The organism is Flavobacterium sp. H4147 (assembly GCF_029360735.1).
Classification (GTDB): Bacteria; Bacteroidota; Bacteroidia; order Flavobacteriales; family Flavobacteriaceae; genus Flavobacterium; species Flavobacterium endoglycinae.
Genome location: NZ_JARKNB010000001.1, coordinates 1,326,442 through 1,384,112, shown reverse-complemented (window position 1 = coordinate 1,384,112; position 57,671 = coordinate 1,326,442). Strand labels below are relative to the sequence as shown.

The following is a 57,671-nucleotide window of genomic DNA, read 5'->3' as shown; positions in this document are numbered from 1 at the left end:
ACACTCCCAATGCCTACGGAATTATTCTTGGATTGGTTATTGGAAAACCTCTAGGCATTATTCTCTTTTCATCAATTGGAGTAAGTGCAGGATTGTGTGCGCTTCCTAAAACCTTAAAATGGTCGCATATTTTGGGCGCTGGAATGCTGGGCGGAATTGGTTTTACAATGTCTATTTTTATAACACTTCTTGCTTTTAAAGATCCTGAGATTATCCTGTATTCTAAAATCTCAATTCTGATCGCTTCACTATTATCAGGAATTTTAGGATTTGCTTATCTAAAGTTTATTTTATCTAAGAAAACGACTTAACTATGAAATTCCATTTAATTGTATCTGCATTATTCATTTTTACAGTTTCAGCCTGTACAAACAAAAAGCCAGAACCGGTAGTTGAGAAAGCTGATACGAAGCCAGAAGTTGTTCTCCAAAAAACTGAAAATGATCCTATCGAAGGAATTTACGAAACCAAATCAGACGATATTGATTCGGGTGAATGTAAAATCACATTAGAAATAACCAAAACTTCAAAAGGCTATTCTTATTTTGTAAAAACAGAAAAAAGACAGCTGAAAGGAATCGCCACTTTTACCACAGAAAAATCGGGAGAAAAGTTATTGTTTTTGGAAGACATACAATGGGATGAATACGAAGGTGATATTAGCAATGAAGATGAAAATGAAGATACTTCTGAAGCTAAAGAAATAGAAATTCCTGTTGGGATTGGCGCTGGTTATGTAAAAGACACTCTTACCATTCAGAATTATGGCAATTCTATGAATTCGTATACGAAGATTTCAGAATGTGGACGAAAATATATTCGGTTGATTAAGAAATAAAAGTCAATTTTATAAATTCTAATCATCGTCAAATCAATACATGAAAAAAATCAGACAAATACTTACTGTATCGATAACCATTATGATAGTGCTTATGGGAGTAATATTTTATCAAATAAAGTACAATCCCGTAAATCCAGATTTGAATTGTCAAATACCCGTTCCCTTTTGTGGGACTCAAGCTTTCATAACGAAAGATCTTGCCAAGGGAAAAGAAATTTTTAATTCAAATTGTGCAGCTTGCCATAAACTAGATGCCAAAAGCACCGGACCTGCACTTCGCAATATAGATTCTTTAGTTTTTGTAAAATGGATGCTCATAAAAAAGCATAAAATCGACACTATTAAAATTGAAAAATTAGCAATTGATTATCATCGAACAATGTTTAAAAAGACTATCAATGAAGAAAATCTTCCTTTCTTAATTGATTACTGTTCAGGAATACGTTATTAAAACAAAAAATTCCAAACACTATTTTAAATTGGAATTTGGAATTTTTCTTTTTTGGAATTTCTTTTAAAATTATCCTTTGATCTGTTTCAAAGAAGTTTTAATTCCTTTTATTAAAGATGAACTGAAACCATTGTGTTCCATTTCATTTAAACCGACAATTGTACAGCCTTGCGGTGTTGTTACACGGTCAATTAATTGCTCTGGGTGTACTCGTTCTTCTAAAAGCATTTTTGCCGCTCCTTTTACGGTTTGTGCCGCAATTGCCAAAGCGGTGTTAGAATCGAATCCAATTTCAATTCCTGCCTGCATAGAAGCACGAATATAACGTAAAGCATACGCAGTACCACAAGCACCTAAAACAGTCGCTGCATCCATTAATTTTTCATCAATTACCGGAGCAGTTCCTAAATCTTGAAATAAGTCTACAATTGGCGCCGCGTTTTCTTTATATTTTTCAGGGAAAGAAATGCAAGTAGCTGATTCACCAAATTGAGCAGCAATATTCGGCATAATACGCACCACCGGATAATCGTTGTTTGTTTTTGATTGAAGTGTATCTAGAGATAATCCACTTACGGCAGATGCAATAGTTTTATTTTGAATCACCGGAAGGATTTCTGCCAGAACAGTATCAACTTGATATGGCTTGATGGTTAAAATCACTACATCAGCTTCCTGAATAGCATGTTTATTATCTGAAGAAACCGTAATTCCGTATTCAGATAAATATTCAATGCTTGCGGTGTTTCTTCTTGTAACGGTAACTTGGTTATTTTTAGAGAATTTAGCAATTCCCAAGGCAATAGAAACTCCAAGGTTTCCTCCTCCAATAATGTGTACTTTCATTCTTCCTGGTTTGAATTTATTATGGCTGATTAACAGTAAATTTTCCGCCTGTAAATTACGCAGATTTTAGAGATTTTAAATCACTGCAATCGGCTAATTTGTGGCAAAAATCTAAAATCCAAGAATCAATTTGGCTACTCCAAAATAGAGCATAATACCAAAAACATCATTTGTTGTTGTGATAAATGGACCAGTCGCAATTGCGGGGTCAATTTTATTTTTGTTTAAGAAGAGTGGCACTAAAGTCCCTAAAGTTGCTGCAAATAGAATAACAACAATCATAGAAATCGAAATGGCAAAACCTACCAAATACTGTTGGTACATGATAGAATGATATCCTAATAAAAGCAATGAAATGATACTTCCAGAAATCATCGAAACCGTAATTTCTTTTGTAAAATATCCACGGCTGAAATCTTTCAAAGTTCCGTTTGCCAAACCTTGCACAACGATTGCAGATGCCTGAACACCAATATTTCCTGCAGTTGCAGATAACAACGGCACAAAAATAATTAAGGTTGAATATTTTTGAAATGTACTTTCGTTTCCTTTCAATACAAAAGATGCGACAATTTCGATTACCATACCTATTAAAAGCCAAGGTAAACGTGCTTTTGTCAATTCGTAAACGCTGTCATTTGATTCAACGTCTTGCGTAATACCCGCCGCCAATTGGTAATCTTTGTCAGCTTCTTCCTTGATTACGTCTACGATGTCATCAATTGTAATTCTTCCCACCAAACGTCCCAGCTCATCCACAACTGGAATTGCCTCTAAGTCGTACTTCTGCATGATACGGGCAACTTCAACGTCTTCAGTATCTACTTTTACGAAGTTTAATTTTCGGATATATACATCTCCAATCTGTGTTTTGGTTGAAGAAGTCAAAAGATCTTTAAGTGATAATCGTCCTTTTAATCGATTTTCGTCATCCACTACATAAATCGAATGCACTCTGGAAACGTTTTCTGCCTGAATACGCATTTCTTTTACGCACGTTAGTACATTCCAGTTTTCATTCACTTTTACAAGCTCTTTTCCCATCAAACCTCCGGCTGTGTTTTCGTCGTAACGCAAAAGATCAACAATATCTTTGGCGTGTTCAACGTCGACTAATTCCGAGATTACTTCTGCTTTAATTTCCTGAGAAAGTTCAGCGATAATGTCGGCAGCATCATTCGTTTCAAGCTCATCAAGCTCTTCTGCAATTTCTTTTGGTGAAAGTCGGCTTAAGATATTTTCACGCAGATCTTCTTCTAATTCAAGAAGAATTTCGGCGGTTTTATCACTATCTAAAACCTTAAAAATGTAGGTGGCTTCGTCAAAATCTAATTCTTCTAGGATTTCGGCGATATCAGCATGGTGCAGATCGTTGAGTAAAACTTCAAGTTCTTTGTCGTTTTTCTTTGTGATCAGTTCCTCTAACTGCTGTATAAAATCTTTACTAACTTTGAACTCCATCGGCTTCTATTTTTTGAGTTAGTTCAATAAATTCCTCTACGCTTAACTGTTCCGGACGTTTATCAAAGATAGTGTCTTCTCGCAGTTTATCAGATAAATTTAATGTTTTCAAACTGTTACGTAATGTTTTTCGTCTCTGCTGAAAAGCGGTTTTTACAACCGTAAAAAATAGCTTTTCACCACAAGGAAGACTGTAATCTTCCTTTCGGGTCATTTTCATCACACCCGATTTAACCTTGGGCGGAGGAATAAAAACATTTTCGTCTACAGTAAACAAATACTCAGTATCATAGAAAGCCTGTGCCAGGACAGACAAAATTCCGTATGTTTTGGATCCTTTTTTCTCGCAGATTCGTTCTGCAACTTCCTTTTGGAACATTCCAGAAAATTCTGGAATCTGATCTCTAAATTCTAATGTTCGAAATACAATTTGAGATGAAATATTGTACGGGAAGTTACCAATTATAGCGAACTGCTTGTTTTCGTAAACTTTATTTATATTGTATTTCAGAAAGTCTTCTGAAATAATTTTGTCTTTTAATTTTGGATAATTAGCATCCAGATACGCAACAGATTCCGTATCAATCTCAATTACTCGAGTGATAATGGGCTTGTCAAGTAAATATTTAGTAAGCACACCCATTCCTGGTCCTATTTCTAAAACCTCATCGTATCCTTTTAGACTCAAAGTATCGGCAATTGCTTTTGCGATGCTTTCATCTTTCAAGAAGTGCTGTCCTAAATGTTTTTTGGCTTTTACTTTTTCCATTTTCTTTCTTGTTTGCCGCGAGGCTGCAAAAGTATTCTTTTTACTGCGAAGGCGCTAAGAAGCAGAGCATTATTTTTTTATTTTTTTTATTGCCACAAAGGCACTAAGACACAAAGTTTATTTTTCCCGATTAATTATAATCAAAAAATTATCTTTATTCTTATCTACTTTGTTTTTAGTTGGAAATCTGCTTATTCGTTCACTTAATCTCAAAAAACTGTAAATCCTTTCAACTTTTGACAATTTTAAAAAATCCTCCTGTTGTTGTTTGTTACTTTCTTCTTTTGTTTGAAATCTAATTTCCATAATAAACTATTTAACTGAAAACTGCGACTGTGACTGAAAACTAAAAATCTAGTGTTCTGAAATAACTTCTAATTCTGTTCTGAAAGAGAGCATTTTATCTGCAAATAATTCCAACGCTTCTCTGTCAAATTTTGGCTGATCTTCCAGATAATATTTCTCTAAAGTATCTTTACTATCAGTTGTGTATTGAACCGAATACGTAATACCTCCCATTTCTTCTTCAATTAGAACTTTTACAATTCTTGCCGAAGAGAATTTTTGGGTTGCCAGAATTTCGGGTATGTGCTTTTCCTGCATCCATTTTAACCATTGGTCGTGAACGCTTTCGTGTATATTAGTGGTGATGTTGTAAATAATCATTTTTTCTTGTTTAATCGTTTATTCGGTTAAACGGTTAATCGATTAACCGCTTAAACCAAACTACAAATTTTTATCTCCTCTCAATTCTCGGTATTTTTTTCTGGCATCTACAAAGTAAATACTATCCTGATGGTTAAAAATTACCTTTTCATATAAGGGTTTTGCCTTTTCAATATCTTTCAGTTCATCGTTGTAAATTTCTGCCGAAAAGAACAACGCTTCATCTACATAAATTCCGTCGCTATGATTGTCAATGATCTGCTGGTATTGGCTTAAAGCCGAAGCATAGTCTTTCTGACTTTCATAAATTTTACCTAAACGCAACAATGTAACGGCTTCGATTTCTTGTCCTTTAAAGGATTTTAGAATGTTTTGAAACTGAGTAATGGCTTCTTGTTTCTTATTCTGATACAATAGAAAATCCCCTTTTGCAAATTGCTTTAAAGCCGTTTGTGTCGAATCAGCTGCAGTATTGTCGTTAATCAGTAAAAAATATTCGAGAGCGTCGTTGGCAATTAATTGTGTGTTAGCCGATTTTAATTCTTTAAACTGTTTTAAAGCCCATTCGAAATCGCCTTTGTAATAACTTGTTTTAGCCGCTTTCAAACTCGCTTCATGCGCCATTACATCGTTCTTTAAATCGAGCTGAATCTGCGAATAGTAAATCAAAGCTTGATTGTATTTTTCTTCCAAAAGCAGAATATCGGCTAATTCCATTTTAGCGTCAGCTTGCTGATACGCATTTAAGTTTAATTCTAATGCTTTTTTGACTACTGCTTTCGCTTCTTCTGTTTTCTTTAAATTAAAAGCTAGAAAATGCGCTTGAATCAACTGCAAAGATAACGTAAATGGATTTACTTCATAAGTTACAAGCAATTGCTGCAACTCGTTTGTAATGGCTGGATAATCTTTTTCCTGAGCTTTATCAATCTTAATCTGCATTAAACTCGCATTACTTTGAATGAGTAAATCGCGGTCTTTTGTATTTTGAAGAATGAAGTTTAAAATTTCAGAAGCCGTTTCGGTATCATCTTCATTCAGTGCAAACTGACTTAAATTAACAATGCTGATTAACGATTCTGGTTCGCGTTTGTAAATGGCTTTTTCCTGAATAAATGCTTTTCCAAATTCTTTCTGCTGTACATAAAACCAACTTAAATAGTGGTTCCAGAAAACGTCTTGTTCTTTCTGCGTTCTTAAAATTAAAGCTTTACGCATGGCGTCTTTAAAAGCCGTATTATCGGTTTCGCCGTTCATAAAACGCGATAACTGCGTCTGGATCAAATTGGCATTCTGTTGATTATTGTATGATTCTGTCAGCAAAAGATCAATCATCAAATCGGTTTTTCCTAACTGGCCGTATAGCATTCCAATCTGAAAATTGAAGTTGTAATTCGGCTGTACCTGCATTCCCGTTTGATACGCTTTTAAAGCATATTCTAAAAGCACTTTTCTTTCAAAAGCATTTCCAACTCCGTAAACATCATTTGGATTGGTTTTGATTTTCTCAATTGCCTGATCGTAGTAATTTTTGGCTTTGGATTCGTTTTTCTGTAATTGATAGTTATATCCTAGTTCAACTAAAAAAGCACCTTGCTTATAACGGTTGTAACGTTCCTGAATTGTTTTTTCGGCAAGATCAAATTGCTGCAACTGCTGATAACAGTCAATCGTTCTTAAAAAATATTGCGTATTAGAAGGTGAACTTTTTAAAAGATCCTCATATATAAGTTTGGCTTTTTCGAAATCGCCTTTATCGTAATAATTGTTCGCTAATTGTTCGTTCTGCGAAAATATAATCCCAGACCACAACAAAAGGATATAGATAAAGATGTTTTTCATAATTGCAGATTTATTTTAATTCTCAGTTTTTAGTTTTCAGTCGCAGTTCTCGGTTTTCAGTCTGCAAACTGCAACTGTAAACTGGGACTTTTTTAATTTTCAGTCTCGCAAACTGTAAACTGCGACTGCAGACTGTGACTTTTTCAATTACTATACACTGACTTTTTACTTTTCCAAAAAATCAAACCTAGGCCAATTAAAATGAAAGGAACACTCAAAATCTGTCCCATATTAATCAGCATATTATTCTCGAAAGCTTCTTGGTTTTCTTTGAAAAATTCAATTATAAATCGGGCCAGAAATAATAAAGTTAAGAAACTTCCAAAGATTAATCCATGTGCATTACGAATTCTTTCTGATTTGTACATGTAAAACAATAATCCGAAGATCAGCAAATAGGCAAATGCTTCGTACAATTGTGTGGGATGTCTCGGAATTAAATCATCTCTCTGAAAAACAACTCCCCAGCTTCCGTCAGTCGGTTTTCCATAAATTTCGGAATTCATAAAATTCCCAAATCTGATAAAAGCACCTGTAACTGGAACGGCAACCGCCATTTTATCCAAAAGTGCAAAGAAGTTTACTTTATATTTTCGGCAGTATAAAATCATTGCTGTTAAAACACCAATTGATCCGCCGTGGCTTGCCAATCCCTGATAACCAACAAATTCATAAGAACCTTTGATTTTCTGAATTGGTAAAAGTATTTCTATTGGATGCTGAAAAAAATATCCCGGTTCGTAAAAGAAACAATGTCCGAGTCTGGCACCTAAAACAGTTCCAACAATGACATAAATAAGTAAGCTGTCGAGATTGTCTAAGGAAAGATTTTCCTTTTTGTAAATATTTCTGACGATGTAAAACCCAAGAAGAAGTCCAGAGGCAAAAAGAGCACCGTAATACTTGAGAGGAAAACTATCTGTTATCCAATAAATCACTGGATCAACGTTCCAATATACTATTCCATTCTTCATTACTCTCAATTTTCAGTCTCAGTTTTCAGTTTCCAGTCACAGTTTCCAGCGCATGACTGAAAACTGTGACGGTGACTGAAAACTAAAATTAGTTTATAATATCAAATCCGCAGTAAGGACGTAAAACTTCTGGGATTACGATTCCTTCTGGAGTTTGGTAGTTTTCAATAATTCCAGCTAAAACACGTGGAAGCGCTAATGAACTTCCGTTTAAAGTGTGTGCTAATTGGTTTTTTCCATCTTTGTCTTTGAAACGTAATTTCAAACGGTTTGCCTGGAAGGTCTCGAAGTTAGAAACAGAACTAATTTCTAACCAACGATCTTGAGCGGTTGAAAACACTTCAAAATCATAAGTCAATGCAGATGTGAATCCCATATCGCCTCCGCAAAGACGCAAAATTCTATATGGTAATTTCAATTCTTGAAGAATGTTTTTCACATGTTCTACCATTCCATCTAATGCTGCATAAGAATTGTCTGGATGCTCAATACGAACAATTTCTACCTTATCGAATTGATGCAGACGGTTTAATCCACGAACGTGTGCTCCGTAAGAACCTGCTTCACGACGGAAACATGGCGTATAAGCGGTTTGCAAAACTGGAAGTTCGCTTTCGTTTAAAATAACATCACGGAATAAGTTCGTAACTGGAACTTCAGCCGTTGGAATTAAATATAAATCGTCAAGACCTGCATGGTACATCTGGCCTTCTTTGTCTGGTAATTGTCCCGTTCCGTAACCCGAAGCTTCGTTTACCAAATGAGGAACTTGAACTTCAGTGTAACCTGCAGCTGTGTTTTTATCTAAAAAGTAGTTGATTAAAGCACGCTGTAAACGAGCTCCTTTTCCTTTGTAAACAGGAAATCCAGCACCAGTAATTTTTACACCAAGTTCGAAATCGATAATATCGTATTTCTTTACTAATTCCCAGTGAGGCTGTGCGCCTTCATGTAAAACTGGAATTTCGCCTTCTTCAAAAACATTCAAATTGTCATCTGGAGTTTTTCCTTCAGGTACAATATCAGCTGGAAGATTGGGAAGTGTGTATAATTTATTGGTTAACTCAACTGCCAAAGCTTCTGCTTTTTCACCAAGTTCTTTACTTTTTTCTTTTAATGAAGCTGTTTTTTCTTTTAAGATTTCGGCTTTGGCTTTTTCACCTGCTTTCATCAATTCTCCGATATCTTTGGACAATTTATTAGATTCAGACAAAGTGTTGTCCAGCTCCACTTGTGCTGCACGACGATTTTCGTCTAGTTTCACCACCTCTTCAACAACGCTTTTAGCATCGATATTTCGTTTTGCTAAAGCCTTGATTACTTTCTCTTGATTGTCTCTAATAAATGCGATTTGTAACATAGCTTGATTTTTATAACTATTGTATTTTTTATAACGGAAGCAAATTTAATGAAATGTTTTAGAAGATCGTGACAAAGTTTAGCCACGAAGAAAGATATTTCGCAGAGATTGAATAATTATAACAGTCTTTATTCTTTTATCACTTTAAAAATTTCAACTGTTTCACCAAAAGTAACCTTCAAAATATAAAATCCCGGGTTTAAACTAATGGCATTTATTGTTCCGTCTGTAGTTTTTCCTTTTAAAACCGATTTAGACTCAAAGTTAAAAAACTCAAAGTCGAAGTTTTTTGAGCTGAAATTTTCAACTAAAATTTCGGTTTTTGCTGGATTTGGAAAAACAAAAGGTTTATTCTTTGCTGTTTTTTCGGGCTGACGTTTATTGCATGCGCTTTCTAGCAGATCATCCAAATCAAACTCCTCGTATGTTAAAGTGTAATTGAGTTCTCTGGCTTTTTGGAATAAAGAACAGGCATCGTCGTATTTTTTCTGGTCGAGATAAATAATGCCGAGATTTTTCATTGCATACGAATTGTTTTTATCCATTTCTAATGCTGTTTTCAAATCGGCAATTCCCTTTTTAGATTCTCCGATTTTATGATAAATCAAAGCGCGGGTTGTGCGTAAATCTCTTCCGCCAGCGGTCGATTTTTCCATAATGACTTTTTCATATTGAAAAGCTTTTTCAATATTTTCAAATGCTTTTTCGTATTCGCCTGTATCGCTGTATAATCTCGCAAGTCCCCAATATGCATAGGCATGATTGGGTTTTTCGATTACAATTTTCTCGAGATAGTAGCGCGCTAAATCGTATAATTTTCTGCGTTGCAACAATGTTGCAAAATTGTATAAAATCTTATAATCATTGGGCGCATTCGATATTGCTTTGTAGTAATAATGGAAGGCAAAGCTTTCCATTTCGAGCGCTGCATACACACTTGCCATACGATCGTATAATTTACTTCGGAAAGCGGCGGTTTTCTTTTGTGCAGAATCAGAAAATACTATTTTTTTATTTTCCGGGTCTTTGTCAATGGCAAATTCAACTTTCTTCAAATCTTCAATTGCCAAAGTATTGTTTCCCAAACTTACACCTAAAACACCTCGATTGTAAAGATCATTAATTGTAGTAGGATTGAAATTTGTTTTGGTATTAATATCGGTCAGCATTTTTAATGCTTTCTTAACTGATTCTTCCCGATCTTTATGAAACGGGAGTTTATGATCTGTTCTTCCGGTCATTTTCCCGTGACGGAAATTCCAGGTTACTAGTTTTTCGCCTTGAATGTTGAATTGAAAAGAATCGCCATCTTTCAATCCATCTTTATCAAAGTAAAAGGCTTCGTTAAGTTTTCCGTTTGAATAATAGGTTTTCGAACTGTCTGGCTTTTTGTCTTGACCGTACCAAATTGCTACCGAAACGACATGATCGTCATAAAAATAACGGGTAACATTTTCTTCTTTTTGTTTTTCCTGAGCCAGCAGAAAAACAGGCAGAAACGGTAAAACGAAAACTATTTTTCGAAACATGATTTATTTATAATTTATAAAACCGGTTTTTAATTATAAAAACCGGCTTCTATCGTCTTTTTTAAAAGAATATGATTTTCCGTCGTATTGTAATTTCTGAAATTCTTTTTTGACTTTTAAATCATTCTTTTGTTCAATATTATTTTCAGGATCTTCCTCTGAAGCTTCTTCATACGTGAAAATTTTAGAAACCAGCAGATCATAAAAACCATTTGTTGGAGTTCCCGAAACACTGATTCCAGTTTCTAACGTTTCAATCTGGTAAGTTCCGCCTCCGTTCGAATCGCCATTAGTAAGCCGGATGGGATATTCGTATAGAAGCTTTTTGATTTTGTTTCCATCCAAAGTTAAAATGGTGAATTTTTCTTCAGAATACATTAAAACTCTGCTGTTTGAATATACTTCTGTAGTAAAAGCAATTGCTTTTGTTTCCTCATTCAACTGCAATAAATCTTTTAAAATAAGGGTTTTAGCAACTTTAAGACCTTCGTTTTCATAATAATCCAAATTCTGATCTGTTTCTTCGGCTAGAATTTTTCCATCTTCATTATTTACAAAAACATATTTTCTTTCGTAATGATTTCCTAAATCATCTTCTTTTGATTTCGTTTTTTTATCGCTTTTTTTAATGGTGCAAATCACAAAAAAAGTGACGTTATCATTAAACCGAATAGAACTAATGTCTTCAATTTTTAAAGTTGTGAATTTAATGTCTAGGTTTTCAGCGGTTTTCCGAAGCAGACTTAAATCCAATTGATCTGAAGAAATTATTTCTTCGTTTTTTTTAAAAATCAGTTTTTCGACTGCTTGGGGCGGCTTGTCGGTTTGAACTGCTAACGCTGGGGCGGCTTCGTCAGAGCTTTGTTTTTCATTTTTCCCGCACGAGGCAAAAAATAGAAAAATGCCACTGAGAATTAAGTAGGTTTTAATTTTCATTGGTTTCGGTTTTAAAAATTAGGGGCTTTCAAATATAAAATATTCTGACTAAGCTTTTTAAATAAAATCGAAATTTTACACGTATTATTTTATAAATGCATTTATGAAATGTGAACAAAAACCTTTGAAGCTTTGTAATTCTATAACTCTAACTTCTTAAAAAGCTACTCTCTTTTAATCTTACGTCCCGTAAACTCTTCCAAAAGATCAAAGATTTCTTCTACAGGAAGCGCTTCAAAATCAGGATGAGTTTTTAAAAAATTGGCGTTTAAAGCCGGAAAATCTTCCTCTAATTCAAAAAAAGCATTGTTGTTTAATAAATCTCTTGTTGGATTTACACCTTCGAGTTTTCCTTTTAAGAATTTACCAATTTTAACGGTACTCAACAATTTTACTCGTTTCGATTGTGACTGAAATAATTCAAGATGTTTTTCGGCACCAATTAAAGCTAGTCCTTCTTCAATTAATTCGTTTAATTCCTTGTTCCAGCCTGAGTTATACACAAACTGAGAAAAATTTCCTTGTGTATATTGCGAAAAGTAATAATCAAGATAATAACTAGTCAGCGCATCTTCGTGAATTAAATCATCGTTTACACCTTCTTCGCGCATTAAATTGATAATTGAAATATTCGAATTGATTATATCCTGCGGATTATCGCTGTTTGCTGCTGTTTCAGAAACTAGTATTCTGCCGAATTCCTCCATTTTAATTTGTTTTGAGATTTTGATTTTGCAAAGTTGAGGGAAAAAATACACAATTCAAGAATAAATTATTAAAACCTTCTCAGTATAGATTGATGATGTATCGATTAAAAATTAGAAAATCATAAAGTCAATAAAATTCAATTTTCTTTTCTGTAAATTATCATAATTTTATAGATTATTAGATGTATAACTAATCTTTAGCAATTTAAACTATTAATGAATCCAACCTTCTTTTCAACGCAAGAACAATTCCGAGCATGGTTAGAAAAAAATTACCAAACAGAAACCGAACTTTTGGTAGGTTACTATAGAGTGAGCACTAAAAAACCATGTATGACGTGGTCAGAATCTGTAGATCAAGCGCTTTGTTTTGGCTGGATCGACGGTATTCGAAGAACTATTGACGAAGAAAGTTATACAATCCGATTTACGCCAAGAAAAAAATCGAGTATTTGGAGCGCCATCAATATTAAAAAAGTCGAAGTTTTGACCAAAGCCGGGCTCATGAAAGAAGCTGGATTGAAAGCTTTCAGCTTTAGATCTGAAGAAAGATCCAAAATTTATTCACATGAAAATGAAGCTTATGTTTTCGATCCTAATTTAGAAAACCAATTTAAGGCCAATGAAACTGCCTGGGAATATTTTGATAAACAGGCACCTTCTTATAAAAGAGTAGTAGTTCACTGGATCATGTCTGCCAAACAAGAAAAAACTAGAGTTTCAAGATTGGAGAAAACCATAAATTTTAGTTTTGAGCAAAAAAGAGTTTTCTAAATAATGCCATTTCATGAATCAAGAGGGACGAATTTTTCAAGATGATAATTTTATTTTTACCGAATTTAACGGTTTAAAATTAGAAAAACTGGTAGTTTGCGAAAACCCAGAAACAAAAGAACCTATTCTTATATATCTAAAAGTTGAAAATCACAATTGGCATCAATATTTTCTTGATGCAGGCTTTGGAGTTTGGGAAAACTGGAACATAATCGATATCGATAATGATGATGATGAAAGTTTTGATTATATAGATAAAACCTCTGATTTTGATCTTTCTCAAAAAGTAATTTCCAAAATATGGTGCGAACCTGACCAAAACAATTGTAAAATAAGCATTGCATTCGAGAGTAACGAAATACTTGTTTTACAAACTGTTCATGCTGAAATGTTTGATTCAAGTAGCGAAATTTTAATCATAAAATAATAGTAAAATAATCTATACAGTAGTAATCTTATAAGAAAAATACAATAATAAAACGTAATTTTAGTGCCTTCGAAAAACAATTCAGCTAAAAAGAGAAAAGTATGAGTGAAAGAACGGCATTAGAATATTACGTTTTAGATGTGTTTTCAAACGAAAGCTATAAAGGAAATCCGCTTTCAGTGGTTTTCACAAATGGTAATCTAAGATTAGAAACCTATCAGGATATTTCTAAAGAATTTCGCTATTCCGAAACCTCTTTTGTTTATTATTCCGCAAGAGAAAGAGCCTTGATCGTTCGTTCGTTTACTCCAACAGGAATAGAAATCGACGGCGCAGGACATAATTTACTGGGCGCTGTATGTGGTGCATTACTAAAAGGAATGCCCATATTTGACGAACAAAACGAAAGTGAACCTTTTGTAATCATGAAACATTCGGCAATTCCAGTAACGGTGAGTTTTGATCCGGTTACTTTTTATCCTGTCGTTAAAATGCATCAAAAATCGGCAGTTATAAAACAAGAAATCCCAACGTATAAAATTGCAGTAGCTCTTGGATTAAAAATCGAGGATTTAGATGTAAATGCTTTTGTACCATCAGTAGTAAAAACAGAAGTTGCACACACAATGGTCCCTATAAAAAATAGTGAACTCCTAAACAGCTTTGTTCCCGACAATCGACTTTTAATTGAAATCTCAAAAGAATATGATTTTGAAGGTTTTTATTGTTTCACTATTGCCGATGAAGGCCAGGAACATATAGTCGAAACGAGATTTTTTAATCCCATAATCGGAATAAATGAAGACCCCGCAACAGGTACAGCAGCTGGTCCGTTAATTGGTTTTTTAACGCAGAAGAAATTCACAAAGTCTGATAAAGAATATAAAATTCTTCAAGGTGTAAGGTTAAAACAGCCTTCAATAATTGAAGTCATGAATCGCGAAGAAGATATTTTAGTTGGAGGTTCTTCAATAATTACCATGAAAGGAGAATTGTATTTATAAAACAAAAGCGACATTTGATGTCGCTTTTTATTTTTCAAACTTTATCCAAAGTTTATTAGTTCGTTTTCATTGGAGGCAAATCAAACGCTACAGAATCATGTTCGAAGTTGTTTCTGTGTCCGCCATCGCAAAATGGTTTGTTGTTAGATAATCCGCAACGGCAAAGTCCTAGTGCAGATCTTCCTTGTAAACCGTAAAGCGCTCCTTCTGGATCCATGATTTCAAAATCACCTTCAATTTTGATTGATCCGTTTTTATTGATGATTAATTTAGTCTTGCTCATAAATTTTGTTTTTTCGAACGCAAAGATTGCGAAATAAATCCTGAAGATTTTACTGCGAAGCCTAGTTTAAACTGGTTCTATTTTATATAAATCGTTCCTACGGAACTCGTCTTGTAATGTTTCGTTTACAACGGATTAAAATCCGTTGCTACAAAATAAATCATTCCTACGGAATTTGTGTAAAAAAGCCGTTGGCTCGAAAAATATTGTAGCAACGGATTTTAATCCGTTGTAAAATGTTGCCAGAAAAAAGAGTTCCATAGGAACGATTTATTACTAGTTTAAAACAAAAAACTTTGCGCCTTCGCGTCTTTGCGAGAACTAAAATCAAAAAAATCTTAGCGAATCTCTGCCCTTTTTCTTAGCGAATCTCTGCGTAATAACGAAATTTCAATTCTATTGCTTATTTTTGCACTCAATAATTTTGAAAGATGATACAGAATCCAAAAAGATATACCATTACGGCGGCATTGCCTTACACAAATGGACCAATCCATATTGGACATTTGGCGGGGGTTTACGTGCCTGCTGATATATATTCGAGATACCTTCGCCTGCAAGGAAAAGACGTTGCATTTATCTGCGGAAGCGATGAACACGGTGTTGCTATTTCGATGAAAGCCAAAAAAGAAGGAATTACACCACAAGAAGTTATCGATAAATACGACGGAATTATTCGCAAATCATTTGCTGATTTCGGAATTTCATTCAACAATTATTCAAGAACTTCGGCAAAAATACATCACGATACCGCTTCTGAATTTTTCAGAACTTTATATGATAAAGGCGATTTTATTGAAGAAGTTACCGAACAATTATACGATGCAAAAGCGAATCAGTTTTTGGCAGACCGTTTTGTGGTGGGAACTTGCCCAAAATGTGGGAATGATGGAGCTTACGGAGATCAATGCGAAAATTGCGGTTCTACTTTGAACGCAACTGATTTGATTAATCCGAAATCGACTATTACAGGCGAAACTCCAATTTTAAAATCAACTAAACACTGGTTTTTACCTTTAGATCGTTACGATACTTTTTTACGCGAATGGATTTTAGAAGGTCACAAAAATGACTGGAAAACTAATGTTTACGGACAAGTAAAATCTTGGATTGATGCAGGTTTAGAACCTCGTGCCGTAACGCGTGACCTTGACTGGGGAATTGACGTACCGGTTGAAGGTGCTGAAGGCAAAAAACTTTACGTTTGGTTTGATGCGCCAATTGGCTACATTTCTTCTACAAAAGAATGGGCAGCACGCGAAGGAAAAGATTGGGAACCATATTGGAAAGATGAAGACACCAAATTGGTTCACTTTATTGGGAAAGACAATATTGTTTTCCACTGTATTATTTTCCCAGCAATGCTTAAAGCAGAAGGAAGTTACATTTTACCAGACAACGTTCCTGCAAATGAATTTTTGAACTTGGAAGGAAACAAACTTTCGACTTCTAAAAACTGGGCAGTTTGGTTGCACGAATATTTAGAAGAGTTCCCAGACAAACAAGATGTTTTGCGTTACGCTTTAACATCAAACGCGCCTGAAACAAAAGATAACGACTTTACTTGGAAAGATTTTCAGGCTAGAAATAACAACGAATTAGTTGCTGTTTTCGGAAACTTTGTAAATCGTGTGGTGGTTTTAACCAACAAATATTACGAGGGTATTATCCCTGCTCCAAACGAATTTACAGAAATCGATGAAGCAACTTTAGCCGAATTAAAAGCGTATCCAGCAGTTATTGCAAGTTCGGTGGAACGTTACAGATTCCGTGAAGCTTTAGGAGAATTGATGAATGTTGCTCGTTTAGGTAACAAATATCTGGCAGACGAAGAGCCTTGGAAAGTGATGAAAGACAATCCAGAGCGTGTAAAAACTCAAATGTATGTGGCCTTGCAAATCGCTGCAGCTTTAAGTGTTTTATCTGAACCTTTTTTACCTTTTACAGCAGCTAAACTTTCGAGAATCCTTAAAAACGAAGGAAACTTAAAATGGTCTGATGTAACAGATAATTCAGAATTAATTGCAGCCGGACACAAAATTGGAGAAGCAGAATTGCTTTTTGCTAAAATTGAAGACGAAGAAATACAAAAACAAATAGATAAATTGGAAGCAACAAAAACGGCAAATCTTGCTGAAAACAAACAAGCTGAACCACAAAAAGATTTAATTCAGTTTGAGGATTTTGCGAAAATGGATATCCGTATTGGAACTATTCTTGAAGCTGAAAAAATGCCAAAAGCAAACAAACTTTTAGTTCTTAAAGTAGATACTGGAATCGATGTTCGTACCATTGTTTCGGGAATTGCTGAGAGTTTTTCTCCAGAAGAAATCATCGGAAAACGAGTTTCTGTTTTAGCAAACTTAGCGCCAAGAGCTTTACGCGGTGTTGAAAGTCAAGGAATGATCTTGATGACAACCAATGCAGAAGGAAAATTAGTTTTCGTAAATCCAGATGCTGATGCACCAAATGGCGCAACTGTAAACTAAGAAATTTAATTTATTTCGATAAATAATTATATAAGTTATCAGTCTAAAACATCTGACTGATAACTTTTTTATTTTATAAAGATTATACAAATTATCATAATGATTTTTACAATTTGAGAATAAATCTTTAATTTTGAGTATCTAAAGAAATATTATGGACTTGACTGCACAAATAAAAAAGAATTTAATTTCTAGGATCAAAGATTCTAAGGATTTGAATTTTCTGAATGCACTTCAAACTATTTTTGATTCATCTGAACAAGAACTCTATGAACTGTCAAATGAGCAAAAAAAAGCAATCGAAAGTAGTCGAATAGAGATTGAAAATGGAAATTTTCATAAAAATGAAGAAGTAATTTCAGAAATGCGAGAATGGCTAAAAAAGAAATAGTTTGGTCATCTTTAGCTAAACTTCAACTAGAAAATGTTCTTGAATATTATTTCATTAGAAATGAAAGTCCAACTTACAGTTTAAAACTATTAAACGAAGTTGAAGATCTATTAAATACACTTTCAAGCTCAGAACTTATAGGAAGGCTTACTTCTAATAAAATTACCCGCGTTGTTTCTATGAAAGTTTATCTCATATTCTACGAGATAAACAACAATCAGATTGAAATAGTATCGTTTTGGGATAATCGTCAGGATGTTAAGAATAGAAAAGTTAAATAACTGATATTAAATTGCAAAAAATCCAAATATTAAAAACATGGGAAATTTCTCATGTTTTTTGCTTTTATATAAGTTTATAATTGTAAGTTTGTACTGCAAAAATACTTCAGAAGTAATTCTGAACTTTATTAAAAGTTAACAATAAGCGAACCCTCGCCATGATGGCCCTATGGAAACTCGGGAAATCTATCCTTCTGGGGTATTTTTGCACATCTAAAGCGAGGGTTTCGTGCGTTTAATATTTTCGATTATGCAAAGAGAAAATGAAAAAACAACAGAAACGGCTGTAATGACAGCAATGGCACAATTTCTATCAGACATTTGGTTTGAAGACGAAATCAGGGATCAGCCGGAACATTTGTGTGAAATTTTTGAAGCAATTCTGGTTACAGAAGTTGGAGATTATAAAGATCTCCGCATCAAAATGATCAACTGCATTAAAACCGTTAGCAAACTGGTAGAAGCACTTGAACCTTTTTCGGACATTGAAATTAAAAATGCCTACGAAAAAATGCTTGTCGCATAATACCACACAAAAACAAGTTTAATCCTAATTTTTATTACAATAAATCAAAATGTGCCTAACGGCACATCTTTGTTTTTTTATGTTATGTTAATTTCTACAAATCTTTTGTTTTCCCTAACGGACATTTTTACTTTTGATTCGCATTATTAAAAACAAGACCTTAGCTAAAAATTCACAATGAAAATCACCAAACCAAGATTAGCCTTAATCAGCGGTATACTTTGCATTTCGATTTTTCCAATATTGGTAAAACTACGTTTAACTCCAGGATTAATTTCGGCTTTTTACCGAATGTTCTTTGCGATCGTTCTGCTTTTACCTTATGTGATATTGAGCGGAAACTTTAAACTTCCAAAATTAAAATTTGCATTTTTAGCGGTACTTTGCGGCGTTTTATTTTCTTCGGATGTTGCCGTTTGGAATATTGCTATTCAAGAATCAAGTGCAACTCAGGCTTCCTTGTTGACTAATTTATCTCCGGTTTGGGTTGGCGTTGGTTCTTTTTTATTTTTAAAATCAAAACCAGCGGTCAATTTCTGGATTGGAACTCTGGTCGCTTTATTCGGAATGGTGACTTTGGTTGGATTTGAATTTTTTATCGATTTGAATTTCAATCAAGCTTTTCTTTTCGCTGTTTTATCAGGAATCTTATATTCGATCTACCTTTTAGTCAGCAAAAACGTTTTATCGCAAGTTGATGTTTTATCGTTTATGACCATTAGTTTACTAGCTTCCAGTATCTATTTAGGAATTTTATGTTATTCGTTACACGAACCTTTCACCGGATTTTCAAATGCAGGCTGGTTTGTATTGATTTTGCAAGCCGTAATCTGCCAATTGTGTGCTTGGCTTTCGATTAGTTATGCAACACAGCACATGCGCGCGACGAGAGTTTCTCTTAGTTTATTAAGTCAAGCCGTAATTACCTCCATTTTGGCTTGGTTGTTTTTGGAGGAAAAAATAACTTTGCAAATGGTTTTCGGAGGAATTATTCTTCTTTTCGGAATCCGAATTACGTTTTACGATAAAACGATTTCTTTGAAAAGATTGTTTTCTAAGAATTGAGATTAAAAAGTTTCTCGCAGATTACGCAGATTGAGCAGATTTGTTTTTATCTTAACAGAAATTAATCCGAGTAAAAAAATTAGTGAAATTACTTCATCACTTCTAAAAATCAATTATCTAATTAGTTATAATCCGTGAATTCGTGGCTAATAAAACTTGAAACAAAAAGCCTATGTTACATAAAACTAAAATACCAAACCTAAAAGTAATCGCATTTGATGCCGATGATACTTTGTTTGTAAACGAACCTTATTTCCAGGAAACCGAACATAAATTCTGTGCTTTGATGGAAGATTATCTTTCGCATCAAGGCATTTCACAGGAATTATTCAAAATAGAAATTGCCAACTTGCCTTTATATGGCTACGGAATTAAAGGATACATCCTTTCGATGATCGAAGCAGCCATGAATATTTCCAACAATACCATTCCTGTTGAAATCATTGAAAAAATCATTCAATACGGAAAAGAATTATTGGAGAAACCAATCGAACTTCTCGACGGAATTGAAGAAACATTGCAAGCTTTGCACGGAAAATACAAATTGGTAGTGGCTACAAAAGGCGATTTAAAAGACCAGCACAGCAAACTGCATCGTTCTGGTTTAGGACATTATTTTCACCATATTGAAGTCATGTCAGACAAACAAGAAATCGATTATCAAAAACTCCTAGGACGTTTGGACATTCAGGCAAGCGAATTTTTGATGATCGGAAATTCATTAAAATCAGATGTGCTTCCCGTTTTAGGAATTGGCGGATATGCCGTTCATATTCCGTTTCATACTACTTGGGAACACGAAAAAATCAATCATAAAGTTGAGCACAAACATTTCAGCTCATTCGAAAAGATTACAGAAGTAGTCCACAATTTACTATAATGAAAACACTTTTAGACCTAGAAAACTGGAACAGAAAAGAACATTTCGAACATTTCAGAAAAATGGAAGAACCTTTTTTTGGAGCTACCGTCGAAATTGATTGTACACAGGCGTATCAAACAGCCAAAAAAAGCAATGCTTCTTTTTTCATTTTCTATTTACACAAAACACTCACGGCTGTAAATGCAGTCGAAAATTTTAAATACAGGATTTCCGAAGACAAAATATACATCAATGATCGTATTGATGCTTCATCGACAATTGGTCGTGAAGACGGAACTTTCGGATTTTCTTTAATTGAATATCATCCTGATTTTAAAACTTTTGAAGAGAATGCTTTAGCCGAAATCAAAAGAGTTCAAAATACCAAAGGACTATTTACAAGATCATTTAATGATGATAACTTGATTCATTTCTCGGCAATTCCGTGGTTAAACTTCACGGGACTTTCCCATGCCAGAAGTTTTACGTTTCCAGACAGCTGTCCAAAAATTTCCTTTGGAAAACTGATAACTTCAGAAACAGGAAAGCGTACCATGGCAATGTCTGTGCATGTCCATCATGGTTTAATGGACGGATTACACTTAGGAAAATTTGTAGATTGCTTTCAGGAAGAGATGAACAAATCTTAATTTTGTGTTATATTTCTGTCTTATTTTAATACTTTTATAACTTTCAGGGGACAAACACTCTTTTATTAATTCGTTGGTTTGGGAAAAATTTTAAAACTCAATTACAATGAAAAAAATTGTTGTTACTCTGGCATTTGCCTTAGGTTTAATGAATGCTAATGCACAAACAGAAACCAGTACTCCAAGCAATTTTAATAAATGGTCTATTGAATTGGCTGGAGGAGTAAACAAACCTCAAAAGCCATTTTCGGATAACTATTTTACACGTACGCCTAGCCCGTGGGTTGGAGATTTTGGAGTTCGTTATATGTTTAACAACAAATTCGGTTTAAAAGCTGATTTTGGTTATAACAGTTTAACAAACAAAAGCAACTCTTTAGATTTTGATTCAAGATACTATCGAGTAGATTTGCAAGCTGTTGCTAATTTAGGACGCATTATGAATTTCGAAACATGGACTAATACAATTGGTTTATTAGGACACGCTGGTTTTGGTTATGCTCAACTAAGAAATGATGTGTACAAAGGAGCAGACGAAATGACTAATTTTATTGCTGGTGTTACTGGTCAAATAAAATTATCAAACAGAGTTGCTTTAACTGGAGACTTCTCTACTATTTTCAATGCATCTCAGGATCGTTCTTTTGATGGAGCTTATCTTCCAAACAACAGAGGTTTTTCTGGATTATTGTTTAATGGTACAGTAGGTTTAAATGTGTATTTAGGAAAAAACACAAAACATGCTGACTGGGTAGTTACAGAAAATTCAGGAAACACTGATCTTTCTGCATTAGAAAACAAAGTGGCTAATCTTGAAGAACAAATCAAGAAAACTCCAGAAAAAGTAATTGTTGACAGACCAGTTACTACTAATAACACTGTAGTTAACGACAAAGATCTTCTTAAAGAAATGATCAACAATGAGTATTACAGTGTGTATTTTGGTTTCAACAAATCGACTCCAATCGAAAACTCTACAGCTGCTATTGATGTTATTTTAAATTATTTAAGAAAAAACCCATCTGCTTCGCTTGACATTATTGGTTATGCTGACCAGGTAGGAAAATCTGAATACAACGAGAAATTATCAAAAGCTAGAGCAAATAGCGTTAAAACTATCTTAGAAAAAGCAGGAATTGCATCTTCAAGATTAAATGTTACTGCTGCTGGTGCTGATACATCAATCCAAAAAGATTCAGAAGAAGCAAGAAGATTAGCAAGAAGAGTTACTTTTAGAGTAAAATAACACTTTTTTAAAGTACTAAATTCTAAGCCCAAAAGGAAATATCCTTTTGGGCTTTTTTTTAAGTTTAATTTATAAATTCTGGTTATCAGGCTGTAGTTTATTTGATTAAATTTGGAATGATATTTGAGCCGGAACTCACATGAAAAAACTACTACTATTCTTCCTTTTAGTCTCAAAACCAATTGTTTTTGGTCAGACAGTTTTAAATTCATTACCATTAAATCTGAATAATCCTTTAGAAGACGGGCAGATTTTAAATGTTGAAGATGTAAAAACACACGATATCTATGTTTTTGCATCAGACAATAAAAAAATCAATATTTTAAAATACAATCAATCGCTGTTTCTTACATCACAGTTTACGGATTCAATACGATTTGCCGCAGACAGACGCTTGATTGGCTACAGCATTGGCGAAGATAAAAACCCTCTGCTCTATTGGGCTTCTGAGAATTTGAGAAACATTAGAATTATAAAATATTTCCCTGAAGTTCAAACCTCCAGATCATTAAATTTTGATTTTCCTGATAATCATGATTACATTATAAACTCATTTCAAAAAGACAATGTTTTTTATGTTTTAGCAAAAGAAAAAGCACAGCAGCATCTTCTTTTGTACAAATTTGAAAACGGGAACTGCGAAATAAAAATGTTTGATCTTTCGGCTTTTACATTCCAAAACGGAGCAGGCAGAAGCTTTTCGTTCACAACGCTTATTCGAGCTTACCCTATCCAGAAAATGGATTTAAATGATTTTAATCCGATTGATAAAACGGCAGGAATTAATAAAATGTATGTAAATGACAATCATATCATTTTGACATTGGATTACAATTCCAAAAAAACGGTAGTGTATGACCTCAACATGGAAACTTCTGAAATTAAAGAAAAAGTTTTCAATCTTCCGGTTACCAAAAAGACTGTTCAAACCGCTAACTCGTTTTATACTAGTAATAAGCTATTTCAAGTAGCCGCCAATAAGGATGAATTTGTATTTGAAGTAAAAGATTTTGATTCTGGAAATACGATTAAAAATGTTTCCTTATCAAAAAATGATACTATTCAGTTTAAAAACTCTCCGTTGTTTCTTCAAATTAACAACAACCGACCACAGGTATTAAAAACAACTGCCAAATTCCTTAAAAATTTAGCTGATCTTAGTGCTGGTATTTCTGTTGTTAAAAACCAAAAAAACAATTTCATAACCTTTGGTGGATTTGTAGAATACATTGATTACGATTATTTGTACAGTATTAATGAAGCTCCAGACATGATTCCTCGTACACAAAGTAAAATGGTATATTTTGATGCGCTGCTGAATGAAAATCTAGATTTCATAAAAGCAGAGCAATCGGAACCACTGGCGATCGATAATTTGTCTTATTTCTTAAATACCAGTAAAAACATATCTTTACAAAACACTTTAAAGGTCAAAGGTTTTTATATTTTAAGCTATTATGATTTGAGTTCGAAACAATTTATCATGCGAAAATTCACAGATGGTTTTGTAAGAGGCGATGGAAACCCAATCATGAACAAGTCGGTATTTTCGAATCCTGCGACATTTGAGTCTATAAAATCTCATTCATCTTATTGAGAGTTTGCCCAAATCTCTATTTTAGAGTTTTCAAAAAAAAGGAATGAATTATTTTTTCTAATTTTACAAAAAAGACACAAATTATGCTATCAAAAAATATTGAATCAGCTTTAAACAGGCAAATCCGCATCGAAGCGGAATCTTCGCAAACGTATCTTTCTATGGCTTGTTGGGCTGAAGTACACGGATTGGAGGGAATTGCTCAGTTTATGTACACACAGTCAGACGAAGAGCGTGCACACATGCTTAAATTAGTTAAGTACGTAAACGAACGTGGAGGCCACGCACAAATTACAGATCTAAAAGCACCTAGAATAGCATATTCTACTTTTAAAGAAATGTTTGAAGAGCTTTACAACCATGAACTTTTTGTTTCGAAATCGATCAACGAATTGGTACACATCACTTTTGAAGAAAAAGATTATGCAACACATAATTTCTTACAATGGTACGTTTCTGAGCAAATTGAAGAAGAAGCTACTGCAAAGTCTATTTTAGATAAAATCAACTTGATTGGTGAAGATAAAGGCGGGCTATACTTGTTCGACCGTGATATTCAGCAATTAACAGTTACAAGTTCGATTGCTATTAATCCTAAATAAAAATAGTTAAAGTTTATTTAGAACGCATAAAAATAACTTTTTTGATTTATATTTGTCTCTGTTTTTATAATTAGAGGAAAAGTGAGCAAGAAAGAAAAAGACAAAGACAAGAAAAAGGATAAAAAGAAAAAAAAGAATAAAGTTATCCTTGACAAGATTAAGAAAGCTGAAAACTGTAAATCTTCTTGTTGTGAGAAATATAAAAAAAGCGAAAAGAAACGCTGCTCGCGCTGTCCTATGTTTGATTTATTCAAAAAGACTGCTTAACATCATATAGAAAAACCCACCAGATTTTTTTGGTGGGTTTTTTAGTTTTAAATTGCATCTTCTTCTAGATTCTAAAACTTAAAATGTATATGGAAAACCCAATTACAATACCTCAATCCAGTCTTGATTTTTTACTTCAGCTTAAAGAGAATAATAACAAGCCTTGGTTTGACGAAAATAAACCGAAATACTTAGTAGAATTAGACCATATTCAAAACTTTGCAGATGCTTTATTAAAAGAACTTTCCAAAACAGATGTTTTGGAAACAACGTCGGGCAAAAAAAGCGTTTACCGCATTTATCGTGACATTCGTTTTTCAAAAGACAAAACGCCTTTTAAAACTTTCTGGGGCGGCAGTTACACACGTGCAACCAGTGCAAGACGCGGCGGTTACTATTTTCACATTGAAAAAGGAAATACTTTTCTTGCCGGAGGTTTTTGGGGACCAAATGCTGCCGATTTGAAACGTATTAGAAGCGAATTTGCTCACGATTATGAATCATTTAGGGAAATATTAAATTCAAAAACTTTTAAAAACACCTTCGGAACGCTGCAAGGCGAACAGCTGAAAACAACTCCAAAAGGTTTTGATGCAGATCATCCAGCTATTGATTTACTTCGTTTCAAACAGTTTTTAATCATAAAACGTTTTACAGATGACGAAGTTTTGAGTCAACAATTTTTACAACAAGCTTTGGAAACTTTCAAAAACATGAGACCTTTTTTTGATTATATGAGCGAAGTACTTTCGACCGATATAAATGGTGCTTCGGTTTTATAATTATATTCAATATCCATAAAGAAACCCGACAGGTTTTAAAAACCTGTCGGGTTTGCTACATACAAATTGTTTCGTTTGCGGCGTATAGTCAAGATTATTTACTCAGCAATAAAATCTCATTCACAACAACTTCGGTTATATATTTTTTCTCTCCGTTTTTGTCATCATAACTTCTGTGAGTCAGCTTCCCTTCTATCGCCACCTCTTTTCCTTTCACCACAAATTTTTCGATAATTTCTGCCGTTTTGCCCCAAGCAGTCACTCGGTGCCATTCCGTTTGTTCTACTTTATCACCTTTATCATTTCTGTAAATCTCATTTGTAGCGATGGTTAAGTGTGCGAGTTTTTTACCGCTTTCTAGTGTTTTGATTTCTGGATCGTTTCCTACATTCCCAATTAATTGTACTCTGTTTTTCATTGCATTCATGGCGTATAATATTTAAATGTTCGTATAATGAATTCGTTTATCAAATTCAACGATGCAAAATTGCGCTCATCCCGCTAAAATATTCGGTTACAAACTATTTACTTTCGGTTGTAATTATTTGTAAGCGTTTGTAAATGGAATTTATTTTTGCTATATTTGAGATAAATCGTACATATATGCAGACAGAAATTAAAAAAGTTGAGTTACGAAACCTTGCATTTGAAGACTACAAACAGTTGAAAAATTCAATGGTGGAATCGTATCCAGAAATGGCCAACTCCTATTGGAGATCTAATGATATTAAAAAATTACTTTCAATTTTTCCCGAAGGACAATTGGTGATTTTAGTTGACGGAGTCGTTGTGGGATCAGCACTTTCGTTGATAGTAGACGAAAAACTGGTTGACAAACGTCATAATTACAGACAAATTATTGGAGATTATACTTTCTCTACCCATAATCCTGATGGTGAAATTTTATACGGAATAGATGTTTTCATTCATCCAAATTACCGAGGTTTACGTTTAGGCCGACGTTTATATGATGCCCGAAAAGAACTTTGCGAACAATTGAATTTAAAAGCTATAGTTTTTGCAGGCCGAATCCCAAATTACAATCAGTATGCTAAAAAGCTTTCGCCAAGAAATTATATTGAAAAAGTAAAAGACAAAGAACTTCACGATCCTGTACTTTCTTTTCAGCTTAGTAATGATTTTCACGTTCTTAAAATTCTGAAAAATTATCTGGAAGGTGACGATGAGTCAAAAGAATTTGCTGTTCTTTTAGAATGGAACAATGTGTATTATGATGAAAGTCCGAAACTGATTAATTCTGAAAAAAGTATTATTCGTTTAGGATTAATCCAATGGCAGATGCGCCAGCTGAATAATGTTGAAGCCCTTTTTGAACAAGCTGAGTTTTTTATTGATGTGGTTTCGGGTTACGGAAGTGATTTTGCTTTATTTCCAGAACTTTTCACAGCACCGCTTATGGCTGATTTCAATCATTTATCTGAAGCCGAAGCGATTCGAGAACTTGCACGTCATTCGGAACCAATCAGAAAGCGTTTCCAGGAATTTGCCATTTCATACAACATCAATATCATAACTGGAAGTATGCCTCATCTCGAAAACGGTATTTTGTATAATGTGGGCTTTTTATGTAAAAGAGACGGAACTTCTGAAATGTATTATAAAATCCACATCACACCAAATGAAGTGCATCATTGGGGAATGAAAGGAGGATCTTCGTTTAAAACTTATGATACCGATTGTGGTAAAATTGGAATTTTAATTTGCTACGATGTCGAATTCCCAGAACTTTCAAGATTATTGGCAGATGAAGGAATGAATATTTTATTCGTGCCATTCTTAACCGATACACAAAACGCTTATACACGTGTAAAACATTGTTCACAAGCGCGTGCCATCGAAAACGAATGTTATGTTGCGATTGCGGGTTGTGTTGGAAATCTTCCGAAAGTAAACAATATGGATATTCAATATGCGCAGGCATCTGTTTTTACACCTTCTGATTTTGCTTTCCCAAGTAATGGAATTAAAGCAGAAGCTACTCCAAATACCGAAATGACGCTTATTGTAGATGTTGATCTGAATTTACTGAAAAATCTTCATGAACACGGAAGTGTTAGAATTTTGAAAGACCGCAGAACTGATTTGTATCAAATAAATAAAACAAAATAATGAGAACATGTCTTGAATGCTCGGAGAAGCTGGTTGGAAGAGAAGACAAAAAATTTTGTTCAGACAGCTGTCGCAATGCGTACAACAATAAAATCAATAAAGACAGTAATAATTTCATGCGAAATGTGAATAATAAGCTTCGAAAAAATTACCGTATTTTATCCGAGTTGAATGTGGATGGAAAATCAAAAGCAACGAAAGAGAAAATGATTAACAAAGGCTTTGATTTTGATTTCTTTACTAATATATTGCAGACCAAAACAGGCAATACCTACTATTTCCTGTACGACCAAGGATATCGTTCTTTGGACAATGATTATTATATGCTCGTTAAAAAAGAAATTTAGTTTAATTCATTATGAGAAAAAACCCCACATCCATTCTCGCAATCGCCTGCATTCTAGCAATTCTAGGCATTATTTATGCTACGACCATGCCTCAATGGCTTTCGAAAAACGACGAAGCGCTCGCTGATTTTTCGACCGAAAGAGCTCTGAACCAGGTCGAAATAATTGCTCAAAAACCACATTATGTGGGTTCTACTAACCACGAATTAGTAGCCAATTATCTTAAACTTGAGCTAAACCGAATTGGATTAGAGACGAGCACTCAGGAAGGTTTTACGCTTAATAACAAAGGTCTTCTCGTAAAATCTAAAAATATTCTTGCAAGAATTAAAGGAACCAATAATTCAAAAGCACTTTTATTACTTTCTCATTACGACAGTGCCCCGCATTCCTTTTCAAAAGGAGCCAGTGACGATGCATCAGGAGTTGCAACCATTCTGGAAGGAATTAGAGCTTTTTTATATTCTAAACATCCTCAAAAAAATGATATTATTATTCTGTTTTCAGATGCTGAGGAATTAGGTCTAAACGGCGCTGCACTTTTTGTTAACAAACATCCTTGGGCAAAAGATGTAGGTTTGGTTTTAAACTTTGAAGCAAGGGGAACTTCAGGACCAAGCTACATGTTATTGGAAACCAATCAAGGAAATCAAGCGCTTATAAAAGATTTTAGCGATGCAAAAGCGGCTTATCCGGTATCCAATTCTTTGATGTACAGCATTTACAAAATGCTTCCTAACGATACCGATTTAACGGTTTTTAGAGAGGGAAATATCCAGGGATTCAATTTCGCTTTTATCGACAGCCATTTCAACTACCACACACAGCAGGACGATGTTCAGCATTTAAGCAAAACGACATTGGCACACCAAGGTTCTTATTTAATGCCTCTTTTAAAGTATTTCGCCAATATTGATTTAACCAAAACTACTGCTACAGAGGACAATGTTTATTTTAACGCTCCTTTCACTTTCATAAATTATCCTTTTTCTTGGGTTGCCCCAATGACGATAATCGCTTTAGGATTATTAATTCTATTTATGTTGATTGGAAAAGCCAAGCGAATGATTTCTTTAAGAGAAATATTCAAAGGATTTGTACCGCTTTTGGGGTCTATTATTATTTCTGGTTTGGTTACTTTTTTAGGCTGGAAAATAGTGCTGGAAGTCTATCCGCAGTATTCTGATTTATTAAACGGATTTACATACAATGGCCACGCTTACATTGGTGCATTTGTTACTTTGAGTATTGCTATTTGTTTTGCCTTTTACCATCATTTTTCAGATTCAAAAATAACGATGAACCATTTTGTAGCGCCTTTGCTGCTTTGGATCATCATTAACGGATTTATAGCCAATAGTCTTGCAGGAGCAGGATTTTTAATTATTCCTGTTTATTTCGGAATTCTGTTATTCGGAATTTTTGTTCTCACACAGCATTACAGCCTGGGATTGAATTTACTTTTCAGCATTCCAGCTTTGGCAATTATAGCACCTTTTATTGTAATGTTTCCCATTGGTTTAGGATTGAAGATTCTTTTTGGAAGCGCTATTTTAACGGTTCTTCTTTTCGGATTATTGCTTCCAATATTTAATACCTTCAGAAAAGGACCATGGATTATTGTTTTCTTCGCCGTTTCAATAGGTTTCTTTGCTTATGCAGGTTATCATTCTGACTACGAACATGGAAAAGCAAAATCTAACAGTTTAGTCTACATCTACAATGCAAATACAAACTCGGCAGTTTGGGCAAGCTATGATGTAAACCTAGATGACTGGACTAAATCGTATTTAGGAGAGAAAACTCAAAAAGTGGTTGGTTTAAACAGTCTGCCAATTTCAAGTAAATACAATTCAGGATTTACCTATAGCGCAACTGCACCAATTGTTGATGTTCCAAAACCAACAATTTCTTTCTTAAAAGACAGTGTCGTAGGTAATAACCGTTATTTAAAAATCAAAATCACGCCAAACCGAAAAGTAAATCGTTACGATATTTTTGCCAACCCAAAAATGAACCTTTATAATTTCAAAGCAAACGGAGTATCAACTTCTGGAGCTAAAACTAATCGTTTAGAACGAGAAGGAATGCACGTTATATGTTATTATGTTGTAGGTAACGAACCTTTGGTAATGGATTTCTACATCAATAAATCGTCGATTTTTGATATGGATTTAATCGAAAGTTCTTTCGACTTAATGAGTAATCCCCTTTTAAAAGTAAAACCAAGAAGTGACTGGATGATGCCAACACCATTTGTATTGAATGATGCTGTTATGATTCAGCAGAAAATTAAAAGATATACACCGCCGGTAAATCTTCCCATTCAACCAGCACCAGTCAAAGACAGCGCAGTTATTGTAAAAGACACAATAAAACCGGTTGTTAAACCAGAATAATAAAAAAGGCAGACTTAAAAGTCTGCCTTTTTTATTTTAACATGCGCATTCGATTTTTAATCCCTGCTTTACTCCTTTTGTGCCTTCAGTTGCAAAACCATCAATTTTCCACCATTCTAGTCCTCCAATTAATTCTTTCACCTTAAATCCAAGCTTAGTCATATTTAAAGCGCCTTTTGTAGAGGCGTTGCAACCAATTCCGGTGCAATATGTAACATACAAAACCTCTTTGTCTAAATGCTTTGTAGTTTCGACATTCATTTCGCGGTGCGGAATATTAATCGCATTCGGAATATGTTCTTCATCGTAGCCGAAAGCTTTTCGGGCATCGATTACGATTATTTTTTCGCCATCGTTCAAGGCATCAAATAAATCGGAAGGATCCATTTCAAATGCAAGTTTGTTTTCATAATGTTTAATTTGTGCTTCCATGTTGTATGGTTTTAATGATTTTGTTTTTCCAAAAATATAAAGGTTTGGAATGCCATAAAAACGAAAAGAATTCATGCAGAACATTACTTTTTTTCATACAAAAGCCATTTCAAAATTTTGTTACTTTGTATACTAACTCATTACAAATGGAAATTCGCCATCTAAAACTGATCAAAGCAATTGTTGAAGAAGGAAGCATTACAAAAGCTATTGACAAACTTCATTTGACACAATCGGCGTTGAGTCATCAGCTCAAAGAAGCTGAATATCAATTAGGAACCGCCATTTTTTTAAGAACCAACAAGAAACTCGTATTAACCAAAGCGGGCGAAAAAATCTACGAACTTGCTAATGAAATTCTCAACAAACTCACTGAAACCGAAAATCAGATCAAGCAGATGGTTTTTGGCGAACATGGAGAAATCAGAATCAGTACTGAATGTTTTTCGAGTTACCACTGGCTTCCATCGGTTTTAAAGCAATTTCATCTTTTATATCCGAATGTGGAATTGAAAATTGTTGCCGAAGCCACTCATATTCCATTACAAAAATTGCTCGAAAACACGATTGATATTGCCATTGTAAGCGATCAGATAAAAGATCATAACATCAAATATCAAGAACTTTTTCAAGACGAAATGGTTATGGTAGTTTCCGAAAATCATGCTTGGGCAGATAAAAAATATGTCGTTGCCGAAGATTTTATCAACGAACACTTGATTATTCATTCGTTTCCACTGGAAACCGTTACTATTCATCAGTTTCTTTTGGCTCCAGCCAAAGTAAATCCGAAAAAAATAACGCCAATGCCTTTAACAGAAGCTTCTCTAGAAATGGTAAAAGCCGATATGGGCGTTATGTCTATGGCAAAATGGGCTGTAATGCCGTATTTAAAAAACAGTCCGTTAAGAGCAATTAAAGTTAGTAGAAACGGTTTAAAAAGAAAGCATTTCATCGCTGTAAGAGCCAATGAAACCTATCCGGATTACTTCAATCATTTTATCAGCTTTTTACAAAACGAAATTAATTTACAATGGAATATTCAATAAGAAACTGCGAAATTGCAGATTTGACTAAACTACTCATTTTAATTGAAAAACACGCCGAATTTGAAAAAGCCGAATTCTCTCCCGACGGAAAAGAAGAAGGTTTGAAAAATGCGTTATTCGGTCTAAATCCAAAATTATTCTGCTTAGTGGCAGCCACAAAAGAAACAATCGTAGGCTATGCATCTTATACTTTCGATTTTTCGACCTGGAACGCGCAGACTTTTCTTTACATGGATTGTTTGTTTTTGGAAGAAGAAACCAGAGGATTTGGAATTGGTGAAATCTTAATCGAAAAATTAAAAGAAATCGGAAAACAAAACAATTGTGTCAACATACAATGGCAAACGCCGGAATTCAATACCAGAGCCATTAAATTTTACAACAGAATGGGCGCAAAAGGAAAAGACAAAGTCCGATTTACTTTAACTTTGTAAAATAATCTAACAAAGTTGGTATTTTATTTCACGTAGATTTTTACAAGATTTAAGCTGATAAACGCAGATAATTATTTCAAATAAATCTGTAAAAATCTGCCGAATCTGCGTGAAACAAAAAACTTTGTGACTCTGCGACTTTGCGAGATTATTACTTAACCTCAAAATAAAAAAATGACAAAAATAAGTATACTCGGCTGTGGCTGGCTTGGGCTTCCTTTAGCAAAAAGATTAATTGAAAAAGGCAATTCCGTAAACGGCTCAACCACTTCAGAAAACAAACTTTCTATTTTAAAAGATGCCGGAATAAATCCGTTTCTTGTCACCCTGAGCGAAGTCGAAGGAAACGTTGAAAGCGAAGGTACTTCTGAAAACATCACTAATTTTTTAGCAGAAAGCGAAATTTTAATTATCGATATTCCGCCAAAATTGAGAGCAGTCGATCCTAGTACTGAGAAAAAAGCTTTTGTAGAAAAAATTAAAAACCTAATTCCGTTTATAGAAAAATCAGCTGTAAAGAAAGTCCTTTTTGTAAGTTCAACATCTGTTTATGGTGATGATAATGATTTTATAACCGAAGAAACAAGTGCAAATCCTGATACCGAAAGTGGCAAACAATTAGTTTTAGCTGAAAATCTGCTTCGAGAAAATCAAAACTTCGAGACCACAATAGTACGTTTCGGCGGATTAATTGGTGAAGAACGTCATCCTGTGAAATTTTTAGCTGGAAAAGAAAATCTAGAAAATCCAGACGCACCCATAAATTTAATTCATCTAAAAGACTGTATTGGAATTATTGAAGCAATTATAAACCAATCGAAATGGAATGAAGTTTTTAACGCTGCTGCACCTTTTCATCCTTCCAGAGAAGCATATTACACGCAAAAAGCAAAAGACTTAAATCTAGTTTTACCAAAATTCAGTTCTGAAAAAACCAATATCAAAAAGATTATTTCAAGCGAAAAAATCGAAACTATTTTAGAATATAAATTTAATTTAGATATGTATTAGATGAGATGGTAATGTCAGGCTGAGCGAAGTCGAAGCCAACCACCAAGTTCCATAAGCCTTCGACTTCGCTCAGGGTGACAATCGTTTAAAACCTAATACAAAAAACAAATTACTTCCATGGTTTAAAAAAACTTTGCGAACTTTGCGATTGGACTTTGTGTCTTTGCGGTTAAACTTCAAAAAAATTATGGAAACAGTTTACATCAATTCACCTCTTGGAATCACCAAAATCATTGGCGATGAAAATGGTATTGCTGTAATTTCAGTTTCTGATGTGGGAACAAATGAGGTTTCAAAAACAATTCCTGAAGTTTTAAAAGATGCTGTTCTTCAATTAAACGAATATTTCGAAGGAAAAAGAACCGATTTTGATTTAAAACTAAATCCACAAGGCACCGAATTCCAGCAGAAAGTATGGAAAGCGCTATTGGAAATTCCGTATGGAAAAACCGTCAGTTATATGGATCAAACCAAAAAGCTTGGCGATGTAAAAGCAATTCGTGCTGTAGCCTCAGCAAATGGTAAAAATCCGCTTTGGATTGTAGTTCCCTGTCATCGCGTTATAGGCACAAACGGATCTTTAACTGGATATGCCGGCGGGCTTTCCCGCAAAAAATGGCTTTTGGAACATGAATCACCATCTGCACAGCAAAGTTTGTTTTAGTTTTTATTCGCCACGAATTCACGAATTTTATTTTTCAATTAAAAGCAATTATTATTTAGCTCAATAATTAGAAAGAAAATTCATTCATTTTTTTATTTATTAAAATACTAAAGGCAAATTTGTGTACATTTATATTTAATAGAAGTTAATACAAGTTCGTGAATTCGCAGCAGAAACCACAGCAAAAATATGATTGAAAAAATAAATCTCAATAATATCTTATTTCTTGATATTGAAACAGTTCCCGAAGAGGAAAACTTCAATTCACTCGACGCAGAAATGCAGTCCTTATGGGATATTAAAACACAATACCAGCGAAAAGACGAATTCACTCCAGAAGAATTTTACGAACGCGCCGGAATTTGGGCCGAATTCGGAAAGATAATTTGTATTTCGGTTGGATATTTTACCATCAAAGGCGACGTTCGAAATTTCAGGGTTACTTCTTTTTTTGGAGAAGAAAAGAAAATCCTAAAAGACTTTTCGAATCTGATTAACAATCATTTCAATCAGCCGCAGCATTTAATGTGCGGGCATAACTCGAAAGAATTTGATATTCCGTTCATTGCAAGGCGAATGATTATCAACCAAATGCCCATTCCAGACAAAATGAATTTATTTGGAAAAAAACCTTGGGAAGTTCCTCATTTAGACACATTAGAATTATGGAAGTTTGGTGATTATAAACACTTTACCTCTTTAAAACTTTTGACCAAAATTCTGGGTATACCATCTCCAAAAGGCGATATCGACGGAAGTCAGGTGGCTCATGTTTTTTATGTTGAGAAAGACATTGACAGAATCATTACCTATTGCGAAAAGGATACAATTGCCGTAGCTCAGATCTTTTTACGCTTGCGCCGAGAAGATTTACTGATTGAGGATGAGATTATTCATGTATAGCTTTAAAGACGCTAAGATGCTAAGGTTCTGAGAAATTAAGTCTTTTAGGTACGATGATTAAATGATCTTATATAACTTATATGGTTTAAAAAATGATACACGAGGAGATTTCACATTATCGTTTGGTTTCGCAGAAGCTTTATAAAACCAATCACAATTCACCAGAAGAAATTGTAAAGCATTTTGGCGCTATGCAGGCTCAGGATTATGCCATGGCAAAATGGGCTGTGGGTTCGCGTTGTGATGCTTCGGAAAAAGAAATCGAAGAAGCTATTAATTCTGGAAAAATTATCCGCACTCATATTTTACGTCCAACCTGGCATTTTGTTTCTGCCGATGATATTTACTGGATGCTGGATCTTTCGGGATCTCAGGTGAAAAAACTTTTTGCTTCATTAGCCAAACAGCACGGTTACGATGACAAAAAGTTAGATCAAGTCAATTCGGCTATTGAAAAACTTCTCTCTGGAAATAACCATTTAACCCGAGAGGAAATCATGCAGGAACTTAATATTCAGAAAAAAACTGGTGATTTGTCTCCTGTTATTGTAATGATGAATGCCGAATTAGACGGTTTAGTCTGCAATGGAAGAATGAAAGGCAAGCAAATTACATATGCACTGCTAGAAGAACGAGTTCCTAAACCAAAAACCCAATTAACCAAAGAAGAAGCTTTAGCAAAATTAGCGCTGCGCTATTTTGAAAGTCATGGTCCTGCAACACTGCCTGATTTCTCTTGGTGGTCAGGATTTTCGGCTACAATTTGCAAGAAAGCAATTAACGCAACAGAGTTGCAATTAAACCATATTACTATTGATAATCAGCAATATTGGTTCAAAAAAGATTTTACAGATGAGGATAACTTTCGCGAAAGCGTCCATTTTCTTCCAGCTTTCGATGAGATATTAATTTCGTATAAAACGCGTAATGCTTCTTTCCAAAGCGAACATCAGACAAAGGTTTTTACTAACAATGGTATTTTTAAACCCATAATTTTAGAAAACGGAAAAGTAATTGGAATTTGGAAAAGAACTGTAAAAAAAGATCATGTTAAAATTGAAACGGAGTTTTTTAGTGAAACTGCTCCGAATAAAAAACAGGATTTATTTCGTGAAATCAAATCGTTTGAGAAGTATCTGGAAACCAAAATTCTGATTGAATAAAAATTGTAACAAATCGATTTCGGTTTAAACCACGAAATTGACTTTTGTAATTGTCATTTCAATTGATTTATTACATTTACAAAAAATTACAATTATGGTATTAAGCAGATTCTGGTTAGCGATTTTTATATCTTCAATTCTTTTTATTGTAGTCAGTTTATTTACTGCCAACACTTACACCATTGATTCTGTTTTAAATGGAAAGAAAGACGATCCTATTTTAGTTTCTGAAAAGTACGTCGAGCAGCTTCCTGCTTTCATTAAAGACAGCATTAAAAAAGCGCCGGATCAAACCATGATTATTAATCGTGATACGCTGAACGCGGACACGACTTACGTTTACAAAAATAAAACAGTAAAAATTTACAGCGGACTTCAGAAATCTGATGGACTTTTACCAACTTGTAAAAGTACTTTGGTTGATTTAATTCTGCCTCTTATCGCTTATCTGGCTTTCTTCTGCGGATTAATGGAACTTTTAATTGTTTCTGGGGCATCTGGAAAACTAGCCAAAGTACTTAGTCCAGTATTTGTGAAAGTTTTTCCAAGTATTCCTAAAAATCACCCCTCAATTTCATACATGACTTTAAACTTTGCTGCCAATTTTTTAGGATTAGATTCGGCTGCAACTCCATTTGGATTAAAAGCCATGGAAAGTTTACAGGAAATCAACCCCGAAAAAGATAAGGCGAGCGATGCCCAAATTATGTTCATGTGCCTTCACGCTTCGGGTTTAACGTTAATTGCCACTTCCATTATCGGTTATCGTGCAGCGGCTAATGCCAGTAATCCTGCAGATGTGATGCTTCCGTGTATTATTACCTCTTTCATTGGTACAATTGCCGCTTTCTTAATTGTTGGAATCAAACAAAAAATCAACTTTAAAAGTGCTTCTCTTCTTATTGTCTTAATGGGATTAATTGCCACTATTGTTGGTTTATTGATGTATGTAAATCAATTGGATTTAATTGGTAAAAATTACTTTACTTCGAACCTTTCAGGATTAATTTTAATTGCGATTATCGCATTTACCTTGATCTTCTCATTCAGACATGAGAAGAAGTTTAGAGAAGCTGAAACAACGGTTTTTGACACCTTTGTTGTTGGTGCGAATAACGGAGTGAAAACTGGAGTTACGATCTTCCCTTATGTTTTAGGAATGTTGGTTGCGATTTCATTATTCCGAAACAGCGGTTTATTTGAAATTATCAGCGATGCCATCGGATTTGTCTTTTCGAATTTAGGTGTAAGCAAGGAAATTACAAATGCATTGCCAGTAGCTATGCTTCGTCCATTTAGTTCTGCTGGTTCACGTGGATTCTTGATTGATTCGATGAATACTTTTGGAGCTGATTCTTTAACAGCAAGATTAAGCAGTATTTTCCAATGCAGCGCCGAAAGCACGTTTTATGTAATTGCGGTTTATTTTGGTTCGGTTAATATCAAAAATACACGTTATGCATTAGGAACGATGCTTCTAGTGGATTTAATTTGTGTTATTACGGCGATTTTTGTGGCAACTTGGTTTTTCTAAAAATCAAATTTAATATCGGCCGATCCTACGGATCTTCTATTCTGTATCGATACTTGTTTAAACCGGATTGAAATCCGGCTCTACAATATGTTTCTAGCCAATGGCTCTTGCTTCGGATTATTGAAACAGTTAACATTTCGAAAAAGTTCCGATAGGAATGAACAATATTGTAGCAAATCCCAATAACTATTCGACATGTCCGACATTAAGTTCCGATAGGAACGAATAATATGTAGCAACGGATTTTAATCCGTTGATCATTTACGACGTCCTATATTTAAATATTTGTTTAAACCATGTTGAAATTCGGCATTACCATATATTTCAAAACATAGCTCTTACTTCGAATTAATGTAACAATAAACAGTTCAAAAAAGTTCCGATAGGAACGAACGATCTTGTAGCAACGGATTTTAATCCGTTGATCATTTTGCGACGTCCTATATTTAAATATTTGTTTAAACCATGTTGAAATTCGGCATTACCATATATTTCAAAACATAGCTCTTACTTCGAATTAATGTAACAATAAACAGTTCAAAAAAGTTCCGATAGGAACGAACGATCTTGTAGCAACGGATTTTAATCCGTTGATCATTTTGCGACGTCCTATATGGAAGTTCCATCGGAACGACCGATATATTTACAAAAAAAGAAAGTTAAATATTACAAAAATTGATTTGAGTCAAACAAGAATGATTTATTTTGTAATAAAAAATCAGGATGGCAAACACATATCATCAAGTTTATCTTCAAATAGTATTTGCTGTAAAATACAGAAATGCTGTTATTGATGAAAAATGGCGACCTAAGTTATTATCAGTAATTGGACATTTAATTAATGAAACGGGATGCAAAACAATTATCGTTAATGGCGTAGAAGATCATGTTCATTGTCTGCTAGCATTAAAACCAACCATTACAATTTCAGAATTAATGAAAGCTGTAAAAGCAAAATCATCAAAATTTATAAACGAAAACCAATTGACAAAGTCTAAATTTTCATGGCAGGAAGGTTATGGTGTATTTTCATATAGCCAATCGCAAATTGAATCTGTTTATAAATACATTCAGAATCAAAAAGAGCATCATAAAAAGCAAAGCTTTAATGCTGAATATCTAAATTTTCTAAACAAATTCAAGGTTCACTACGAAGAAAAATATATTTTTGAAGAACTAATATGATGTTATGAAAATACAATACCTCTTCATTGCCATTCTTTTAACAGCTTGCCAAAAAGAACAAAAACAAAATCAGATCGCTTCTTTAACTTCAGCAGATACTACAAAAATTACGGCTGTTGACGATGATAAAACTATAAAAGAAAAATCACTTCAAATTGATACTATCCTTCTTTCTGAAGACAAAAATGCAAACGTCAGCCATATTTTAGTGAATCTTGTCAATCAAAAAGCAGACAAAGACAGCATCGTCACTTCAACTTTCCGACTTGATTTCTATCAGAATAAAAATCAAATCGCATCTTCAAAGGTTTCGATCAAACATTATGAAAAAGGTTCAGAATGGAGCGGCGTTTTAGGTTTGAACAACTCATCTGATAAAAATTCTTCTTTTATAAAAATTGATTCTGGTTATCCTGCCTGCGGATATACTTTTAGTAATTATTTATTTTATCTTAAAAACAATTCTCTACAACTTGTCCATGACTGGGAATCGATGTCTGACAGCGGCTGGGGAGTGTGGACAGAATTTGTGAATAACGATTCAAATACTGGAAAAGATCCTAAAATATTTTATTGCAAAACTGTTGCATTTGAACCCGGAGAAGATGATAATGAGGACTCTGGAGTTCTAAAATACTCGGATTCCATTTCGTTCTCGCTTCAAGGAAACCATTGGAAAAAGAAACTGCTTTCTGCAAAAGAGAAACCTTATTTCGAAAAAAAGATGAGCTTTAACGAGTTTCACAACCAGCAATAAACTGTTTTAGAGATCTAATTCAAATTCTTTCTTAGGTAAATAATTTCTAACTTTGTAAAAAAACAAAGAAATGATTGATTTTATATACCAAGATCCTTATCCTATTTTGAAGGATGATACTCAATACCGCAAAATTACTTCTGATTTTGTAAAAGTTGAAAAATTTGGAGAACGCGAAATTTTAACCGTTGATCCAAAAGGTTTAGAATTATTAGCAGAAGAAGCATTGACAGATGTTTCGTTTATGCTGAGAACATCTCATTTACAAAAATTAAGAAAAATTCTTGACGATCCAGAAGCAACTGATAATGATCGTTTTGTAGCTTACAATTTATTACAGAACGCGTCTGTTGCTGCCGAAGGTCAATTACCAAGCTGTCAGGATACGGGAACTGCGATTGTAATGGCAAAAAAAGGAGAAAGCATTTTCACGGGTGTTGATGATGCTGAATGGTTAAGCAAAGGAATCTTCAATACATACCAAAAACGTAATTTACGTTATTCTCAAATCGTTCCCATTTCAATGTTTGAAGAGAAAAACTCAGGTTCAAATCTTCCGGCACAAATTGATATTTATGCTAAAAAAGGAGCTTCTTATGAGTTCTTGTTTATGGCAAAAGGTGGCGGATCTGCGAATAAAACCTATTTATACCAACAGACTAAATCATTATTAAATGATAAATCTATGGATGCTTTCATTCGTGCTAAAATTAAAGATTTAGGAACTTCGGCTTGTCCTCCTTACCACTTAGCTTTGGTTATTGGCGGAACTTCTGCGGAAGCGAATTTAAGCGCTGTTAAAAAAGCATCTGCAGGATATTATGACCATCTTCCTACATCAGGAAACATGGCAGGGCAGGCATTTCGTGATATAGAATGGGAAGAGCGTGTTCAGAAAATCTGTCAGGAGAGTGAAATCGGTGCTCAGTTTGGAGGAAAATACTTTACACACGATGTTCGTGTAATTCGTTTGCCTCGTCACGCCGCTTCTTGTCCAGTTGGATTAGGAGTTTCATGTTCTGCAGATAGAAACATTAAAGGAAAAATCACCAAAGACGGAATCTTTGTTGAGCAGTTAGAAGTAAATCCAAAACAGTTTTTACCAGAAACAGCTCCACATTTAGAAGCTCCGGTTGAAATTGACTTAGATCAGCCAATGGCCGATATTTTGGCAAAATTGTCTCAATATCCTATCAAAACACGTTTAAAACTAAACGGAACTGTTATCGTGGCAAGAGATATTGCTCACGCAAAAATTAAAGAGCTATTAGACGCTGGAAAACCAATGCCGGATTATTTCAAAAACCATCCTGTGTATTACGCAGGACCTGCAAAAACGCCAGAAGGAATGCCTTCAGGAAGTTTTGGACCAACAACCGCTGGGCGTATGGACGTGTATGTAGATGAATTCCAGAAAAATGGCGGAAGTATGGTGATGCTTGCCAAAGGAAACCGTACTAAACAAGTAACGGATGCCTGCAACAAATACGGCGGATTCTATCTTGGTTCTATTGGAGGACCAGCTGCAATTTTAGCTCAAGACAACATTCTAAAAGTTGAAGTAGTTGATTTTGAAGAATTAGGAATGGAAGCCGTACGTAAAATCACTGTTAAAGATTTCCCTGCTTTTATCATTACTGATGATAAAGGAAATGATTTCTTCGAGAACTTGTAATTCTTAGATGCTAAGATACTAAGGTTCTGAGATCCTAAGTTTTTTTTAATATAAAAACCGCCTTTTGGGCGGTTTTGCTTTATATTGTCTTTCGAACTTAAAATGAGCGTGCTTTTGTGCAAATCTAGCGTGCTTCCCGGTTAAAATACAAGTTCTTCTTTATCTTCCTTTTCAAAGGCAATGAAATGCGAAAGTTTTCCTTTTAAATTATATACCGGAGTCGCATCTACATGACATTGGTATATTTTACCGTTTTTTTTGTAGTTTTTAATGGTTTTTACAAACGGCTTTTTTAAGTTGATGGATTCCCGTATTTCTTGTAAAGCAGATTTACATGTTTCCGGACCTTGAAACATTTTAGGAGTTTTACCCAGAACTTCATCTTCAAGATATCCGGTCATTCTTTTGATACCGCTTGAAGCGAAAATAATTTTAAGATTTAAATCGGTAATTAGAACTACTTCGTCTTTGATTCGTTCTGCGATTTTTAAGTTTTCTTCGTTCCAAGTAAACTGGCTGGAAATTTTACCGACTTTTTTCAAATCAGCAAAAGAAGCTTTTAATTCATTTAAGTATTCATAATGAAAATCTAGAGCCAGAATAGGCACCAAAGTTCGGCTTACGATTTCTTCAGAACTATTTTTTTTCATTTAAATGGATTTTAAGCATCCTTTTCACTCAAAGATAATATTTAAATTGCTTCAAAAAACCGCAAAAAATTATTTTGATAATTTTTTTGCAAATCAAAATTCAAACTTAAGCTGTACTACCACTGCTTTCTTTTCTTCATTACTCAAATTACTCAGTGAAATTCCGAGCAAACGAACTGAATCCTTCATCTTTTCCTGATACAAAAGTTCTTCTATAACTTCCATTATCAAACTTTTATCGGAAATAAAATAAGGCAGTGTTTTGCTACGTGTTTGTTGTGTAAAATCACTGTACTTTATTTTCAGCGTTACCGTTTTTCCCGAAACATCATGTCTTTTCAATCTTTTTTCCAAAGAAACTGCAATCCTGTCAAGCTGTTCCAGCATAAAGATTTCAGAAGAAAGGTTTACATCAAAAGTATGTTCTGCCGCCACAGACTTGGTTATTCGGTGCGGCTTTACTTCGCTGTTATGAATTCCCCGAACAACACTGTAATAAAAAGCACCTGACTTGCCGAAGTGTTTTTCTAAAAATTCTAATGATTTACTTTTTAGATCTAATCCGGTAAAAATACCAAGCTGATACATTTTTTCGGTAGTTACTTTCCCAACTCCGTAAAACTTTCGGATAGGAAGTTCTTCCAGAAAAGATATGATTTCATCAGGATTAACCGTTTTCTGTCCATTGGGTTTATTAATGTCGCTGGCAATTTTGGCCACAAACTTATTTACCGATATTCCAGCAGAAGCCGTTAATCCAACTTCATTTAAAATTCTCGATCTGATTTCCTGCGCCAATAAACTGGCACTTGGATTTCCTTTTTTGTTTTGGGTGACATCCAAATACGCTTCATCCAGCGAAAGCGGTTCAACTAAATCTGTATATTCATGAAAGATTTTATGAATTTTGGATGAAATTTCTTTGTATCGGTCAAATCTCGGGCGGACAAAAATAATATCCGGGCAATATTTTTTGGCCAAAACGCCGCTTATAGCACTTCTTACACCAAACTTTCTTGCTTCATAACTTGCCGCCGCCACTACTCCTCTGTTTTCTGAACCGCCAACTGCCAGCGGTTTTCCGCGCAAAGACGGATTATCCATCTGCTCTACAGAAGCATAAAAAGCGTCCATATCGATATGGATAATTTTGCGGTATGTAGGAGCATCATCTGACATTTTGCAAATTTAAAAAGGAAAGCCGTAAAAAGAACGCTGATCATAGTTATAAATAGTATCAATTTTTAAAGATTAACAACTAAATGAATTCAAACAAATCATTTTACTTATTTTTGTAGTTACTACCCGAAATATTTAAAAATGCGAACATTTGTTATAGGCGACATACACGGAGGATTACTCGCACTTGAACAGGTATTGAAGAAAGCCGAAGTTACTACAGAAGATACACTTATATTTTTAGGCGATTACGTTGATGGCTGGAGCCAATCAGCAGAGGTAATTGATTTTTTAATTGAATTGAAAAGCAGACAACACTGCATCTGCATTAGAGGAAATCATGATCAGCTGGCTTTGGACTGGCTGGAAAACCGACATGAAGATTTCGATGAAGAAATGTGGTACAAACATGGCGGAAAAGCTACTGTTGAAGGATATGCGAAGATTTCACCTGAAAGAAAAAAAGATCATATTGCGTTTTTCGAATCTTTGAAAGATTATTATCTGGATGATGAAAACCGGCTTTTTGTTCATGCCGGATTTACAAATCTGAATGGTGTAGTTTGGGAATATTTCCCGAAATTATTCTATTGGGACAGAACCCTTTGGGAATCTGCACTAGCTTTGGACCCAAATTTAAAACCAGATGATTTATATTATCCAAAGCGTTTTACGGTTTATAAAGAAATTTATATTGGACATACTCCTGTTACCAGAATTGGAAAAACAGTTCCGGTTAACAAAGCGTGCGTTTGGAATGTTGACACAGGAGCTGCTTTTAAAGGTCCGCTGACAATTATGAACGTGGATACCAAGGAGTTCTGGCAGAGCGACCCTTTAAATGAGTTGTATTCTAACGAAAAAGGTAGGAATTAATCTGTAAAAAACTAAATTTGCAGTCCAATATTAATATTTAAAGGTTATGAAAAAAGTTATTACATTTTTGTTTTTAGTATCATTTGGATTCACTCAGGCACAACAGGCTTTTAAAGGAAAAGGCGATATGAGAGTAAACATTGGTGCTAATCTTCAAGATGGCGGTTCTGGAATTCAAGGTTCGATAGATTTTGGTTTAGGAGAAAATTTCTCTTTCGGATTTGTGACTAGTTATTTACTTGGAGTAGATAATTTTAATGGTATTTACCACAACAATCCAACTCCATACTACGATTACAAACCAGAATTTAAAGATCGTTTTGATGCAAAAGCAAGAATTAATGCCAATTTAAGCAGTGTTATAGGAGTTGAGCAATTAGATGTATATCCAGGTTTAAGTTTAGGTTTACGTAATTTCGGCGGACACGTTGGAGGTCGTTATTTCTTTACTGACGGATTTGGTGTTTTCACAGAAATTGGATTCCCAATCGCAAAATACAGCAGCAACAATGATGTATTTGATCATTTAAACAATCAAGCCACTTTTAGTTTAGGAGCTTCATTCAGTTTATAATATAAAACTGTCAACGATATTCATAAAAAAACCGCTCAATTGAGCGGTTTTTTTTATCATCTTATTTAAAATCATTTGCTTAGCAGAATACTCCAATCCGATCCGCTGTAAATTTTATGTTTTGCCGAAAAGCTTCCCTGATTTACTGCCAGTGAAAAATTCAAAAGGCTGTTAAAATACGTAACATCTGTCCCTACAGGAACTTCACCAAAAGTATTTACGAGTTTTAATTTCCCATCATATACTTTTTGGGTACCGTTTAAAATTTGGATTTTCACAAAATCACCCGCTTTTAAATTCAAATTTGCAAAAGTCTTTTTATCAATATTTGTCCAAACATTTCCGTATTGAATATCCAAAATCGGAATACCGCCTTTGATTATGCCATTTTCGAAAACAGGTTTTTGGTAATCAATTTTAACTACTTCATTTGGCAGTTTTGGACCAACTTCTTCAAAAGTAATAGTTTTAGAGGCTAAACGTGCTCCCGTAAAAGCATACACATCACGCCCGTGAAACGTATATGATTCATTTGAATTCTGACGGCGGTTTTTTACCTCATCAATTTCACGTATTTCCTGAATCCCTAATTGTTCTGCAATTAAAGTTAAAGTTCCGTTATCTGGCGTTACGAAAAAATGACCTGATTTAGTCTGTAAAACAACTGAATGTCTTGCTGTACCTACTCCAGGATCGCAAACCGATACAAACACAGTTCCTGCAGGATAATATTGTGCTGTCTGCGATAAACGATAAGCAGCTTCCCAAATATTGAAAGCTGGGATTTCGTGTGTTAGGTCAAATATTTTCAAATCTGTTGAAACTCCCATTGCCACACCTTTCATAGCAGAAACCGCTCCATCTTTCAAACCAAAATCAGATTGAAAAACCAATACATTATTTTGGGCATAACTGCTGAATGTTATAACACACAAAAAAAGTAATATTCTTAATTTCATTTTTTATCTTTTTTAAATTTGAACAAAGATATTTCATTAAAGCCAAAAATTGCTAATGATACGATATAAAAAAATAGATTTTTAAATCAAATTACGTTTTTTACGATTACATTTGCATTTAATTCATTATCCTATATAAATACTAGGTAATTGTTTTTCTATTTTGAAAAAAGTTTGCCTATCAGTCAAAACCAAAACAATCATATGAGAAAAAAACTAAAATTTGTCATAACGGCTTTCCTCACTTTATCGAGTACGCTATTTTATGCGCAAAACCATGAGATAAAAGGGACTGTAACCAGTGAAAGCGGCAATCCGTTGGAATTTGCTACTATTTTTGTAAAAGGCTCACAAACCAGTACTACAACAGATGCTTTAGGAAAATTTACAATTTCAGCCACTCACAATTCTCCAACTTTAATCGTATCGCTGCTTGGTTATAAAACCAAAGAAATTGTAGCAAGAGATCATTTTGTAGACATTCAGCTGGAGTTTGAAAGCAACAGTCTTGATGAGATTGTCGTAGTGGGAAGTAGAAATCCTAAAAAGAGTAAACTTGAAACAGCTGTTCCAGTTGATGTTGTGAATCTGGCGAAAATCAGAAATACAACGCCACAGACTACTACAAACGATATCTTAACCTATTTAATTCCTTCTTTCAATTCAAACCGACAATCTTCTGCTGACGGAACTGAGCATATTGACCCAGCATCTTTAAGAGGTTTAGGACCAGATCAGGTTTTGGTTTTGATTAATGGAAAAAGAAGACACACTACATCATTAGTAAATTATCAAAATACGGTTGGTAACGGATCTGTTGGTACAGATTTGAGTGCTATTCCGGCTTCTGCCATTAAACGAATTGAAGTTTTGCGTGACGGCGCTGCAGCACAATATGGTTCTGATGCTATTGCAGGTGTAATCAACTTGGTTTTAAAAGATAATGCTGGACTTGAAGCAAATGCAACTTATGGAAGTACATCTAGAAATGACGGACAAACAACGAATCTGAATTTGAATTATGGAAGCAAAATTGGAAACAAAGGCGGTTTCATTAATCTTTCGGCTGAATTTAATGACCGTCAGAAAACAAACCGTTCGCAAAATCATAACCTGATTATTTTTGACCAATCTGCCCAAGGAAATTTTTTCGCTTATGATTTTGCCGATGATCCAGCGCAATCACGTCAGATTGATGACAATTTACTGGCACAAAATGGTTTGAAACGTGATGATTTTAATTTCCAGATTGGCGATGCCAAAATCCAGAATATTCAAGGATTCTTTAATGCTTCAATTCCATTAAATGATCATATTGAATTTTATGCAAATGGAGGTGTCAGCCACAGAAAAGGAACTGGTTATGGCTTCAGACGTTTGCCAAGCGAAACCGAAAGTGTTGTAACTTCAATATTTCCTTTTGGATTTCAACCTGAACTAAATTCGGTTGTCACAGATCTTTCTTCTTCTGTAGGTTTAAAATTTAAATTTGGTGAATGGAAACTTGACGTCAGCAATACCATTGGCGAAAACAAATTTGTATACGATGTTTCCAATACCAACAATTTTTCTTTGGGTGACAACAGTCCAACAGAATTTAAGGCGGGAAATCATTCATTTCTTCAAAACACTGTGAATGCTGATATTACAAGATTATACAAAGATGTTTTCAGCGGATTAAATGTGGCTTTTGGAGCTGAATACCGTTTCGAAAAATACAAAATCGTTCCAGGTGAAGAGGCTTCTTATGTCGATGGCGGCGCACAGTCGTTTCCTGGATTTTCTCCTTTGAATCAAGTAGATGAAAAGAGAAACAGTGTGGGAGTTTATGGGGATATTGAAGCGGATATAACTGATAAATTCTTAGTGGGAATTGCCGGGCGTTATGAAGATTATACTGATTTTGGAAGTACAATCAACGGTAAATTGTCTTTACGATATAAAATTTTGGATAATCTTTCTGTTCGTGGAGCCTTAAGTTCTGGTTTTAGAGCGCCTTCATTACATCAGCAGTATTTTAATAATATTGCGACTGATGTTGTTGACGGACAGCTTTTAAATTCAGGAATTTTTAGAAATGACAGCGAAGTAGCGAAACAACTTGGAATTCCGAAATTAAAAGAAGAGACTTCGAGAAACTACAGTTTCGGTATTGTATATTCGCCTTTAAAGCAATTACACATTACAGCCGATTATTATCATATTAGAATTGATAACCGAATCATTCTTACCGGAAATTTAGGCAATGATGCTTTTGGAGAACCGGTTCCTGAACTTCGTAATCTGTTTGCTCAATATGGCGCACAAACAGGTCGTTTCTTTACCAATGCAATTAACACGACTACAAACGGAGTTGACGTCGTAATTGATTATGATTTAAATCTGGGACGCGGTAAAATGAATCTTTCTTTGCTGTACAATTACAACGACAACAAAGTGGATGATAATCTGCATAATGTTCCTGCTATATTCGCAGGTCAGGAAGATGTATATTACGGTCCACAGGAAAGAAGCTTAATTGAATCTAACACCCCAAAACATAAAGGAACATTTGCTGTAAACTACAGCATAGACAAATGGAACTTCTTATTGAGAAATACGTACTTTGGAGAAGTAATTCGTGATGGTTTTCCTTTTGGCGGAATTCAAAAACACAACGGAAAAGTGGTTACCGATTTAACTGCTGCTTACAAAATAACCCCAAAAGTTCAGGTTGCCATTGGAGCAAACAATTTATTTGATGTTTTCCCAGATAAACAAATCTATGAAAACAGTTATTATGGTGTATTTAAATATGCGCCAGTTCAAATGGGCACAACAGGAGCTTATTACTTTGGAAGAATTAGTTTTTCTTTGTAAAAAGCAACGTTTTTAAAAAATAGAAAGCCGTCCAAATTAACTGTTTTGTGTATCACAGATTCAGTTTAAACTGGACGGCTTTTGCTTTTATGAAAATGAAGTACTATTTCTTAGCAAATTTCTTCACGATTTTTTTATCACCGCTTGTTAATTCGATCAGATAAATTCCTGTACTTAATTTGCTTACATCTACAGCATTTCCTGCAATTTTGCCTGAACCAAGCTGCTGTCCTAATGTATTGATAATTTTATACGAATATCCATCAGCTTCTTCAATTGAAACATTCAATTCTGTTTCTGCTGGATTTGGGTATAAAGCAAATTTTTCAGTTCCCGTTGTTTCGATTAAACCTGCTGCTACTTCTTGGTCAAGTGTACCAGAAGCTGTAATGTTGATGGTATAATCCTCAACTTGTCCATAAGAGAATCCTTCACAAGCTGTTGGTACAGAATTGTATTTCATAGAAACTCTAATTCTTGTGGTTCCAAGCGTTGCAGTCGATGGAATTGTAATTGTTCCTGTAACCGGAGTGGTTTTAGAAGCTGTTTTCGTCCAAACCGTTTCACCTGAATCTGAAAAATCTCCATCTTGGTTGTAGTCGATAAATACGGCATACCCTTCGTTATAAATAGTCGATGTCCAAGTTGGTGTTATGGTAATCGTATATGCTGTTCCTCTAGCCGCATTGGTAGAAATTGATGTAAAATTCTCGTACCCTGTAGTTGCAGTAGATGTGTTATTGATTGTTCCGAAAACAACTTTACCAATTCTTTCGTCGGCTGCACTACTTCCTTGAGAAGTACAATATGTTACAGAAGTTGCAGTTGTTGTAACATTTACACTACTGCTTGAAGCAGAAACATTTCCAGCCGCATCTTTTGCTTTCACACTAAAAGTATACGCTGTTGAAGGTGTTAAACCCGTAACGGTGTATGTTGTAGTAGTAGATGATCCTTTAAACGCCGTTCCTTGATAAATATCGTAACCTGTAACAGCCACGTTATCTGTTGAAGCTGTCCAAGATAAATTCGTTGTTGTTCCAGTTGTACCAGAAGCTGCTAAACCAGTTGGTGCAGAAGGTGGTGTTGTATCTGTTGATCCAGAATAAGCTGCTCCTACTCCAATAGCATAAAATGCATTTGTTGTTGCAATAACTTCTGCAGAACCTGCTCCGTATAAATCAATAGCTGATTGAATTCCAGAAGTTCTAGCATTTGCAAAAGTTGAATTTGAAGTTAAGTAAACGTCTTCCAATCTAAATGCAATTTTGGCTGCTTTGTCGATTCCAATACCTGTTACGCTATAAGAACTTCCAATATCATTTGTTCCTGTTTTTCCAACAGATAAAATATAAAACCAGTGGTTAAAAACTCCAGAGTTAGTATGTACACCGCAATAGTCATTACTGCTCGTTGGCGTACAGCTTACACTAATCCAGTTTGTTCCTCCATAAGTATCCGGCTGGCCTTCAGCTTTTGGATTACTCATTGAACGAAGCGCTATGTGTCCGCTTCTTCTTTCTATATCTTCACCCACTAACCAAGTTGATTTTGTTGGTGCTGCACGATATTCAATACAAGCTGCCCAGATATCAGAGAAAGCTTCGTTCATCGCTCCAGATTCTTTTTGATAGGCTAAATTAGCAGTGTATGTACAAACAGCGTGTCCAATTTCGTGACCAGCAACGTCTAAAGATGTCAAAATATCAAAACCTCCCGTTCCGCTTCCGTCACCGTAAGTCATTACACTTCCGTTCCAGAAAGCATTATTATTGCTAGAATATCCAGCAGCAATTAAATTGTAATGCACATAACTTTTGATTTTCGCTCCAGCATCGTCATAACTGTTTCTGCCATGCACCGCTGACCAATAATCATAGGTCATTTCAGCGCCCCAATGAGCATCAAGCGCACCGTTGTCTTTATTGGTATTGTTGTATTCAGCAGCTGTCCAATTGTTATCTGCATCCGTAAAGTTGGTGGTTGGATACGTTGCTGTTCTAGCTGAGTTATAAGTTTGGATTCCGTTTCCGCGAGTTCCATCAAGCAGAATATAAGATGAACCGCTTAAGCTAGTCTGGATTGTCTGCGTTCCACTGTAACGAGTTTCTGCATTGGCCGCTACGATAGCTTTTTTAGCAAGTGCCGTTTCGTTTTTTACAGCACTTCCTGCCGATGCTTTTCTTGCATGAACATTATCATGTAAATGTTTTATGGTAGCATTATAAAATAATGCTTTTCCTGTTTCGGCATCAATGTAAAGATCTCCGCGGCTTAATGGTTTAGTGGCATAAATGTCAAATTTATAAGCCAGACGAATATTATCTCCTGCGCGTTTTTCTCCTTGCTGTTCCATATTTGGTAACAGAACCAGTTCGCCTTTTGGTTTAGCATAACCTAATTCGGCAGCATCAAGAGGTTTTTCCCAAAGATATTCTGATGCATGAGTGTACTGCAATGCTTTATTGAAAGCCTGATCTGCAGAAAGTGACGGAGAAAGTTTCACATTTTCAATGTTGTAGTATTCACCATTCATTGAAACTACTTTTCCATCTTTAGAATGCAGGGTGTAATTGGCAAACTCTACTTTGATTCCTTGTTCATACAATTGGAATTTTTCGTGAGTGTAACCTTGTTTGTCAGATTCAGTTCTGACTTTTTGGAAAGATTGAGTGTCTTTTAGTCCTAATTGTTCTTTAAACACTCTTTGGTAATCTGAACCTTTGTAACTTGACAGTTCGTTAAAAGTAATTAAACTGGGCTGTCCGTTTTCTGAAACGCTTTTTTGTTTCACCTGTTTATCGGTTACCTGGGCAAAAGCCGAAACTGAAAAACTTAGCACAAAGGCTGCTGTAATAATTTTTGGTAATTTTCTTTTCATAACTTCTTGGGGTTTTTAGTTTGGGTTAATGTTTACAAATTGTCAATGATAAAGTAAGTAAATACTTAAATTTGGTGATAAAAGTATTTTAAATTTGTTAGATAATCGATGAAATTTGCCGTTAATCGATAAAATGCAACATTTTTTACTTAAATTTTACTTTTATATAACATTATGTGAAAAATTCACAAAGAAAAGTGCGAAAATTTGTATAGTAATTAAACTTAAACTATTGAAGAACAATACAAAAAGCCAAAAAATCATCAAAAAAGAAGTTCTTTTTTAACTTTATCGCATAAAAAAAGCCAGCTTATTACAAACTGGCTTCATTTTTTAAAGAATGCTATTTTTTTAATTGATATTCATTTCTGGAATTTCGCCTTCAATTATCAAATCAGCTTCCGTAGAATTAATAATGTGCTCCACTGAGATACCTGGCGCTCGTTCTAAGAGCTTAAAACCTTTTTCGGTTACTTCGAGAACGGCAAGCTCAGTTACTACTTTTTTAACGCATCCTACGCCTGTTAATGGTAAAGTACATTTTTTTAATATTTTTGATTCTCCGGCCTTATTAACGTGCATCATGGCTACGATAATATTTTCTGCAGAAGCAACCAAATCCATAGCACCTCCCATTCCTTTTACCATTTTTCCCGGAATCTTCCAATTGGCGATATCTCCGTTTTCAGAAACTTCCATGGCTCCCAGAATAGTCAGATCGACTTTTTGGCTTCGGATCATTCCGAAACTAAAAGCCGAATCAAAGAAACTGGCTCCAGGAAGAGTGGTTATGGTTTGTTTTCCCGCATTGATTATATCCGCATCTTCTTCTCCTGCAAAAGGAAAAGGTCCCATACCCAAAACTCCGTTTTCACTCTGAAATTCTACCGAAATATCTTCACGTACATAATTCGCCACCAAAGTTGGAATTCCAATACCTAGATTAACGAAATATCGGTCTTTTACTTCTTTTGCAATTCGTTTTGCTATATCTTCTTTATTTAACATATTTTGAATGTGTCAATTTGGAAATTAGATAATTAGACAATGCCTATTTCGCAATCTAAATGAATTATCTAATTATCACATTTTCTAATTATTTTAATGTGCCAGTTCGTCAATTTGATAATGAGATAATCTTTTCGCAATCTGAATTAATTATCTAATTGTCGCATTTCCTAAATTATTTTAATGTGCCAATTAGTTAATTAGATAATTTAAACACAATGTGAAAAATTATCTAATTGGCACATTTTCTAATTATCTAATTTCTAGCGCGCACTGTTCGCTGTTCAATTCTTTTTTCGAATTTTTCTCCTTGAAAGATTCTCTGAACCATAATCCCCGGAATGTGTATTTGGTTTGGATCTAGAGTTCCGACAGGAACCAGCTCTTCGACTTCGGCAATGGTAATTTTTCCGGCACCAGCCATGCAGGCATTAAAGTTTCTGGCAGTTCCTTTGAAGATTAAATTTCCGGCTTCATCACCTTTCCATGCTTTTACGATTGAAAAATCAGCTTTGAAAGCTTCTTCCATAATATGCATTTTTCCATTGAATTCGCGGACTTCTTTTCCTTCCGCTACTTCAGTTCCATAACCCGCAGGAGTAAAAAAAGCAGGAATTCCTGCCTGAGCAGCACGGCATTTTTCTGCTAAAGTTCCTTGCGGTGTCAACTCGACTTCTAATTCACCCGAAAGCATCTGACGTTCAAATTCAGCATTTTCACCCACATACGAAGAAATCATTTTTTTGACTTGTTTCTTTTGCAGAAGCAATCCCAGACCAAAATCATCTACACCGGCATTATTGGAAATACAAGTTAAATCTGAAATTGAAGTATTTACCAAAGCTGCAATTGTATTTTCAGGAATACCGCACAAACCAAAACCGCCAAACATAATTGTCATTCCAGTTTCGATTCCTTTGATTGCTTCCTGAACGTTATTCACTTTTTTTGTTATCATAACAAACTGTCTTTATTACCATTTAATTTTGATAAAAATACTATTTTCTGATCAAATTATAACGATTTCGTAAAAAATAAAAAAGGTGTGTAAAAAAATATCCTTTTGTCATCTTCTTTGTAATTGAAGGTTCCAAAAGGATATTGTTTCATTGAATATTTTTTAACTACAGCTCGAACTCGTCTGTATTTTGTTCGGTTTGTGTAGTGTCTTTAACTACTGCCGGTCTTTGGTAACAATCTACTTTGATTGAAAGGTTTGCCGGACGTTCAAATTCTGAATTAGAAACCTGAAGGTCTTTATCTGCATAACAAAGTTTCATGAAATACGCCCAAACTGGTAAGGCAGCAGTTGCTCCTTGTCCGTATGTTAAGCTCTTGAAACGTGCTGAACGGTCTTCACATCCAACCCATACTCCAGTTACTAAGTTGGGCACCATTCCCATAAACCAACCATCTGACTGGTTTTGTGTGGTTCCTGTTTTACCGGCAATTGGGTTTTTAAACATGTATGGATATCCTGTCCAACGGTTGTCTCCGCTTCCTCCACCTTGCGTACGTAAACGTGCTCCTGAACCTGTTTCGGTTACACCTTCTAATAATTTGATTACGGCAAATGCGATATCTTTATTTAATACATCATGGGATTCTGGAATTGGTTCGTAAATTACCTCTCCGCTTTTGTTTTCAATACGGCTTAAAAACTGAGGTTTTACATACACTCCTTGATTGGCAAATGTGCTGTACGCAGCCACCATATCTTCAACAGTAATATCAACCGCTCCTAATGCAATTGACGGCTGCACTGGAATTTCTGTTTTTACACCTAATTTTCTAGTTAAGTCAACTACCGCTTCTGGGCTTGTTCTATCAATTAATTTCGCCGAAACGGTATTAATAGAGTTTGCCAAGGCTTGTTTTAAAGTCACCATTCCTCTGTATCTGTAATCCGAGTTTCTTGGCTCCCAATCTTCGGTTACGTGGTGACGCCCTTTGTGAATCATGAAAGGCCCATCGAGTATAGAATCGCAAGGTGACATATTCAATTCTTCGATAGCAGTTGCGTACACAAATGGTTTAAATGTAGAACCCACTTGTCTTGCACCTTGTCCTACGTGATCGTATTGGAAGTATTTGTAATTGATTCCTCCAACCCAAGCTTTAATGTTACCTGTTTGAGGCTCCATTGCCATTAATCCAGATTGTAAGAAGTGTTTATAGTAACGAATAGAATCAAACGGTGTCATTACAGTATCGCGTTCTCCTTTCCAGGTAAAGACACGCATTTTAGTTTTCACCTTAAACGAAGCGATAATGTCATCTTCGCTTTTATCCATTTCTTTCATTTGTGCCCAGCGAACAGAGTTTTTCATAGCCTGCGTCATGATACGATCTGTTTCTGCTTGTGTGATATTTACAAAAGGAGCATTTTTATTGTTTTTTTGTTCAATAAAAAATTGCTGCTGTAGGTTTTTCATATGTTCAGCAACAGCTTCTTCTGCGTATTTCTGCATTCTGGAATCAATGGTTGTGTAAATTCTTAAACCATCTTTGTAAATATCGTATTCCGTTCCGTCAGGTTTTTTGTTTTCAGTTACCCATTTTTTCAAGTAATCACGAAGATATTCTCTAAAATAAGTAGCCGTTCCTTCACGGTGGCTTTCTAATTTAAATTTTAAAGCGATTGGTAGAGCCTGCAGTCTTTCTTTTTCAGCTTCAGAAATCATTTTTGCTTTTACCATTTGTCCAAGAACTACATTACGACGGTTTTTAACGCCTTCAGGATTTCTTACTGGATTGTAAAGTCCTGAGTTTTTGAACATTCCAACTAACATTGCTGATTCGTCGATTGTTAGGTCTTTAGGATCTTTTGAAAAATAGGTCTGTGCTGCCGAACTTACTCCAACAGAATAGTTTCCGAAGTCGTAGACATTACAGTACATGGCAATGATTTCATTTTTGGTATATTGTCTTTCCAGACGAATGGCAATAATCCATTCTTTAACTTTTTGCAGAATTCTGAAAGGTAAAAAACGAGAACCTTCTCCGTGAAACAACTGTTTTGCCAGCTGTTGCGTTAAAGTACTTGCTCCACCATTTGTTCCTAAACTAAAAACAGCTCTTAAAGTTCCACGTCCGTCAATTCCTGAGTGTTCGTAGAAACGAGCATCTTCGGTAGCTACTAAAGCTTCTACCAAACTTTTAGGAAGATCCGAATATTTAAGCTGAGATCTGTTGGTTTTGAAATATTTACCAATTACAACACCGTCAGACGAAATGATTTCGGTCGCCAAATTAGAGTCTGGGTTTTCTAAGTCTTCAAAAGAAGGCATTGAGCCAAAAAGTCCCCAAGAGGCAAATAAAAAGAAAGCCAAAACGCCTAACAGAGAATAGGCAAAAATTCTCCAGAATTTCTTTTTGTAGTAATTAATATCCTTAACGGTATTGGTTTGATTGTTTTTTTTAGCAGCCATATAACTTATTTCTAATCTTTTTGTTCTATTCTAAAACCTACGTCTGTAATACCTTCCAAAGCTTGTACACCTGGAATTTTTCCAGATTCTCTAACAGCTTGTTTGATATGTACTTTGTATTTTCCTCTAAATTTCACGTCTTCTTTATAAAAAAGTTTACTTTCTTTTATGTCCGTAAATCCATTTCCCATAAGCGTTCCGTCGGGATTTGCCATTTGGTATTCTAAAGTATCGACTTTGGTAAAACCGCTTGGCGTTTCCATGGCAACAATCAAAAATAAATTATTGAATGGATAATTGTTGTTGTCCCTTACATTTACAAACAGGTTGTATTTTTTCGTAGAATCCAAAACCGGCAGGTTAAAAGTTACCACACTGTCTTTGTGCCAAGCACTCCCAACAGATTTGTACTCATCAAATACTCTTTTTTTATCGCATGAAAAAAGAAGTATTGCTGCCAAAAGAAGAATCCCGCTATTTTTTATTCTCATTTTTAGTATTCGTTATTGGTTTTCTAGGTTCAGCCGATTTATTTTCATTTGAGTTCTGCTTATTCGGATTGTTTTTATTCGAATTGTGCTTCTTCTTATGATTTTGTTTATTTGGATTGTTTGGCTTATTCGCATTACCATTGTTCGGATTATTATTTCCTGCTGGTTTAGCGTTATTGGTATTTTTTTCCTGCTGTGGTTTTGCCGGAGTAGCAACACCAGCTGTTTCAGCAGTTTGTTTGCGTTTGCGGTTTGGTTTTTTCTTTCTTTTTGGCTGGTCAAAACGGGTTAAACTTTCCTGACCCATTGCGTTGTTAAAGTCTTTTTCAGGTTCTGAAGTAACTTCAATTGCAAAATCTTCTAAAGAAGAAACTTTGTTTTTTTGTTTATTCTCGGCAATGATTTCTTTTACCTGATCGATTTTTAAAACATGCCAGTTTGCAAAGTTGTTGGTATACGCAAACCACATTAATCCTTTAAAAATATCTTGCTTTTGACAAACTGCATCGCCTTTTTCTGTAATTAGTTTTGTATCGTAATCCGGAAAATCTTTTAAAGCATCCATGTACGTGTCTAACTCATAGTTCAGACAGCATTTTAACTTTCCGCATTGTCCTGCTAATTTCTGCGGATTCAATGATAATTGCTGATAACGTGCTGCAGAAGTATTTACACTTCTAAAATCGGTCAGCCAAGTCGAACAGCAAAGTTCACGTCCGCAAGAACCAACTCCACCTAAACGAGCAGCTTCCTGACGGAAACCAACTTGTTTCATTTCGACTCTGGTACTGAATTCTTTCGCAAAATCTTTAATCAGCATTCTAAAATCGACACGATCATTTGCGGTGTAATAAAAAGTTGCTTTAGATCCGTCGCCTTGAAATTCAATATCCGAAATTTTCATTTCCAATTTATGCTGAATCGCTAATTCACGTGCACGAACTTTCATTGGTTCTTCACGATCGCGCGCTACAGACCAGATATCGATATCTTTTTGAGATGCTTTTCTATAAATTTTTGGAACGTCGTTACTTTCGTAATTCACTCCTTTTTTCTTCATTTGAATCTTTACCAATTCGCCTGTAAGAGTTACAATTCCAATATCATGTCCTGGTGAAGCAACAGTTGCTACAATGTCACCAATACTTAAAGTTAATTTCTCTGAATTTCTAAAAAATTCCTTACGTCCGTTTTTAAAACGTACCTCAACACAATCAAAAATCGCCTCACCATTAGACGGACTCATGTTTGCGAGCCAGTCAAAAACCGTCAATTTATTGCAGCTATCGGTGCCGCAAGTCCCATTATTTTTACAACCCTTTGGTGCGCCACCATCTGAGGTTGAACAACTTGTACATGCCATAATTATATATGTAGTGCTGCCAAAATACAGCTTAAGTTCATAAACGTTTGATCGGTAAAGATAGTATTTTTTTTATTTGGCTATTTATA

General features: G+C 34.8%; 55 protein-coding genes and 1 pseudogene (1 of these 56 running past the window's edge). 34 read left to right on the top strand and 22 right to left on the bottom strand.

Translation table 11 applies throughout. The features are described from left to right. The 3 genes and pseudogenes from nhaA to P2W75_RS22590 all read left to right on the top strand — a co-directional run. Positions 1-311 carry the end of a Na+/H+ antiporter NhaA gene (gene nhaA / locus P2W75_RS06095; protein WP_276379498.1) on the top strand. 832 nt of this gene lie to the left of the window's left edge, so 311 of the gene's 1,143 nt are visible here — the last part of the coding sequence; its start codon lies off the left edge, out of view; the stop codon is at positions 309-311. A 2-nt stretch (positions 312-313) separates the two neighbouring features. Beyond that, on the top strand, positions 314-838 hold the full coding sequence (locus P2W75_RS06090; RefSeq protein ID WP_276379496.1) for a hypothetical protein: 525 nt from the start codon (positions 314-316) through the stop codon (positions 836-838). Positions 839-1,031: 193 nt separating this feature from the next. Continuing rightward, positions 1,032-1,127 (top strand): annotated as a pseudogene (locus P2W75_RS22590) (c-type cytochrome); the annotation flags it as partial. Positions 1,128-1,361: 234 nt separating this feature from the next. Here the strand turns inward: P2W75_RS22590 and proC are convergent. The 10 genes from proC to P2W75_RS06035 all read right to left on the bottom strand — a co-directional run bounded on the left by proC (position 1,362) and on the right by P2W75_RS06035 (position 12,382). Then, complete coding sequence (gene proC / locus P2W75_RS06080) at positions 1,362-2,138, bottom strand: pyrroline-5-carboxylate reductase (RefSeq protein WP_207298603.1); 777 nt, start codon at positions 2,136-2,138, stop codon at positions 1,362-1,364. A 111-nt stretch (positions 2,139-2,249) separates the two neighbouring features. Then, positions 2,250-3,599: a magnesium transporter gene (mgtE, locus tag P2W75_RS06075; protein WP_207298602.1), complete on the bottom strand. Its 1,350-nt coding sequence runs from the start codon at positions 3,597-3,599 to the stop codon at positions 2,250-2,252. Further along, positions 3,583-4,368, bottom strand: a complete 786-nt coding sequence (rsmA, locus tag P2W75_RS06070) for a 16S rRNA (adenine(1518)-N(6)/adenine(1519)-N(6))-dimethyltransferase RsmA (RefSeq protein ID WP_207298601.1) — start codon at positions 4,366-4,368, stop codon at positions 3,583-3,585. The genes mgtE and rsmA overlap by 17 nt, the downstream gene beginning before the upstream one ends. Before the next feature lie 354 nt (positions 4,369-4,722). Next, positions 4,723-5,034: a DUF4286 family protein gene (locus tag P2W75_RS06065; RefSeq protein WP_207298600.1), complete on the bottom strand. Its 312-nt coding sequence runs from the start codon at positions 5,032-5,034 to the stop codon at positions 4,723-4,725. A 60-nt stretch (positions 5,035-5,094) separates the two neighbouring features. Then, positions 5,095-6,876, bottom strand: coding sequence for a tetratricopeptide repeat protein (locus P2W75_RS06060; RefSeq protein WP_276379492.1), 1,782 nt, complete (start codon positions 6,874-6,876; stop codon positions 5,095-5,097). 143 nt (positions 6,877-7,019) lie between these two features. Then, positions 7,020-7,850 carry a prolipoprotein diacylglyceryl transferase gene (gene lgt / locus P2W75_RS06055; RefSeq protein WP_207298598.1) on the bottom strand — a complete coding sequence of 277 codons (831 nt, stop codon included), beginning with the start codon at positions 7,848-7,850 and terminating at the stop codon, positions 7,020-7,022. An 88-nt stretch (positions 7,851-7,938) separates the two neighbouring features. Further along, a complete protein-coding gene (gene serS, locus P2W75_RS06050) occupies positions 7,939-9,210 on the bottom strand; it encodes a serine--tRNA ligase (protein ID WP_276379491.1) in 1,272 nt (423 codons plus the stop codon). Positions 9,211-9,338: 128 nt separating this feature from the next. Then, complete coding sequence (locus P2W75_RS06045) at positions 9,339-10,739, bottom strand: tetratricopeptide repeat protein (protein ID WP_276379490.1); 1,401 nt, start codon at positions 10,737-10,739, stop codon at positions 9,339-9,341. Between the two features lie 33 nt (positions 10,740-10,772). Further along, positions 10,773-11,675: a hypothetical protein gene (locus P2W75_RS06040; protein WP_207298595.1), complete on the bottom strand. Its 903-nt coding sequence runs from the start codon at positions 11,673-11,675 to the stop codon at positions 10,773-10,775. A gap of 164 nt (positions 11,676-11,839) precedes the next feature. After that, a complete protein-coding gene (locus P2W75_RS06035) occupies positions 11,840-12,382 on the bottom strand; it encodes a hypothetical protein (protein WP_276379489.1) in 543 nt (180 codons plus the stop codon). 216 nt (positions 12,383-12,598) lie between these two features. On the opposite strand from P2W75_RS06035, the gene P2W75_RS06030 reads away from it, so the two are divergent. The 3 genes from P2W75_RS06030 to P2W75_RS06020 all read left to right on the top strand — a co-directional run bounded on the left by P2W75_RS06030 (position 12,599) and on the right by P2W75_RS06020 (position 14,587). After that, complete coding sequence (locus P2W75_RS06030; protein ID WP_207298593.1) at positions 12,599-13,156, top strand: YdeI family protein; 558 nt, start codon at positions 12,599-12,601, stop codon at positions 13,154-13,156. A 13-nt stretch (positions 13,157-13,169) separates the two neighbouring features. Then, positions 13,170-13,583 (top strand): hypothetical protein, encoded by a 414-nt coding sequence (locus P2W75_RS06025; RefSeq protein ID WP_207298592.1) that lies wholly within the window; start codon positions 13,170-13,172, stop codon positions 13,581-13,583. A 101-nt stretch (positions 13,584-13,684) separates the two neighbouring features. Further along, the gene (locus P2W75_RS06020; protein WP_276379488.1) at positions 13,685-14,587 is read left to right on the top strand and encodes a PhzF family phenazine biosynthesis protein; all 903 of its coding nucleotides are present in this window, start codon (positions 13,685-13,687) and stop codon (positions 14,585-14,587) included. 55 nt (positions 14,588-14,642) lie between these two features. Here P2W75_RS06020 and P2W75_RS06015 read toward each other — a convergent pair whose 3' ends face one another. Next, on the bottom strand, positions 14,643-14,870 hold the full coding sequence (locus P2W75_RS06015) for a CDGSH iron-sulfur domain-containing protein (protein WP_109191044.1): 228 nt from the start codon (positions 14,868-14,870) through the stop codon (positions 14,643-14,645). Between the two features lie 431 nt (positions 14,871-15,301). Between P2W75_RS06015 and metG the strand changes: the two genes are divergently transcribed. The 12 genes from metG (at position 15,302) to P2W75_RS05955 (ending at position 25,628) form a co-directional block, all read left to right on the top strand. Further along, on the top strand, positions 15,302-17,359 hold the full coding sequence (metG, locus tag P2W75_RS06010) for a methionine--tRNA ligase (RefSeq protein ID WP_276379485.1): 2,058 nt from the start codon (positions 15,302-15,304) through the stop codon (positions 17,357-17,359). 154 nt (positions 17,360-17,513) lie between these two features. Then, entirely contained in the window at positions 17,514-17,750 is a 237-nt protein-coding gene (locus P2W75_RS06005) for a hypothetical protein (protein ID WP_276379483.1), read from the top strand. Beyond that, entirely contained in the window at positions 17,732-18,031 is a 300-nt protein-coding gene (locus tag P2W75_RS06000) for a type II toxin-antitoxin system RelE/ParE family toxin (RefSeq protein ID WP_276379482.1), read from the top strand. Before P2W75_RS06005 ends, P2W75_RS06000 begins: the two co-directional genes overlap by 19 nt. 250 nt (positions 18,032-18,281) lie before the next feature. Next, positions 18,282-18,557, top strand: a complete 276-nt coding sequence (locus tag P2W75_RS05995) for a hypothetical protein (RefSeq protein ID WP_276379480.1) — start codon at positions 18,282-18,284, stop codon at positions 18,555-18,557. A 177-nt stretch (positions 18,558-18,734) separates the two neighbouring features. After that, entirely contained in the window at positions 18,735-19,622 is an 888-nt protein-coding gene (locus tag P2W75_RS05990; protein ID WP_276379478.1) for a DMT family transporter, read from the top strand. Between the two features lie 172 nt (positions 19,623-19,794). After that, complete coding sequence (locus P2W75_RS05985; protein WP_207298585.1) at positions 19,795-20,502, top strand: HAD family hydrolase; 708 nt, start codon at positions 19,795-19,797, stop codon at positions 20,500-20,502. Beyond that, on the top strand, positions 20,502-21,134 hold the full coding sequence (locus tag P2W75_RS05980; RefSeq protein WP_276379477.1) for a chloramphenicol acetyltransferase: 633 nt from the start codon (positions 20,502-20,504) through the stop codon (positions 21,132-21,134). The genes P2W75_RS05985 and P2W75_RS05980 overlap by 1 nt, the downstream gene beginning before the upstream one ends. A 106-nt stretch (positions 21,135-21,240) precedes the next feature. Then, positions 21,241-22,380, top strand: coding sequence for an OmpA family protein (locus tag P2W75_RS05975; RefSeq protein ID WP_276379475.1), 1,140 nt, complete (start codon positions 21,241-21,243; stop codon positions 22,378-22,380). 139 nt (positions 22,381-22,519) lie between these two features. Further along, positions 22,520-23,977, top strand: a complete 1,458-nt coding sequence (locus P2W75_RS05970) for a hypothetical protein (RefSeq protein WP_276379474.1) — start codon at positions 22,520-22,522, stop codon at positions 23,975-23,977. An 83-nt stretch (positions 23,978-24,060) separates the two neighbouring features. Next, positions 24,061-24,579 (top strand): ferritin, encoded by a 519-nt coding sequence (locus P2W75_RS05965; RefSeq protein WP_207298581.1) that lies wholly within the window; start codon positions 24,061-24,063, stop codon positions 24,577-24,579. A gap of 81 nt (positions 24,580-24,660) precedes the next feature. After that, on the top strand, positions 24,661-24,846 hold the full coding sequence (locus P2W75_RS05960) for a hypothetical protein (protein WP_207298580.1): 186 nt from the start codon (positions 24,661-24,663) through the stop codon (positions 24,844-24,846). Between the two features lie 89 nt (positions 24,847-24,935). Next, positions 24,936-25,628 (top strand): DUF2461 domain-containing protein, encoded by a 693-nt coding sequence (locus P2W75_RS05955; RefSeq protein WP_276379472.1) that lies wholly within the window; start codon positions 24,936-24,938, stop codon positions 25,626-25,628. Between the two features lie 94 nt (positions 25,629-25,722). On the opposite strand, the gene P2W75_RS05950 is transcribed toward P2W75_RS05955, so the two are convergent. Then, positions 25,723-26,055 (bottom strand): single-stranded DNA-binding protein, encoded by a 333-nt coding sequence (locus P2W75_RS05950; protein WP_207298578.1) that lies wholly within the window; start codon positions 26,053-26,055, stop codon positions 25,723-25,725. 176 nt (positions 26,056-26,231) lie between these two features. Between P2W75_RS05950 and P2W75_RS05945 the strand changes: the two genes are divergently transcribed. The 3 genes from P2W75_RS05945 to P2W75_RS05935 are packed head-to-tail and all read left to right on the top strand — an operon-like array spanning position 26,232 to position 30,504. Then, positions 26,232-27,758 (top strand): carbon-nitrogen hydrolase family protein, encoded by a 1,527-nt coding sequence (locus P2W75_RS05945; RefSeq protein WP_207298577.1) that lies wholly within the window; start codon positions 26,232-26,234, stop codon positions 27,756-27,758. Further along, positions 27,758-28,105, top strand: coding sequence for a hypothetical protein (locus P2W75_RS05940; RefSeq protein ID WP_207298576.1), 348 nt, complete (start codon positions 27,758-27,760; stop codon positions 28,103-28,105). Before P2W75_RS05945 ends, P2W75_RS05940 begins: the two co-directional genes overlap by 1 nt. An 11-nt stretch (positions 28,106-28,116) precedes the next feature. After that, positions 28,117-30,504, top strand: a complete 2,388-nt coding sequence (locus P2W75_RS05935; protein ID WP_276379468.1) for a M28 family peptidase — start codon at positions 28,117-28,119, stop codon at positions 30,502-30,504. 36 nt (positions 30,505-30,540) lie between these two features. Here the strand turns inward: P2W75_RS05935 and P2W75_RS05930 are convergent, their stop codons facing one another. Then, positions 30,541-30,936, bottom strand: a complete 396-nt coding sequence (locus P2W75_RS05930) for a rhodanese-like domain-containing protein (protein ID WP_276379467.1) — start codon at positions 30,934-30,936, stop codon at positions 30,541-30,543. Positions 30,937-31,082: 146 nt separating this feature from the next. Between P2W75_RS05930 and P2W75_RS05925 the strand changes: the two genes are divergently transcribed. The 10 genes from P2W75_RS05925 (at position 31,083) to P2W75_RS05880 (ending at position 41,311) form a co-directional block, all read left to right on the top strand. Continuing rightward, the gene (locus P2W75_RS05925) at positions 31,083-31,985 is read left to right on the top strand and encodes a LysR family transcriptional regulator (RefSeq protein ID WP_276379465.1); all 903 of its coding nucleotides are present in this window, start codon (positions 31,083-31,085) and stop codon (positions 31,983-31,985) included. Continuing rightward, positions 31,970-32,419, top strand: coding sequence for a GNAT family N-acetyltransferase (locus P2W75_RS05920; RefSeq protein ID WP_276379464.1), 450 nt, complete (start codon positions 31,970-31,972; stop codon positions 32,417-32,419). The genes P2W75_RS05925 and P2W75_RS05920 overlap by 16 nt, the downstream gene beginning before the upstream one ends. A gap of 174 nt (positions 32,420-32,593) precedes the next feature. Then, the gene (locus P2W75_RS05915; RefSeq protein ID WP_276379463.1) at positions 32,594-33,430 is read left to right on the top strand and encodes an SDR family oxidoreductase; all 837 of its coding nucleotides are present in this window, start codon (positions 32,594-32,596) and stop codon (positions 33,428-33,430) included. A gap of 187 nt (positions 33,431-33,617) precedes the next feature. Then, entirely contained in the window at positions 33,618-34,094 is a 477-nt protein-coding gene (locus P2W75_RS05910) for a methylated-DNA--[protein]-cysteine S-methyltransferase (protein WP_207298570.1), read from the top strand. Positions 34,095-34,283: 189 nt separating this feature from the next. Beyond that, a complete protein-coding gene (locus P2W75_RS05905) occupies positions 34,284-34,997 on the top strand; it encodes a 3'-5' exonuclease (RefSeq protein WP_207298569.1) in 714 nt (237 codons plus the stop codon). A 92-nt stretch (positions 34,998-35,089) separates the two neighbouring features. Beyond that, positions 35,090-36,160 carry a winged helix DNA-binding domain-containing protein gene (locus tag P2W75_RS05900; protein ID WP_276379459.1) on the top strand — a complete coding sequence of 357 codons (1,071 nt, stop codon included), beginning with the start codon at positions 35,090-35,092 and terminating at the stop codon, positions 36,158-36,160. Between the two features lie 94 nt (positions 36,161-36,254). Next, positions 36,255-37,694 carry a nucleoside recognition domain-containing protein gene (locus P2W75_RS05895; protein ID WP_276379458.1) on the top strand — a complete coding sequence of 480 codons (1,440 nt, stop codon included), beginning with the start codon at positions 36,255-36,257 and terminating at the stop codon, positions 37,692-37,694. Between the two features lie 723 nt (positions 37,695-38,417). After that, positions 38,418-38,879 carry an IS200/IS605 family transposase gene (gene tnpA, locus P2W75_RS05890; RefSeq protein WP_276379456.1) on the top strand — a complete coding sequence of 154 codons (462 nt, stop codon included), beginning with the start codon at positions 38,418-38,420 and terminating at the stop codon, positions 38,877-38,879. Positions 38,880-38,883: 4 nt separating this feature from the next. Next, positions 38,884-39,636, top strand: coding sequence for a hypothetical protein (locus P2W75_RS05885; protein ID WP_276379455.1), 753 nt, complete (start codon positions 38,884-38,886; stop codon positions 39,634-39,636). A gap of 70 nt (positions 39,637-39,706) precedes the next feature. Further along, on the top strand, positions 39,707-41,311 hold the full coding sequence (locus tag P2W75_RS05880; protein WP_276379453.1) for a fumarate hydratase: 1,605 nt from the start codon (positions 39,707-39,709) through the stop codon (positions 41,309-41,311). 140 nt (positions 41,312-41,451) lie between these two features. Here the strand turns inward: P2W75_RS05880 and P2W75_RS05875 are convergent, their stop codons facing one another. Next, positions 41,452-41,961 carry a PAS domain-containing protein gene (locus P2W75_RS05875; RefSeq protein WP_207298563.1) on the bottom strand — a complete coding sequence of 170 codons (510 nt, stop codon included), beginning with the start codon at positions 41,959-41,961 and terminating at the stop codon, positions 41,452-41,454. 93 nt (positions 41,962-42,054) lie between these two features. After that, complete coding sequence (gene dinB / locus P2W75_RS05870) at positions 42,055-43,140, bottom strand: DNA polymerase IV (protein WP_207298562.1); 1,086 nt, start codon at positions 43,138-43,140, stop codon at positions 42,055-42,057. Between the two features lie 141 nt (positions 43,141-43,281). On the opposite strand from dinB, the gene P2W75_RS05865 reads away from it, so the two are divergent. Continuing rightward, positions 43,282-44,016, top strand: a complete 735-nt coding sequence (locus tag P2W75_RS05865; protein WP_207298561.1) for a metallophosphoesterase family protein — start codon at positions 43,282-43,284, stop codon at positions 44,014-44,016. 46 nt (positions 44,017-44,062) lie between these two features. Further along, positions 44,063-44,590 (top strand): DUF6646 family protein, encoded by a 528-nt coding sequence (locus tag P2W75_RS05860; protein WP_207298560.1) that lies wholly within the window; start codon positions 44,063-44,065, stop codon positions 44,588-44,590. A 71-nt stretch (positions 44,591-44,661) separates the two neighbouring features. On the opposite strand, the gene P2W75_RS05855 is transcribed toward P2W75_RS05860, so the two are convergent. Further along, the gene (locus P2W75_RS05855; protein ID WP_276379447.1) at positions 44,662-45,549 is read right to left on the bottom strand and encodes an S-adenosyl-l-methionine hydroxide adenosyltransferase family protein; all 888 of its coding nucleotides are present in this window, start codon (positions 45,547-45,549) and stop codon (positions 44,662-44,664) included. Between the two features lie 204 nt (positions 45,550-45,753). Here P2W75_RS05855 and P2W75_RS05850 point away from each other — a divergent pair, with 204 nt between their 5' ends. Then, entirely contained in the window at positions 45,754-48,408 is a 2,655-nt protein-coding gene (locus tag P2W75_RS05850; RefSeq protein WP_276379446.1) for a TonB-dependent receptor, read from the top strand. A 103-nt stretch (positions 48,409-48,511) separates the two neighbouring features. On the opposite strand, the gene P2W75_RS05845 is transcribed toward P2W75_RS05850, so the two are convergent. The 6 genes from P2W75_RS05845 to P2W75_RS05820 all read right to left on the bottom strand — a co-directional run bounded on the left by P2W75_RS05845 (position 48,512) and on the right by P2W75_RS05820 (position 57,582). After that, positions 48,512-51,289, bottom strand: coding sequence for a M4 family metallopeptidase (locus P2W75_RS05845; RefSeq protein WP_276379445.1), 2,778 nt, complete (start codon positions 51,287-51,289; stop codon positions 48,512-48,514). A gap of 351 nt (positions 51,290-51,640) precedes the next feature. Then, the gene (locus tag P2W75_RS05840; protein ID WP_276379443.1) at positions 51,641-52,297 is read right to left on the bottom strand and encodes a CoA transferase subunit B; all 657 of its coding nucleotides are present in this window, start codon (positions 52,295-52,297) and stop codon (positions 51,641-51,643) included. Between the two features lie 256 nt (positions 52,298-52,553). Continuing rightward, positions 52,554-53,255, bottom strand: a complete 702-nt coding sequence (locus P2W75_RS05835) for a CoA transferase subunit A (RefSeq protein WP_207298555.1) — start codon at positions 53,253-53,255, stop codon at positions 52,554-52,556. Between the two features lie 166 nt (positions 53,256-53,421). Next, complete coding sequence (locus P2W75_RS05830) at positions 53,422-55,728, bottom strand: penicillin-binding protein 1A (RefSeq protein ID WP_207298554.1); 2,307 nt, start codon at positions 55,726-55,728, stop codon at positions 53,422-53,424. Between the two features lie 11 nt (positions 55,729-55,739). Continuing rightward, positions 55,740-56,219, bottom strand: a complete 480-nt coding sequence (locus P2W75_RS05825) for a gliding motility lipoprotein GldH (RefSeq protein ID WP_207298553.1) — start codon at positions 56,217-56,219, stop codon at positions 55,740-55,742. Beyond that, entirely contained in the window at positions 56,203-57,582 is a 1,380-nt protein-coding gene (locus P2W75_RS05820) for a regulatory iron-sulfur-containing complex subunit RicT (protein WP_276379440.1), read from the bottom strand. The genes P2W75_RS05825 and P2W75_RS05820 overlap by 17 nt, the downstream gene beginning before the upstream one ends. Between the last annotated feature and the right edge of the window lie 89 nt (positions 57,583-57,671).

What these genes read in the sequence shown, in the direction of transcription:
- P2W75_RS06005 (WP_276379483.1), top strand. Translation starts at nt 17,514, where the DNA reads ATGGACTTGACTGCACAAATAAAAAAGAATTTAATTTCTAGGATCAAA.
- mgtE (WP_207298602.1), bottom strand. Translation starts at nt 3,599, where the DNA reads ATGGAGTTCAAAGTTAGTAAAGATTTTATACAGCAGTTAGAGGAACTG.
- P2W75_RS06045 (WP_276379490.1), bottom strand. Translation starts at nt 10,739, where the DNA reads ATGTTTCGAAAAATAGTTTTCGTTTTACCGTTTCTGCCTGTTTTTCTG.
- P2W75_RS06020 (WP_276379488.1), top strand. Translation starts at nt 13,685, where the DNA reads ATGAGTGAAAGAACGGCATTAGAATATTACGTTTTAGATGTGTTTTCA.
- P2W75_RS05910 (WP_207298570.1), top strand. Translation starts at nt 33,618, where the DNA reads ATGGAAACAGTTTACATCAATTCACCTCTTGGAATCACCAAAATCATT.
- P2W75_RS05955 (WP_276379472.1), top strand. Translation starts at nt 24,936, where the DNA reads ATGGAAAACCCAATTACAATACCTCAATCCAGTCTTGATTTTTTACTT.
- P2W75_RS05935 (WP_276379468.1), top strand. Translation starts at nt 28,117, where the DNA reads ATGAGAAAAAACCCCACATCCATTCTCGCAATCGCCTGCATTCTAGCA.
- P2W75_RS06065 (WP_207298600.1), bottom strand. Translation starts at nt 5,034, where the DNA reads ATGATTATTTACAACATCACCACTAATATACACGAAAGCGTTCACGAC.
- P2W75_RS05920 (WP_276379464.1), top strand. Translation starts at nt 31,970, where the DNA reads ATGGAATATTCAATAAGAAACTGCGAAATTGCAGATTTGACTAAACTA.
- P2W75_RS05925 (WP_276379465.1), top strand. Translation starts at nt 31,083, where the DNA reads ATGGAAATTCGCCATCTAAAACTGATCAAAGCAATTGTTGAAGAAGGA.
- P2W75_RS05830 (WP_207298554.1), bottom strand. Translation starts at nt 55,728, where the DNA reads ATGGCTGCTAAAAAAAACAATCAAACCAATACCGTTAAGGATATTAAT.
- P2W75_RS06060 (WP_276379492.1), bottom strand. Translation starts at nt 6,876, where the DNA reads ATGAAAAACATCTTTATCTATATCCTTTTGTTGTGGTCTGGGATTATA.
- P2W75_RS05820 (WP_276379440.1), bottom strand. Translation starts at nt 57,582, where the DNA reads ATGGCATGTACAAGTTGTTCAACCTCAGATGGTGGCGCACCAAAGGGT.
- tnpA (WP_276379456.1), top strand. Translation starts at nt 38,418, where the DNA reads ATGGCAAACACATATCATCAAGTTTATCTTCAAATAGTATTTGCTGTA.
- P2W75_RS05930 (WP_276379467.1), bottom strand. Translation starts at nt 30,936, where the DNA reads ATGGAAGCACAAATTAAACATTATGAAAACAAACTTGCATTTGAAATG.
- P2W75_RS05950 (WP_207298578.1), bottom strand. Translation starts at nt 26,055, where the DNA reads ATGAATGCAATGAAAAACAGAGTACAATTAATTGGGAATGTAGGAAAC.
- P2W75_RS06035 (WP_276379489.1), bottom strand. Translation starts at nt 12,382, where the DNA reads ATGGAGGAATTCGGCAGAATACTAGTTTCTGAAACAGCAGCAAACAGC.
- P2W75_RS05915 (WP_276379463.1), top strand. Translation starts at nt 32,594, where the DNA reads ATGACAAAAATAAGTATACTCGGCTGTGGCTGGCTTGGGCTTCCTTTA.
- P2W75_RS05980 (WP_276379477.1), top strand. Translation starts at nt 20,502, where the DNA reads ATGAAAACACTTTTAGACCTAGAAAACTGGAACAGAAAAGAACATTTC.
- P2W75_RS05825 (WP_207298553.1), bottom strand. Translation starts at nt 56,219, where the DNA reads ATGAGAATAAAAAATAGCGGGATTCTTCTTTTGGCAGCAATACTTCTT.
- P2W75_RS05990 (WP_276379478.1), top strand. Translation starts at nt 18,735, where the DNA reads ATGAAAATCACCAAACCAAGATTAGCCTTAATCAGCGGTATACTTTGC.
- P2W75_RS05880 (WP_276379453.1), top strand. Translation starts at nt 39,707, where the DNA reads ATGATTGATTTTATATACCAAGATCCTTATCCTATTTTGAAGGATGAT.
- P2W75_RS06040 (WP_207298595.1), bottom strand. Translation starts at nt 11,675, where the DNA reads ATGAAAATTAAAACCTACTTAATTCTCAGTGGCATTTTTCTATTTTTT.
- dinB (WP_207298562.1), bottom strand. Translation starts at nt 43,140, where the DNA reads ATGTCAGATGATGCTCCTACATACCGCAAAATTATCCATATCGATATG.
- P2W75_RS06030 (WP_207298593.1), top strand. Translation starts at nt 12,599, where the DNA reads ATGAATCCAACCTTCTTTTCAACGCAAGAACAATTCCGAGCATGGTTA.
- P2W75_RS05895 (WP_276379458.1), top strand. Translation starts at nt 36,255, where the DNA reads ATGGTATTAAGCAGATTCTGGTTAGCGATTTTTATATCTTCAATTCTT.
- P2W75_RS05985 (WP_207298585.1), top strand. Translation starts at nt 19,795, where the DNA reads ATGTTACATAAAACTAAAATACCAAACCTAAAAGTAATCGCATTTGAT.
- P2W75_RS05995 (WP_276379480.1), top strand. Translation starts at nt 18,282, where the DNA reads ATGCAAAGAGAAAATGAAAAAACAACAGAAACGGCTGTAATGACAGCA.
- P2W75_RS05835 (WP_207298555.1), bottom strand. Translation starts at nt 53,255, where the DNA reads ATGATAACAAAAAAAGTGAATAACGTTCAGGAAGCAATCAAAGGAATC.
- serS (WP_276379491.1), bottom strand. Translation starts at nt 9,210, where the DNA reads ATGTTACAAATCGCATTTATTAGAGACAATCAAGAGAAAGTAATCAAG.
- P2W75_RS05845 (WP_276379445.1), bottom strand. Translation starts at nt 51,289, where the DNA reads ATGAAAAGAAAATTACCAAAAATTATTACAGCAGCCTTTGTGCTAAGT.
- P2W75_RS05945 (WP_207298577.1), top strand. Translation starts at nt 26,232, where the DNA reads ATGCAGACAGAAATTAAAAAAGTTGAGTTACGAAACCTTGCATTTGAA.
- P2W75_RS05905 (WP_207298569.1), top strand. Translation starts at nt 34,284, where the DNA reads ATGATTGAAAAAATAAATCTCAATAATATCTTATTTCTTGATATTGAA.
- rsmA (WP_207298601.1), bottom strand. Translation starts at nt 4,368, where the DNA reads ATGGAAAAAGTAAAAGCCAAAAAACATTTAGGACAGCACTTCTTGAAA.
- P2W75_RS05970 (WP_276379474.1), top strand. Translation starts at nt 22,520, where the DNA reads ATGAAAAAACTACTACTATTCTTCCTTTTAGTCTCAAAACCAATTGTT.
- metG (WP_276379485.1), top strand. Translation starts at nt 15,302, where the DNA reads ATGATACAGAATCCAAAAAGATATACCATTACGGCGGCATTGCCTTAC.
- P2W75_RS05840 (WP_276379443.1), bottom strand. Translation starts at nt 52,297, where the DNA reads ATGTTAAATAAAGAAGATATAGCAAAACGAATTGCAAAAGAAGTAAAA.
- P2W75_RS06015 (WP_109191044.1), bottom strand. Translation starts at nt 14,870, where the DNA reads ATGAGCAAGACTAAATTAATCATCAATAAAAACGGATCAATCAAAATT.
- P2W75_RS05885 (WP_276379455.1), top strand. Translation starts at nt 38,884, where the DNA reads ATGAAAATACAATACCTCTTCATTGCCATTCTTTTAACAGCTTGCCAA.
- P2W75_RS05965 (WP_207298581.1), top strand. Translation starts at nt 24,061, where the DNA reads ATGCTATCAAAAAATATTGAATCAGCTTTAAACAGGCAAATCCGCATC.
- P2W75_RS05860 (WP_207298560.1), top strand. Translation starts at nt 44,063, where the DNA reads ATGAAAAAAGTTATTACATTTTTGTTTTTAGTATCATTTGGATTCACT.
- P2W75_RS06025 (WP_207298592.1), top strand. Translation starts at nt 13,170, where the DNA reads ATGAATCAAGAGGGACGAATTTTTCAAGATGATAATTTTATTTTTACC.
- P2W75_RS05940 (WP_207298576.1), top strand. Translation starts at nt 27,758, where the DNA reads ATGAGAACATGTCTTGAATGCTCGGAGAAGCTGGTTGGAAGAGAAGAC.
- P2W75_RS05900 (WP_276379459.1), top strand. Translation starts at nt 35,090, where the DNA reads ATGATACACGAGGAGATTTCACATTATCGTTTGGTTTCGCAGAAGCTT.
- P2W75_RS05875 (WP_207298563.1), bottom strand. Translation starts at nt 41,961, where the DNA reads ATGAAAAAAAATAGTTCTGAAGAAATCGTAAGCCGAACTTTGGTGCCT.
- P2W75_RS05850 (WP_276379446.1), top strand. Translation starts at nt 45,754, where the DNA reads ATGAGAAAAAAACTAAAATTTGTCATAACGGCTTTCCTCACTTTATCG.
- P2W75_RS05855 (WP_276379447.1), bottom strand. Translation starts at nt 45,549, where the DNA reads ATGAAATTAAGAATATTACTTTTTTTGTGTGTTATAACATTCAGCAGT.
- P2W75_RS05975 (WP_276379475.1), top strand. Translation starts at nt 21,241, where the DNA reads ATGAAAAAAATTGTTGTTACTCTGGCATTTGCCTTAGGTTTAATGAAT.
- lgt (WP_207298598.1), bottom strand. Translation starts at nt 7,850, where the DNA reads ATGAAGAATGGAATAGTATATTGGAACGTTGATCCAGTGATTTATTGG.
- P2W75_RS06000 (WP_276379482.1), top strand. Translation starts at nt 17,732, where the DNA reads ATGGCTAAAAAAGAAATAGTTTGGTCATCTTTAGCTAAACTTCAACTA.
- P2W75_RS05865 (WP_207298561.1), top strand. Translation starts at nt 43,282, where the DNA reads ATGCGAACATTTGTTATAGGCGACATACACGGAGGATTACTCGCACTT.
- P2W75_RS06090 (WP_276379496.1), top strand. Translation starts at nt 314, where the DNA reads ATGAAATTCCATTTAATTGTATCTGCATTATTCATTTTTACAGTTTCA.
- proC (WP_207298603.1), bottom strand. Translation starts at nt 2,138, where the DNA reads ATGAAAGTACACATTATTGGAGGAGGAAACCTTGGAGTTTCTATTGCC.